Origin of the sequence: Vibrio anguillarum (assembly GCF_003390515.1) — a bacterium.
In the GTDB taxonomy this organism is placed as follows: domain Bacteria; phylum Pseudomonadota; class Gammaproteobacteria; order Enterobacterales; family Vibrionaceae; genus Vibrio; species Vibrio anguillarum.
The window spans coordinates 306,734-364,404 of the sequence record NZ_CP031478.1 but is presented as its reverse complement, the minus strand read 5'-3'; the positions used below and the strand labels follow the sequence as shown (position 1 = coordinate 364,404).

Sequence of the window (57,671 nt, the reverse complement as noted above, 5' to 3'; positions counted from 1 at the left end):
AACGCCATCGGTATTGAGTGCGGAAATTGACCGTATGCTAGATGACCCCAAAGCGATTGATAATTTTACCCGCTTCGTTATGCAAACGTTAGATTTTGATGAAAGTCGAGTTGTAGTTAATCGAGGAGATCTAACAGAAAAGCTTGGCCGAGATATGCTGGAAGAATTGAAACTGTATGTGGCTGATACTGTATTTAATGACAAGAAAGGTACCTACAGCGATTTAATGTCTTCCGATACCACTTTCATTAACAAAGACCTCGCGCAGTACTACGGTTTTGGCACTGTTACAGGAAACACCTTTAACCCTGTGAAAGTACCAGAAAGTCGTGGTCTAGGTTTGCTCAGTTTAGGTGCGGTTGCCGTTGCTTACGCCGATGACAATAAAACCCGTCCAATTCCACGTGGCCGAATGGTACAGCGTTCATTACTTGACTGGAATGATGCACCACCGACAGGAGCCACTCCCTCAAGTATTGAAGGTGATCACTCGACACGTGATTATTGGACTCAAGGCACTGGGCCTGCGAATCCTCAGTGTTGGGCTTGTCATGAAAAAATGAACCATGTGGGTTTTGCGATGGATGTTATCGATAAAACAGGTAAATACCGTTCAACAGAGAATTATATTTCTATTGAAGGCACAGAATACCCGAATGTTGCTTTATCTACTGACGGCACCTTAGTGAATAAATTTGGTACCACTGTTGGTCAATTTTCAAACTTACATGGTTTAGCGAACTTAATGTCTGATGATGAGTTAGCGAAGAATGCGTTTATCAAAAACTATTTCGCCTACTTAATTGGTGAAAAAACAGAAATGTTGACTGACCTATCAGCTGACTATTCAAAAATTGAAAAAATCAAAGACTTAATACGTGATGTCTTGATGTCTGAAACTGTATTGGTAAGAGAGTAAGTCGCATGAAAGAGAATATACAATTAACTCGCCGCCAGCTGATTAAAGGTTCGGTAGCACTAGGTGTAATGGCTGGTTTGGGTCTCCCTAGTTTCAATGTGCATGCTGGCCGTTCTTCAACAAGCCCAAAGTTCATCTTTATCAGTTTTTCTGACGGTTACCCACGAGGAACTTGGCACCCAACTATTAGTGGTGGTCAACTTGCCATGAATGCTTGTACCTCACCACTTGAAAACTATAAAGATTATGCTGTTTTCATTGAAGGCAATAAATCTCAAGGAGGCAGCGGGCATGATGGTTATAAGGGCCAAATGCAGGAACGAGAAGGCCAAGGATCGCTCGATTACCACTGTGAACAGCAATACGGTTCTGGAATGGCCAAAAAAGCTTTGCGTTTAGGAGTAGACACCAATTATTGGGGGCATGGTGGTTTTGTTGCCACCCGATCACCCAATGGTGCTTTACGCGCTACGGATTCGCCACATCAGGTTTACAATGATCTGTTCGCTGGAGAAAGTGGTAGTGGTGAATCTCCGCAGGACGTAAAAAAGTTGAGGTTACTGGCAAGCAGCTTAGAAGACGTACAGATTCTACAAACTCAATTGGAACAAGTGGCGGCAAGCAAGTTACAAACGATGGACAGTGTAGGGGCTTCACTTCAGGAAGAGTTACAAAGTTCAGGTATTGTAACGGGTGAATGCCCTACTTACATTTATGATCAGTTAAATCAGGGTAATGGCCGTGACCTTACGTTGAACTTGCAAGTGGCGAATACCATTTTGGCTTTGGCTTGTGGTAAAACTCGCGTAGTCACGTTGTCGCTGGGTACATCTAACGATTCAGCGCAAGTGGCAAGCGTCAGTGCTATGGTTCCGCATGATGCTTCACATTACGGGAGTAGCACGATTAGGGAGACGTACATTAGGCACCGCCAATGGTATTTGAGCAGCGTAACAAAACTCATTGATCAGTTGAAAAAAATCCCTGATCCAGAGGTGGGTGGCAGCTCGCTGTTTGACAATACCATTATCATGATCTCGTCAGAAATGGATGATGGTAACGCACATAGCTCTAATGATTTACCTGCTGTATTACTCGGTGGCCAGAATACTCAATTGAATACGGCCAACGGCGGACGTCTGGTTCAAAATACCACAGGGAATATGGGGGGAGTTTTGCGTTCATTCTCGGATGCTTATGGATTAAATGCCCCGTATACGAATAGCCCCATCCCAGGGTTATTTAAATAAAATCGATGATAAGTTCATGAGTGTTCATGAACTAGAAATATAAAATGAATCACACACAGGTTATTTGAAAATAACTTGTGTGTGATTTATAGCCAATTACATCACATGGACAAGGATGTTGTTGTGTAACTAAGGTGCAGAGAACAAAGATATGAATGATAGACGTTATTTTTTGGGTAGTGAAATAATTTTCGACTCATTAAAAAGAGAAATTATAGCTAATCAACAAATTTTACGCTTAGGTGGTAGAGAGTCAGAAATCTTAAAGCTATTGTGTGAAAATCCTAATATGGTATTAACTAAGGAAGATATCCATATAAAAGTTTGGGGTAGTATTTACGTTAGTGAAACATCATTAACGAAAGCAATTTCTAATTTAAGAAAATCTCTTAGCATAATGGATAATTTATGTTTTGAGATAAAAACCATCCCTAAAGAAGGATACATTTTTATCTCTGATTCAATGAGCACCGTAGTGCCAGAAGAGTTACCAGAAATGTCAGATGAAATAGAGAAAAACAGTTCTAGTTACTTGAGTGATTTAAAAGTTTTCGGGCAAAAATCGGATTCAAACATTAGTTACTTTAGAACACCGCAAGAACTTAGGTTAATGTATTTTGTATTATTATCTTCAATTTTCTCTTCGTCAATGACTCTTTTTATTAATAAAATATTAATGTGACTTATAGAAGCATATGTTTAATGGTTTTTCATGAAAAATAAGTGAGTATTAACAGTAGTAATCTAAACTTAAATCCCCATTTAAATAGCAAGCAGCTAATAATAAATTGGCTGCTTGCTATCATCATGTGCGACTTTCGATGACTATTTTAAATCGAAAAACTAACACCTTCATTGCGCGAACAATAATGATTTTTTTAATCATAACATGATACACGTAAAGCATGCTTGCATTGAATTCTTGATCCGCCTTAGCCTTGCTCGGCTAATCACAGAGTCATCATCCTAATGGAACTTCCGGTATTCATTTTCATGGGTTAAAAATGCACCTCACGTTGCATTAAGCTCAACTAATTGTTTTTATTGGGTTTATTTTTATTCACAATCACTCTGAATGATTCACGTGTTCAATGTGATGATGTGTGAGATTTTAACAATGTAATTAACCGTGTATTAATGAATGTTGGAGACAAAGTTATGCATATCAAAGTTATTAGTCATTTACAGTCTTGGGTAAAATCGAGAGGGTCGAATCATAAAAATTCATTTGATGTACTGTCTGTTAAACAAATGAAAATTGAAAATCGTATTAAAGAAATGTTGTCCATCGCAGATGCGAGTGCTTGTTATGAAAGAGATAAAGAAAATTATAATAAACAGACTAATAAACTTAGTATACTAGTCTGTTATGCTAAAGATAGCAAAAAAGAAATTAAATTAGAAAAAAGAAAAGTAAATAAAAAATTAGCTGAAGAAATGAAATGTGTGGTTAGGAAAGAAAAAGAACTCAACAAGTTGTTAGATAAACAAGCGAAATTGAATATAAAAATAGGAAAAACAAAAGAAGAAAAAGCAAAAAATGCCGTGAAGCAGTTATGTGATATTATGGTGAATAATAGAGTATTTATAAAATCTGAAGGTATTTTTAGAATATCGCCTATCCAAGCTTATGGAAATAAGTACAAAAATAATATTGCTAATTTGTTATCAGACATTGGAGAAAATAACGTCTCTGATATGAATGTGGTGGCTCTTGCAATTAAGGCTCAACTAAAAGATTCCTTGACAACTTCCGACCACCAAATAATCGCAAGTTGTATTAAAAGATTGAATGCGGACAATAATATTGTTTTTCAACTACAGGATTTACCCACTAGCATTGTAGATGTCGTAAAATTATGTAAAAAAATAATCGATGAGCAAGCTAATAAACCAGATATTAAAATGAATGCGGAAAGTTTGGGAATTGTTTTAGGGCCAAATATTGCCCCTAATATGCCTAAAGATAATGAAAGTTTTACGTATTATGAGGTTTATCAGAAATTTTTTGAAAAGCTGCTTGAACAACGTGAGATAGCATAAATTCCATATCATAAATATAAAACATGCCAAAATTGTCGTGTTGTTGATTTAAGCGATACGACAAAATATTTAAATAATTAACTTTGAATTATTGATGGGTGTGATACGATATTTTTCAGGTATGACACTAGGCGCATAATTTAAGGGATATTTATGAAACCATCATTGAATATAGTTAATCTTGAAATACTCTCCCACACGATTTGTGATAATGATGCAACGCTAAAGAAGGAGATCGTTACAATAAGAGAATATACAGAGAAAAATATCGTGCAGCGTCAACAATGCCGTAATCATTCTTCACCGAAATTAAAACCTTTGAAAGATAGCAAGATCATCCAGCCTTTGACTAAGTCTATTTTGACGGATCATCTGCTGCTTGTACCTTATCGCTCCTTTTGTTTGGCCGTACATACTTATATCAAATCGACACAAGATTTAGACAATAAGAGTAAGAAAAAGGCTTTTTATCATATTCACCACTTTTATGTAGAGGATGATGTGGCTCCTAATGTTTGGCGTGGAAAACTTCGTGGTCAAATTAATGTTGTTGCTAACATTGAAAAAAGCAGTCGTTTTCGAACCCAAACTAAATTTAGAACAAGCGTAGAAGGCGTTAGCGATATTGATTCAGATGATTAAACCGTTTGGCTTTTGGCTCCTCACGCCATGTTTATCGGCCATGACGAGATTTTCATATTTTTTCGCATATTAACATTTTCAAAAATAGACAGAGGTAGGGATGATGTAACCGAAACACAGCAAACCCTATTTGTATCGAGGAATAAAGTAATGAAAATTTTTAATTTTGGTGCATGCACTTCGTCGGAAACCAAACAGATTAAAAAAGACATAAAGAGTATTAACGAGAAGATTAAACTTATAAAGCAAAGCAAAAGTGGTGGTGCTAACAGTCCAATTTCTAGTTTTTTGTTAAATGGGGAAATTACATCTACAGGAAATAAAATAGCGAATATCAATCTAGATAAGTTAGATGCCAAGCATCAAGGTAAGGTTAAAAACTCAGAAGGATATAAAAAAATGGAAGTGGGTAGTCGCGAGATTAAAAAAATCGCGAGAGATCGTAATCGAGCTAATTTACCTGCAGCACCCAAAACTACTACTAAAGCGGAAAAAAGTTATTTAGGTACCGATAATCAGAAATAAGGGTAATCAACCCATTAACCAGTAAGAACGGTATATCTAAATTTTTTATGATAAAAATATAGACGTTTCAACTTGTTTAGCCACCGTTAAAAACGGTGGTTTTTTGCCTGACATTATTTTAGGTTCGTTTAGAGGGTTTTAGCCACCAACGAGTTTACCAACGCGATGAGTAACCTTATGTTCGATGGGTGTATTACAAGTCATTTTTTGGTTTAACTATCTGATTTGTATTTGTTTCATGATTATTCAACTTTGTTCAATAGTGATGTGAAGATGAGTTCGCTAAGTTACTTAATTGTCACTCAGTGATTTTTTAAGCGGAATACACACACTATTAAAGGAGTTTTAAGTATTCATATGAAACAAAAAACGATTAGTTTGCTCATATCAGCAATACTGCTTTCGCCACCGTTACTTTCGGTACCCACCGTCAGCGCAGAAGTGCAACGTTCGACAAGTGTCAAAAGCGAATCCGTGAGTAGTTCAATCTCGATGGGTTCGGTTGATACTTGGTATTCCCAAGGCGAAATTTTATTAACGAACACTTCTGGCCAGTCTCTGGACTTCAATGGGGCTGAGATTTGGCTCGTTGCGGATAAAAATATCAGCATTGAGAATGTTTGGGGCAGTACTGGGTTCTCAGTTCGTCGACAGCAAGGTAACACGTTCATCTTTAAACATGACAGCACGTCGTTACCTGTTTTATCTGGAAATTCCATTAAGCTTATTTTTGGTGTGGATGCTGCGGATGGCAACTCGGTTGATGCCAATGATCTCCATGTAGAAAAAGTGATTGTGAAAAATGACCCAGCGATGCAGGGTAAAATAGAGATCGTCGCTCCCACGTCGCCTCACTCTAGCCTTAGCAGTGCTTCTGTTCAAGTCGAAGGGCAAAGCTATAGCGAGACGGTTTCAGTACCATGGGGGAGTACGTTTACCTTAGATCATCTTAGTGATGGTGAATATCAGTTGACAACATTGGATGTTAGCAGTGAGTTTGGGCTTGCTAACGCAGTGTCACCAGTGATGAGTGTGACAGTAAACAGTGAACAGAGCCCGGCAAGTTCTCAACTTCAATATAATGCATTCATTTACTATGCGGGTATAAATTTGACCTTGCCTGCATTAGACAGTATCGCAGGAAACCCAACCACAGATGTTGCAATACACCAAGCGGGAAGTGAAGAGGTTTTGCGTAGCGTTACTGTACCTTTTGGTAGCCAATTTGATATCACTAAGTTGTTGGATGGCGATAGCTACGATCTCTCTTATGCTCCTGTCACTGTGAATAATTCGGTGTATCAATTGCAGCCAAGTTTGGGTGTGACAGTCAATAAAGACAGCCTAATGCCCGTTTCGCCTGACGTTGATGTATCGCAAGTTGCGACCGACGGTTTTCGCCAAGTTGAAGCGCAAATCACTGGTCTCCCTAGTGAAGCGCTACCCGTAATGGTCAGCTTGATGGCGCGTGATGGTTCTGTAAGCTACCGTTACGAAATTTCTAGCCATAATGAAATCTTGCCAGAGAGCATCAAGCCTGGTGATTACTTAATTCAAATCGAACCTGTTTCCACCGATGAAACCCGTTATGCGTATGAAGGGGATAGTGTGGTGACTATTGATGAAAGTATTTCACCGTTTGCGCTGGTTCTGCCATTTCGCGAAAGCATGAGTTTAGCGGTCAAAGGTTTCCCGGATTTTGTTGCTAACGGTACGGTTACCAATGACGGAGAACAGGCAACCAGCGCAATTGGCGCAACCAGTGTTGATGCCATTTTCAAATATGCAGGCTTCAGTGGTTCAGGTGATCCGGGTGTTATTTTGCAAAAAGCGGAGCTACCTTTGCACCGGACCTATCAAAATGCGCAGACGGCGTCTCAAATTTCCGGTAAACACGTATTACCTGTCATGGTGGTATACACCGCCAATGCGAGTGGTGGTGCATCGTTTGGAGATTTGGAAGATAACGATACGCTTTATAAGCACTATGCGACATTTATGACTCAAGCCACCGCCGCTCAGGAATATGCTGCTGGTGACGGATCTTCGCCTATGTCTTTCGTGCTGAACCCCGATTTCTTAGGTGAGCTACAGAAAAACCCGGATCACGTTGAGCGGTTGAATGAGCAGGGTGCAGTGAAAGTTAATGAACAGCTTGCGCATGCACTTCAATACATGAAAGACACTTACGGTTATACGCTACCCACCGAGTTACCGACTTTTGACAATACATTGAAGGGGTACATTGCATCTTTGAACTTCATCATGAAAGGGATGGCACCGGATGTAAGCTTTGGTTGGCAGATTAACTTATGGGCTGTCGGCAGTGCTAACTGGATCCACAGCACTGAAGATAATTCTCAGAATACGGGTAAAGATGTCGCTGATTTTGTCAATTCTCTTCAAGTGTATTCGGGCAATTATGTTCCAGATTATATTGTGTTTGATAAATACGAGCGTGATGGTTTCGGGTCAGAAGCGATTGCAAACTACGCTTATAACGCCACCAGTTGGACTCGTTATCTCTCTTATGTGAAAACCATCAGTGGCGGCGTTGATGCCCCAGCGATGATTTGGCAGATCCCCGGTGGACACATGCCAACCGTTGATGAAAGTAACAGCATGATCATGGAAGAGCATGAAGCGTCCGGTGGTTCTTACTTTATGGGAGACGCACGAATTGGCTCTGACATTAGTAAGATTCGTGCTGGTTTACTTGATAAGCCACTGAGTGCGAACATCTATAACGGCGCAAGTAATGTGGGCGAATTGCTGGAGAAAGATGCTGGCTATGATTGGTCTAACGCTGGGATACAAGATTTACCTAAGAATAACGTATTCGCGGTTTTTTGGGGCGGTGGTTCGACAACGGCCGTAGTCTCTATCGGCTCCAATGGTTCGGATAACGGTTGGTTACAAAGCAAGGTGGATGCTTATGCACAAAACCCAGTTTGTTTATCTGGCCATGAGTGTGACGGCTCCATTACGGGGGGGAGTGGTGGTGTGACACCACCTCCGGGCAATAAGCCGCCAGTCATTCAACTTGCTCCTTCTTTTGAAGTGAAAAGTGGTGAGTCCGTTACGATCTCTGCAACCGCAAGTGACCCTGATGGTGATACGGTAAGCTACCAATGGACAGTGCCAGCTGATGTCGTCGTCATTGGTGATATGAGCAGCAATACGCTTCAAGTAACAGCACCAGTCACTGCATCCGACATCACGTATACCATTGGTTTAGACGTTTCTGACGGTGAGATCTCTACAACCAAAGCGACACAACTGATTGTAACGGGTGATGGTAGCGGTGGCGGTGATGATGGCCTCTGTGCGGATATTACGCCGTTTGTACAAGGCCAGTATCAACCCGGCGAACAAGTTACATACGAAGGAAGTTTGTATGAAGCGGAACGTTGGACTGATGGTGATAAAACGCCAACTACTCCTTATGCCGGTTGGGTACTTATCGGTAGTTGTAATAGTTAATTAAATAGATAAAACAACCAAAAGCTCCCTGTTTGGTGGGAGCTTTTTATTGAAAGCATGGCATCTCGTTTTTACCTTTGGGTTATCACAAATCAATACGCAAGCTGCACCGAGCAAAGAGTGCCATTTTTGAAAAAAACGTGCGGATGGGCTGGATAATTATATTTATTCTCTTTTTTTCAGAATGATTCCGTTTTATCCATTGGCATGTCTACGTCGTTCCTCGTTACGATACTCAGTATTACAGCACTACAACACAGTGTGCAGAGCAAGTTTCAAGTTCAAATTATTGTATTATTTTGTGGGAGTCGTTTATGACAGGTTTAAATATAGAGCAGATACAACCTTCTGTTTTGGAAGATACGTTCAATAATATAGGAAAAGGGTTTCAAGAAATCTTAGATTCTCTTGATAAAGCGAATGCTAATGGCAAGGCGCTAACCGTTCAAGATACGCTATCACTACAGCAGTCGGTTTTTCACTATACAATGTTCCAAGAAACGGTGACTAAAATCGCTTCAAAATCAGCGAACGCGATCAACGAAGTGACGAAGGCTCAGTAATGAATAAGCTGTATGTCTTGTTGTTGCTTTTTTTATTTGGCTGTGGCGAACAAGGTTCTACACAAATTGCTAGCTTTGAGTCTGCCGATATTGCCAATAAAGTCATTGTGATGCTGTCTCAATACCAAGTACCAGCAACGCTATCGAGGCAAAAAGAGAGCTTTTTGGTGTTTGTTGATGAATCAGCCGAAGAGAAAGCTCGTACTTTACTAACAAAATTTAATTTCTATTTCCAGCGTGAAGATCTCAATGACCTTCTTGAATCTAAATTTGCCAGCTTAAGCAAATTAGAAATGGTAAAAGGAAACTTATTACAAAGCCGAGAGATATTTAACAAGTTGAGCGTAATTCCAAACGTATTGCGTGCAAGTGTAGTGGTTACTGGTGATGTAAATAAACGCGTTTCAGTACTCATCATGAGTTTTCAAGATATTGAACAAGAAAACAAAAATAATATCGAACGTTTTTTAAAAGGACTGGTTTCCGAAAAAGACACGTTGACCATTAGCTATTTTGTTCAGAACGTTATAAATGAAAATATCTAAAAAACGTCATCAAAAACTACTTCATTATTATCTGAGTAAAAGGATCTTGTCTCAAGAGGTGTTCTCCGTCTTAACGTCTTTAACGGAAGAAGAAATTGAATCTTGGCTTTCTATCTCTAAATTCAAAGTGAGAGAACACGTCTTACGTTTGGGGTTAGTGCTGGAGTACCAAAAATGTCGGCTAAGTAATGAAAGTCAAAACTTCGCATCACTGCGGAAAAAATTAGGACAAGAATTATATCTTTGGTCAGACACTGTTGGCTTTAACCAGATTCCCAGCATGTCATCAACTTTGTTGTCTGGATTGGTGTTGTTGACTGAATACAACAACAGGCAGGCGATCGTATGGTCGATTCGATTGGGGCTAGACATTCCAGAAACATCGATTGACATTAAATATCCTTATCGCTTAACGGGTGTGATGCATAGAGCGATTGGCTCTTCATTAAGCCGAGCAGATGGCTAGATAATCACAGTTCAGGACAAAGAATATGAAAGAAACAACCTTTGATTTTGTAAATAATGAAGAAGAAAACTTATCTTTATTGGATAGTAAAGGAATCGAGCAGAAACTCGCCCAATTACGTCAGTCTAAAAAGGTAACAGTGACGCAACTTAAAGAAATTTATGATTTGGGTGTTAACTTTTACAACCAATTACAGTTTAAAGAAGCCGAAATTGTTTTTTCTGCTTATACCTCTCTTAATCCTTATGATCACCGTGGTCCCGGTTGTTTAGCGGCGATCTATTTAGAAAAGGGACAATTTAAAAAAGCACTGGATATACTCAATGTATTAAAAACATACCCCACCAATGATTTGGATGAAACGGTATTAAATATTGCGTTATGTCATTATAAGTTAAATGAACATCTGCAAGCAGCGGCAATGTTATTAATTGTACAAGTTCAAAATTTAAATGAATTTTACGAAAAACGTTATGCCTACTTGCATCAACAGTTGCAACCCTATATTTAATAGGCTGATGGTTGAATTAAATTATAGCTTATGTTTGATGTGTTTGCTTTATGTGAACATTTTTAATATCAAATAAGAAAAATGAAATGGAAAAATAGGAGCAGTAATGCAAGTTAATTTATTTAATAGACCACTTCAGTCGTTTAATGTTCAAGACCAACATGATGAAGCGCACAACATCTCATTAGAGAAAAACCTTAAGACTCTTGATAAAGCACAGGCTGAATTATCTAAGATTGATAAGAAAATTGCGTCATTGAATAAGCAATCGGCCAGCGTTGAAACGTTAGCAATGCTCGCAGCACAACAAAAGCAAGTCGTGTTGGCGATGTTACGTGGAAACCCAGAAATGGCCATCGCTGCACTATTAGCTCAAGGCATTGAAGGGTATGGAGATCAATTAGCGGACATTCAAGCATGGACGAACGGTGGCGCTGCGATGTTTGATGCGGCTATGTCGGAGATGTTTGATAGCTTAGTCGCAAGTGGATCAACCGACGGCTATACACTGGAAGATTTATTCCAACTTGCAATTATGGATTTCATGTCTCATGAGTACCCATCTACATCGGTACTGGATTCGATTATGGGGCATTTCCTTGAGAGTACTGGATCCGGATCTCATGGTTACCACGAAGGCTGGGATGGGGATGGTTTCGCCAGGGAGTCCGATGCGTTGTTTGATCATTTATTAAATAATGCGCCAGCGGGTAGCTTGTGTCATGACATTCTGACCTACATGAATGGTACGTGTGGTGGGAAAAGCGCTTTAGCCAATCAGCTTCGAAATAATTTTGATAATGCGGGGGGCTTTGTTTGTGACAGTACTACCTACCCGTCAGGTATGGGGCTCTCCCCAATGTTACGGTTTGCGATAATGTCAGGTTATCTTGCTGCTAACCCTGATATTGACCAAGCTACGATTGAAATGTTTTTAACGATGCCGATTGTGGATTTGAATACTTTCATTAGTGATACGACGACATACTCTTCTGCAATAGAGTTTCTTTTTGATAATGATGGTTATCCTGGTAACGATGGTTCTGGTACTCCATTGGGTTGGCGCCCTGCTGGTCCTCAAAATAATCATGCAGTTATTGACTGGAATGGTAACGGCCTGTCCTTGCCGTATTTTGAAAATTTATACGCCACTTTCCCCGCTCGTGAGCTAACAAAAGAAGAATTAAAGGAAGTGAATCGCATTGGCGATCAGATCCAAATGCTGCAAGAAACCTTGAAATATTGGTTATCGATAATGCGTGATGAACAGTTAGCTGCGGCACGGAATATTTAAGCCTAAGAATCCAATAAAATAAAAGGGCATGCCACTGCCGGGGGACATGCCGCTCGTGCCACGAGAAATGTGTTGCTATCAAAGAGGACGCAAAATCCCGGCTAATAACATGAAGGGAAAACTCATGAGTACATTCATGAATACCATCTCAGCGCCGGTCTATGTCAGCGCGGTAGAAGATGAAAGCCAAGATGTTCAACGTCAACCTGCGCAACGTGCAGCAGTAAGTGATATGACGCCAAATCAACCACTTCCTGGTAGTGCAGTTTCACTTAACGCGTTATGGCGTTTGATTGAAGATGCAATGAAAGAAGTGGCCAATGCGACCTCAGGGACTGGTAAAGAGAACTCTGCGGCGAAAAAATCACTGATTGATGTGCAAAAAGAGTCGCAAATTAAGCAGCTTAAAGATCGTGAAAAGCAGATTGAAGACCAGAAAAAAGCGCAAGCGAAACAGAGTTTTTGGAGCAAATTCACGATGGCTTTGGGTTTCATTGCTGCGATTTTGATTGCACCGTTTAACCCTGTGATGGCGGCCATTATGATCGTTACTATGGTTGCGTCGATTGTCATTCCTAAAATTGCCGATGAAATCATGAAATCGGCAGGTGTTCCGCAGAATGTTCGAGATAAAGTCAAAATGGGGCTTGAAATCGGCATTGGCATCGTTGGTATGTTGGTCAGCTTTAACCCAGCGCAATTGGTTAAGAATGTGGCCAAAATGGCTGCGGATACGGCGATAAAAGCGGCGACGATGGTTGAGCGCACTGTTGTTGCTCTACGCAGTATGTTGGTGAATTTAAACCCAGCTAAATTAGCGGCAATGCTCGGTAAGTCTGCGGCTAGTAGCGCTTCGAAAGCGACTAAGTTGTTAGATACAGCGATTGATGCGCTTAAAGCTTTTAAAACAACCGCACTGACGGCGACTAAAGAGGCGCTATCTAAAGCGGCTGATAAGGTTGCTCAGGTTGTTGAGCATGCATTAAATGCGATTAAACAGATGAAAGCCACCTTGCTTAAAGCATTGGACAGTGCGGTTGATAGTATTAAGTCAGCAGGTTCAGCACTGAAAGAACAGCTAACCAGCTTAAGCAAAGCTGTCGATAAAGTATCGGCGTCTATTGATGACTTACTCGCCAGTCTGAAGAGTTTAAGTCCTTCAAACTTGATGAATAAAATGTCGCAAATGGTCGATAAAATGTCTGATTTGCTCAATTCACTCAAAGCGATGCGCCCAAGTCAATTGGTGACTAAAGCCAAGCAAATGCTGGATGATGTCGCAGATGCACTCAAAGATTGGATGACGAACAGCGAGAAAGTCGCTCTGCGTACTACTCGTGTAAATCAGGCTGTTGAGGTGAGCTCAAATGTTACGTCTGTCGTGAGTATGGGTTATGGCATCAAATCTGCCGATATCAGAAAAGATATGGAGATTGCACAAGCAAAACAGGAAGCATTGGAGACTCAAATCCAACAGATCTTAATGATGCTTTCTCAAGCGATGCGTGCCGTCACTCACGCCTTTGAATCACTGTCTAAAACCAACAGCGATTTCCGTGAATTTAACGATAAAATGATTTCGACCCATATGTAATCTGGAGATAACTAAATGAGTTCTATTGTATTTAATACCCAACCTTCGGATATTACATTTGCTGAAAAATCACACGCTCGAAACGCAGTAGTGGTTAATGAAAAGCAGTGGAATAGTTACAGTGAGAAACTGGACAAAGTTGAAACAGGCTCAGTTTCAATGAGTGACCTTCTGGCTTTGCTTGCTCAAATCATTGAATCATCTCAACGTTTACGTGCCCAAATGATGCAAAATCGCATTACTGAAGCGGTGGCGACGAGTGATTTAGCGGTTAAGCTTTCGGGCGATAAATGCAGCGACGCACAGCGGAAATTCGGTATTACACTTGCCGCTTCCGTTGCGACGATGGCCATGTCTACGGCGGCAACAGTACGCATGGGTCAGAGCAAAACATTGAAAGATAAGCATGTTACGGATTTAACGAAAGGTAAAAATACCTCAGTGAGTTCATTGGATTCACGCTCGGTGAATAAGTTTACCGCTAATCTGCAAGAAGGCCGTACTGCCAAATACCGTTCTGTTTCACAAATGAGTGAAATGGCCAGCAGTATGGTAGGTAATGTCAATGAAATGCAACATGCCGATCAAGTTCGCAAGCAAGAGGAAACTCAAGCGAGCAAAGAGTTGAAAGAGAAATTTGACGCACAACTTGACCAGTATATTCAAGATTTAACCCAAGAAGCGGTGAAACTGAATGAGATCTTGGATTCAGTAGCCAAAGCAAGCTTGGTACACAACCGATAACCGGAGTAGGAGCGAGCTTCGGCTCGCTCTATTTTATCTATGCGTAGTGTGTCAATTTCTATTTTAGCGAAGACTGAACGGGTCTCAGATGTTTCTCCGACAAAGCAAACTCGTGAAGATAATCAGCCCAAGCGAGTAAGAGATGTAAAGCAAGCGGAAAAACGAACGAAGAAACATCCACGGTTGTTTCGCATTCGGCGTAAGTTGATGACGCCTCAACATCAACGCCAGTTTGCTAGGATGTTGAACAGTTATCAATTAAAAGCATTAAGAGATTGGCAAGGTTTTGCCGATACCATCACTGATATCAAATCACTCAATGATGCGCAGCACTTTATTTTGCAAGCCGCTCAACATTCAGAACACCTTTATCCTGCAGCTCTTCGTAACAAGATAAAACAATACCTCAATTCTTTGGGAGTTATGGCTGAGGAGATGGAAGCAGACAGTGGAACGTTGCAACAGTTAGTGGCTTATGAACATTATCTTGAAGGCCTACTTTCGTTGCTGGCATTGTGCAGGAAATACGATACACGAGAACGTAGCGGTCCGAAATTAGCGCGTAAAAAAGAACATGATGATGAAAAATAAGCAAACTCGCATGACCCATTGTCAATTAGAAAATAAGTCACTGGATCCCTACGAGATTTTGAAAAGTAAATCTCAACGTTTGAGTTGGAATCGCTTATCGGATGCCGAGATCTATCTCGATAAGAAAGCTGTGGTTTCTTGGTTTGAACGACTAAGAAATTATTCAGAAGGAACCGTTAAGGCCATTATTGTCGAAGGAATTCTAGAAAGTCAGTTCCACAACATTACTTTTATTCTGCGTCTTGTTCAGAGCCCGGATTTTAAAACGATGACCTCAAAAGAGAGTTATCAGTTGTTGTATGAGATGGTGTGCGAAATACCACAAGGTATCCGGGATTGGATCGACGAAAAAGATTATTTAATGAGCCGCGATGTACTTGCGCTCCTTTCACGAAATCGGTGACGAGTATGAAACAACAGACAACAGTAACGGTAGAAGCCCGTTATCAATTGACATCAGAACTTTGCAGACAAATCAACAACGTTGCAGGGCATCAATTTGATAATCAATCGATAACGCTTGATTTTATTGCCCCCCATTTTGCGCCTGATTTTGCCGAAGATTTGCTGGAGATTCGTGTTATGCACATCGGAATCGAAGCGAAAGGTTATGTTCGTGCCTCAGAAGCGGAACGCTTGATTGGCGTTGAAGTGAAGTATTTAGACAACGATTATCTCGCCTACTTAATGACGCAAACCGTAGCGTCGAAAGGTGTGCATTATCAAGGTTACCAGTCTTATCCGCATGAGTCGGGGATTGCTCCATTATTTGAATGCGTCCTAACCTGCGATGATTTGCAGGCCACGCTTTATTTGGATATTGCATCGTTGGATATTGATGATGATGGGCTTGAATTACAACCTATCCAGCTGTCGGAGGATCTGCGTTTGACGGTGAATTGGTCACCCTTTGAGACCTATCTTGATACTCAGGAGATCCTTGAGTTGTCTGATGAAGATTTAGTCTGGGTGTTTTCGAAATAAATGCCAGTGACACTCAACGAAATAGAGCAGTTTTTACTGCACATAGAACAGAATGAAGAGGTTGTATTTGAACAGTATACAAACTACTTACTTCTTCCTATCGTGCCTTTTTTTCAGTTGGTTCATGTACAGAATACGCAGCAGGTTATTAATGGCTTACTGTGTTTTGAGCCAGCATCAAATGGTTTTTTGATCCGGGTGGATGGTTATCTGACCTTAGCTTGTGAAGATCACAGCATAAGAGACGATGACCTTCGCCGCATCACTATTCAATTATTAGAGACAATGAGGTTTTAGTATGCCGCATCCAATTAGTCATATCAGTTCAGTATCACCAGCCCAATCTCTGCACTCTGCAACAGATTCTCCCGTTTCTTCGGCGAGCCCAGAGCCGTCTGCGCTTGGGAGTCAAGAGCCACACTTAGCGTCAAATCAGCCTCCACAGACTCCAGATAGTGCTTTACCTACCGCCTCAGTAATCGATGCAGAAGATCCTCCAGCAGAAGGATCGACAAGTTCTACCACTGACTCAGAAGCACAAGCGAATAAAAAGAAGACTCACAAAAAATCGAATCGATACGCTAATCAACCCAAAGCGAAAGCTCATATAAGCGCTTGTGCGGTTGGTGGTATTACCTTGGGTATTCTGGCAGGCCCGATAGGGCTAGTTTTTGCCGCCGCTTACATTAATGCTATGTGTGGAGCCATGTATGGTGGCTCAGAATATTTTACCGGGGATAAAGCTAAGCATCCAAAAACAGAGCCAGAACCACAGCCTGAAAATACCCCCCCTAGGCACAGGCCAAATCCTAACTCGGTACCATCTGAAGAAGGACGTAGGCCCGATGAGTCAGACACCGAACAGGGAAGGGAACATGTTGGTCAACCGAATGCAACCATTGGTAGTAATAACTTTATTTTTGCTCCGACTAATATTTTTGCTCCAACTACCATTACTTCTCCAACCACTACGGAAGGTAATGTTTATTTTTTCCGTGAAGATGATAAAAATCATAAATCGACCACCGAGCAGAAAACGTCATCTACCGCTTCTCAAACCAACAATAGTTCACAAGGTTTTTCAACTTCGGGAGTAAAAAAAGTAGTCGGGGTGAGCACGCTAAATCGTCAGCAGGCAACTGCGGATAAACCAGCGTCAGTCGCGGCTGCTGTTGAGGAATTTTTTGATAGTTTTGATGGTGATACCGCATTACATGTTAGGTTTGATGATGGTGTAAATGCCTTTGTACACGCTCCTGAATCGATGACAAGTGGTATATTGACTAAGCATTCTCATCTTTTAAATAGGCCATCGTCGACGGTTGTCACTACAGGTAAAGAGAACGATCAAACTGATACTAAGGAAGTTCAACACCCTAAAACGCCTCAACACCATCGAGCGGATGGTTTTGATCAAATGTTGGATGCGCAAATAACCCATTCACAGAATAGTGCGCGCCTAGTGGCTAATGAAGAAAAACCATCGATAGGTAAAAATGGCACTCATAGCTGGCAGCTACAGCAACAAGGAAGTTGGGAGTTAAAATCCATTGACTCAGTAAATGCTAAAACAGTTCAACAGCAGGGATTCGATAGAGCTGATGGTGTGCCAACTTCTTCAGGAAGTGCGTTCGAACGGCTTGATATGGAGTTAAAGAAACGTAATCCTCAACCATTTGACACTTTGCCGATTACGCCGCAAAACATAACAGAAAAGTTGGAGGTTATGCGAGAGAGCTCCGAGAAGGTGATGAAGCTAGAGCGACAATATTCCAAGCCGCTAGCAACTAAGGAGTTAACGGTGGAGACTTCTTCAAACCAGTGGACTAAAGAGATCACCGAAAACGGCCAATCTCGCTGGGTTAAACCAAAACAATCTTCAGGTAATGATAAAGTTTTGCTCACGGGTGGTGCAGTCAGTGGCCTAGGCCAAAACTATACTCAGGGAATTCGTAACAATTTGAAACCACTTGATGAATTGAAAATGGCGCATTTTCAACAGTTAAAAAAAAATATAAAAAATAATAATGAAGCTACACGACAAAGCGTTTTCCATAGTGGAGGGTTGGTTGTGGCAGGCCAGTCAGTCAGTGAGCGGAATTTAATTCGGGCATCAAATTAAAGATATCAAGAAATCTCATTCTTATTTTTAGACCAAATCAGGCTTGTTCAGATTTGGTCTTTTTTTTTCTTTTGTGGTTAAGCGAGAGTCTAATTACATTACGCTCAATAATGAAGTGAGGTGCACATTGTATATTGAAATTGAACCTGCAGAAAAACGCATTCCGCAAATCAGCTTGAAACGTAATCGAGATTCTAATGTTATTAAAAAAGCAGAGTTGCGTATTTACCACGAAGCGCGTGCTTTGCTGATGGCAATGGAAGAACGAGTGTCCGAATACCAAGCGATTGTGGAGCAGCAAGTTGTACAAATGATCCAAGACAAGGAACAGTCTTTAAACTCTCACATCAATGAAGCTTCTCAATCGGTCATTGATGGTTGGTTTGTCCAACAAAAGCATTGGTTAGAGACGGCAGAAGAACGTTTGGAACATTTGTTGGCAGAACAAGAAGAAAGTTTGGCACTGTTGAAAGATGAAATAAAGCATTCAATTATTTCGGCCATCCAATCACGTCTAACAAAACTAAGTCAAAGCGATAACTTAATTTGCCATCTAATTGAAGTGCTGCATGGTGAAGTTGAGGATGAGATGAAGTTACTGAAGGTTGAGCAGGTTCGTGATAATCATGGTGTTACACTGACCATTGAAAACCAAGATAGCATCATTAGCATTAATACTGCTGAGTTGGTTAACGAGCTACACACTGGTTTGGGGCTGATATGATCCCGCTTCTTAAACGTTATCCAATACTGTTCAACCCGAGTAGTGTGATCATTACGCTGTTGCTGCCCACCATCATTTTGGTCACCTTGCCAGGCGTAGTGATTGATTCCCTTATTTTACTCAGCTTTATTAGCTCTATATTGCTGTTGGTCATCATGTTAGAAAACGATCAGCCTTTAAGAGTGACTTTTTTACCCACGGTCGTGTTGCTATTAACGACTTTCCGTTTATTGCTTTCAATTGCGACAACTCGAAACATTATTGCTAACGAAGACGTTGGCCATGTTATTGAAACTGTTGGTGAATTTGTTATGGGTGGCAACCTTATTTCAGGGTTGTTGATTTTCGTCATTATCACCATTGTTCAATTTTTAGTCGTCACGAAAGGGGGAGAGCGAGTTGCCGAAGTCGGTGCGCGCTTTTCACTGGATGCATTACCTGGTCGACAAATGACCATCGATGGCGACCTAAAAAGTGGCTTGATTAGTGGCGAACAGGCACAAAAACTGCGTGCCGATTTAAGTACGGAAAATAAGCTGTTTGGTTCTCTAGATGGGGCGATGAAATTTGTAAAAGGTGACTCGATAGCTGGAATTTTGATCAGTTTAGTCAACCTTTTTGGTGGGATTTACGTTGGTATCAACCAATTTGATCTCTCATTATCGGAAAGTGTCAGCCGCTTCTCTGTACTCACCATTGGTGATGGTCTGGTGTCTCAAATTCCAAGTTTGCTATTGTCCTTAGCGTGTGGGGTTTATTTAACGAGGATCAAAGGTTCTGAAGAGGAATCTCGTCCTTTTATCGGCCAATTGATGACGCAAATTCGTTCATTTTGGAAAAGCTTGTTGATCATCGGTGTCGTTATCTTATTACTCGGCGTATTCAATTTGGATTTATTGCATGTCTGTCTTCCTTTGGCGTTATTGTGTGCAATTCTCTCCTTTGTTTTGCGTGGTAAGCATGATGCGCCTGCGGCATCGATTACTTTCGATCCGAAAGGCAGTGGTGTATTCGAATCTCTCAAATTCGTTTTGCGTGATAGCCAGTCGCAAATGGTCATCCAACGTCGGCTGGAGTTAATCGAGAGCTCGATTTGGGGTCAACACGTAGGGATTCCGGCTATCATCGTTGATGAAGCACAACAGTTTGATATTGAAGTGTTTGTTTCCGACATTCGTATGTTTGGTTTTACACAATCTGATGCGGACGATTTGGTGGAGATCATGAATGACGATGTCTTTGTGCGTAACCATGATGTGCTGGTGAATATCGCGCAGATAGCAGACTATTTTTTGCGTAAGCGTTTAGTTGAAAAATACAACTTACAGTACACCAGCAACATCATTGCTGATCTGTCTAATGAAAGTGAAGTCATGAAGAGTGAAGTTGACGCGGCTATTGGGTTAAATCGCGTCCATGATGTATTGAAAGAGATGATCCGAGCCCCAGAGTTTTATCTTGATCGTATCAGTTTTTTTGAGGCCTTGATCTATTGGTCACGAATGGAGAACGAGCCCAAAAACTGGCTGACTCGTATTCGCAGTCAAGCTAAATATGAAATCACTTCGCGTTTACTCAATAAAGAAAATCAGATCCACGTTGCACTTTTAGAGCAACCACTCACGGAATTGATCGAATCATTTGTGATGGGTGAAATGGAAGATGTAGACCGATTGCTTGAAGTGCAACAAGAGCTTCGTGCTGAAGTTCTTCGCTTAACTACGTTAAATGGTAATAAGCCGATCCTTGTGGTGAACGATAATGAGATAACGGCAGTGAAGGCTTTCTTCCAACAAATTGTTTCAACCATGCCCGTCTGCAGTCATGGTGACATTGCCGATTCCGCTTGTGTTGCTTCATCTGAAGCTTTGCAAGTTGCGGTTTAAGAGAATCCCACATGGAATCGACAGAACCCAAAAAATATCCGCCCACGGAAAAGAAACTGCGTGATTTGAAAAAAAAAGGACAGTTTCCCAAAACAGAACTTGCAGAACCAACGTTGGAACTGGTTGCTTTCGCTCTGATATTCAGTGGGATGCTTTTTCTTATGTTTGAGCATAACGATGAATGGTTTGAAGTGATCCTCTACGCTGACACTCAAGTTGGTTTTCATCTGGTGGTGTCGGTTCTGAGTTTATGTATCGGCAGCATATTCATGATAAAGCTGGTCATGGCCGTGATTAACTGGGTACTGATTAATAGCACGGTGATCAGTACCGAGTCGCTTGGATTCAAAATTGAAAAGATCCATCCAGTGACCGGTTTCAAAAACATTTTTGGTATAGAAGCGCTTTCGCGCGCCTTACGAAAGGTGCTAGAGCTATTGTTTCTGCTCTTTCTGCTCAAGTATGTTTTCGATATTACTGGCGGTGAATTAAACATGCTTAAAGAGACCAATAACAGTAGTGATTTCCTATATAAGCTAATGTTTTATATTGCTTTTGTTTCAATGCTCTATGTCGTTTACGGTGTGTGTGTAGGCTGCGTCGATTTTTTAGTGGAGCGTTATCACTTTCATAAGAAAAACCGAATGACCTTTACGGAAATGAAAAATGAAATGAAAGAAACCGAGGGGTCGCCAGAAATCAAGTCTGAACGGAAACGTAAAATGCGCGAGGTCATGGACGCACCAATGGTGAAAGGGCGTCGTCCAACCTTTGCTTTGGCAAACCCTACGCACATTTTGGTCCCAATCTGTTATGACCGAAATATAGATCGTGCCCCTGTTGTATTGCAGATTTGTACTGATTCATTAGCTCAAGAGGAGCGTAAGCGGTTGCAAGAGATGAATGTGCCGATTATTGAAAATAAACCGTTGGCTCGTGCGTTTTATCGCAAGATGAAAAATGGTGAGGATTTTATTCCGAAGGAGTTTTACCGCGACGTCGCTATTATTCTTTCCGCACTTAAAAGGCATCAGAATGCAAAAAAATCATAAGGTGAGTTTTATTTTGGCAGGCTTGCTTGCTCTCACAGCTTGTAGCAATCAAATACGTGATGACAACCTAGCGCTGGATTATGACTGGGAACCGGATGTGTATAACCTAGTTTACTCTCATGTCGCTGATGCCGATAACCTGCGTTTTTGGGTACGTCGTGCACCCGAATATGATGAAGGCTCTCCCCACCAGCGCGGGTGCATTGAAATTGCCCAGCCTCAAAGCCCCAACCGTTTTTACATCGCTAACCTTAATACTTATGGGTTGATAGAAGTAAAGAACTGTGACGGAGATTATTCAGCATTTAGTAATTTGATCGCGCCCGAAAAGAGCCGAGCTTTTGATGTGTCTGCGTGGCAGCGTTCTTATGGCATTGTGGTTACAGAACTTGATGGTGCACATTGGTTACTGAAATTTGAAAACTTATTTGTTGTCAATCAATACCAATTAACTGTGCAAGGCCGTCACACTTTGCTTGCGATGCTCAGGGAACTACAAACTCTCCCGGTGGAGAGCCTTTTAGTGTATGGCGTTGCTGATTCATCGGGCTCATATGCCAAGAATCGACAATTGTCCGATCAACGCTCGAGAGTGGTGCGCGAGTTTTTAATTGAAGAGGGGATGAGAAATATCCCTATTGATATTCGGGCAAGTGTTGAAAACGCCCTTCCAACAGCGCAAGAGCGAGTTGCTCAACGCCGTTTTATGATTGAGGTTAAGCTAAAAAACAATGAAAAATAGAAAATTCTCTTTATTAGTCAGTGAGTTTATTCAGTTCACTCAAGGTACGGCGATGAAAGTAGAGCTCGGTGACGCTTTAGCTTGCCACTATGGAAAGCGCTTGTGTCGAATTGAAGATGGCCAGCGCGTAGGTTTAGCTAATCAGTTGCTGATTTTGGTGGAAATGCCGGAATTGGCAACACAGCCTGAGTTGGCACTGCGTCTGAACGGTGAATTTCATCTTAGTCTTGATGGCTATTTGGCACAGCTTCGCCAAGGTGGTTTTCATTTCATCCGTCATCGGCCGATGACCGAATACCCGCAAGAGCTTGTACGTTATTTGAGTGAGAGTGTCACGTTTGCAGAACGGTTGAGTATAGAGATAAAACAACATGTGGCTGATTGAGTTTGTTGGGGGCCATTTACAAGGAGTAACACTGCCGCTTGATTCATCACTTGAAATAACAGGGAATAAAGAGAGCCAGCACCCTGACGCGTTAATTGCCCCTGAAAGTTTGCCAGCGGATATGACATTGTTGATTGAGCTCAAGGGGTCGGTTCCAATAATTAAAGGGTTCAATAAAAGTCATAAAGTGAAGCGGTTGATCGCCAATCGGGTATATCGTTTTAAGGGATTGAGTTTTTTTCTATATAAGGAAGGAGCGCGTAAGCCTTGTTTAAAGCGTTATCGTTTCAGAGAGTATCGTCCTTTAATTGTGTCTAGCCTGTTGCTCAATATTATAATGACGGCGCTTGTATTCTTGTTATTTCAAATGCAACAGCAAGCGTCAATCGTTGGTTATTTGCAACAGTTGGGATCGGGTTACCTCAAAGACGGAAAATTTTATGTTTTTGAAGAACAATCGCTAGTAGGTTTACCCAATAGCTGGCTTGAGAATATCAATATTGTGAGTTCAGATAATTATCTACAGGCCTCTCAACTGACTCTTGAATTAGTATCAGCATACTCAGGTCAACCTTTGGTTGGGAAATTAGTTCAACGTGAAGGACGAGATCAAATACGCGTTGAAACTAATGAAATAGATCATCAGGTTATGGCGTTATTTGGACAATATGGTCTTGAGTTCAAGAAACAAGGCGATGATTGGTTTGTGTCCAACCGAACCAGTGCGACTCGGCTTTTAAAAGAAGCGGGATTGAATCAGGTAATAAGCCGTGTGAAATCTCGTGAAGGTGAAGAGGAAATTATTGACGATCAAGCTTTTCCTTATTCCGTCTTTTATTCAACAACCGCAGGTCGTTACCTTTATGATGCACTTGACCGTTATTGGGAAGGTAGCGAGGTTCCATTGCTGGGAGTAATAGAAAGTATTAGTCCCAATAAAATAGTGTTCAAAGAGGGTTTAAAGACCCGAATATATTTAATTCAACCTTAGTAGGAGTATTGTATGACAACCATCAGCCCCGTTATGTCTACTTTTTTGGATACTGACGATAGAGCATCCTTAGATAGTGCCACAAGACGACTGTTAGATAGCGAAGTGGTCAAACGAGCCACAACTGGCCATCAGAGCAATCAGATTCGAAGCTTATTTTCATCCGGTACTAAAGATCCATTATCGTTAATTGATGATATTTTGTCGAAATACACGAGTGATCAAACATTGAGAGCGGATCAAGCGGCTAAAGAAATTGAAAAGAAAGCAAATGCTATCGCAGAAATCAACCGCTTATGGGGTTTGATAATGCAAGATAACTTACCGAATGTTAACCCGACAAATAATGATAAAACACCGTTAGGAGATGCTGCTTCTTCTAGTTATCTAGACCAAATACAGGCAATTATCGCAAACGATTTGAATGATTCAAGAGGCATTGCTGCGATTACTGGCAAGAATTTAGCAGACTCAAAAACTTATCGAGTGAGTTATAACGATCTACAAGCAATGAATGCGACCATGACTGCATTCTGTGACACGATTCAAGTTGATCTAGATACCGAGCAACAACTGTTTAAAAATATTATGACGGACATCTCTTCTGCGCAAGAAGAAATTCGTGATATACGCAGAGCTATTGTTGCTATGGCGAAGGGGTAAAAATAATGAAAATTGCCATTGACGTTGTGATCGGCCATTGCACGATGACGTTAAGCGAACTCCATCAATTACAAAAGGGACAGATAAAATCATTTTCAGATTTCGTTCAATCGCAAGTGATGTTGAAAAGTGGTAATGAATTGATCGCAGTGGGGACTCTGGTCAAGGTCGATGACCAATACTGTGTGTCCATTGAGCAAGTAAATGCAATAGAAAGTTAATTTTTAAAAAGAAAGTTGGTGCCGTTCACTACCTTTCTTTTTATTCCGTGTTCCGTATCCTGTTATTATTAATGCATTAATTTTTTTTTTGCAAAATAACACGTAATTCACAGGTTCACGGGGGTGCAATTTATCGGTTTTTGGTGGATTTAAGGACTTTAATTTCGAAAAAATAGAAGAGGGTAGACCTATGGAAAGAAATTATACGTTGGGAAAAGAAGTTATTTTTGATGCCCTGAAATGTGAAATTCTAGCAGATGAACAAATTGTTAGTCTCGGTAGCCGAGATGGTGCTATTTTAAAATTGCTATGTGAACAAAGTAATACAGTTGTTCTTAAAGAAGAAATTCATGAACAAGTGTGGGGGAAAGTATTAGTCAGTGAAACCTCATTGACTAAAGCCGTGTCAAATTTGCGTAAACATTTGTCATTGTTTGACGGAGTGACATGTGAAATTAAGACGGTTCCTAAAGAAGGGTATATGTTAATTACGGAGGTTCCATTTTCAGATTTATTATGGGTTGATATTCCTCCAGCAATAGAAATAAAACGTGTGACGAGTAGTGAACGGAAATTAGCGGCACGACCTACCTTGAGTGCTGTAAATAGATCGGATTCTTCGACAATGCAGATGGAATATAATGATTCATTTATTGATTTATTTGTTAGAGGTCATTTGGTTTTTTTTGTTGTCTTTTTTGCAGCGCTAATCGCTTCACTTTGTACGATCGGGTTTATGGTCCTCTGGTCGTGAATGGGTTGAATATTTTAAGTTTTATCTTAAAGCAAGTAGTAAGGTTAAAGGTATTTTGCTGCTTGTTTTGAGTGAGCACCATTTTTGTTTTTTTAGTTATAAGTGTTGATAGCCATTGTTGTTCTCTTTTTTTTAAAAAATATGTTATATGGCTATTAATAAGTAATTGTGCAGGCATAGATTGTATTTCTTATTCTACGAAGAAGAGTGGTAATCCCTATGGTTACGAATGTACCGGCTACGCAGATCAATTCTATTCATCAAGACATAAACGAAAACGAAAATGGATTAATGTTTAATCCTATTCGTCCAGATACTATTAGTGCTCAGCACTTTGTAGACCTTACCAGTGTTGATCAACCTCATGGTCTTAAAATGATGGCTTCAATTCAAGATGGTAAACTCATTCTAATCACGGGGAAAAACCGTGGTTTATTACGTGAGATGTGGCATCGTCGGCCATTCCATCATCGTAAAGCTGATTATTTATTCGCACCCATTGAAATCCCTAATAAGCGAATTACTCAACTTTGGATTGACAAAAAGCAAAATCTTCAAGCCGTTTATACGGATATAACGACGGGTAATACGCACTGTAGCCACATTAAACTTATGCCTAAATTGACGAGTCAGGGTCAATTAGTTGTTGATGTTCATACATCGGCGAATACTGAAGTGACATTGGGAAGTGATAACACGCCACCCGTAACGCTCATGCTGAAAGGTGAACAGGAAGCAGATGTAAAAATTGATTCCTTAAACAATCGCAGATTAAGTGTCGCTAGTGGTAAGGCGCAATTGGCTCCACCCTTGTCAGACCAAGAATATATTCAGCACATCAAGCCTTGCGGGAAATGGTTACAAGTCACTATTGCAACCATTGGCGAAAATACAGGTAGACAACGAATTATTTATCTCGATACGCAACATTTGGAATTCCGAACAGAAACAAATGCATTACCTGAAAAATGGCAATCGGCGGTTTCTGATACGCCACCAATTGCTTTTGCGCATTTCGCGGCCAACAACAGTAGTCATTTTGTCAATGCTAACCCTTTTGTTGGCAACAAAGTGAAGCATATTGGCAATCAATTTGTGCCACTGTCTGGCTGGATTGATGGAATTAAGCATCGAGTCTCACGCGGCAACGAAAAGTGGCAACGAGGTAGAAAAGTCGATGCAGCTAAGTCTTATGCTAAATCGATTGATCCTGGGTTACATACCATGGCGTTATGGGGAAAACAGAGATGGAATCATCGCCATCTGCCCGCTGAAATTGTAATGGCTGAACAGCGTTTGGCTAAGCAGCTGAGTTTGAAGTCGTATTTAAGACATGAATGGAATAAGTGTTTTTTAACGGATGAATTTGATAAGGATAGATCACGATTAGATTCACGGCTTCGTGTTGCACTCAGTATTTCTTGCGTTGGAAATAACACTAGAGATAGCGATAAAATAGAAGAGCTAACAGCAGAGAAACTCATTCTTGACTCATTGAAATCGAGTGAAAAAGTGCTCGATCAAGTAGTGATTACCAGCGTGAGTGGTAAACGCTTAATGGATTCTGCCTTAAAAGAAAATATATCAATATTAAACAAACAGCTCTCGGATTTGCTTTTACACTCCGATGCTCAGAACTTATCAATCGAGCCTATCCACTCAATCCTACGGTCAATGCAGAATCAGTTAACAACATTGACAGATTCGACCCATTCTTCGTTTAAATATAAAGAGATTGACCTTTATCTCTCATATATTGAACGAACGCTGATCAATACTCGGCTTTATCTCGCCTGTCAGGGGGCTTCTGAATCTATTAAAATCCAAACAAATCCGATGGATACCCTAAAACATAAATTGTTGAACGAGAGAAGTGACGAGTTGAATAGTGCTATCCAAACGGGTTGTCCTTCGATGAAGGCATGGCGGTGTGCTAATAAAATACATTCTCGTATGGCTGAGTCACTAAACAACCAGCAGAATGGTTTGGGGAAAGTATGGACGCATGTTACAGGCAATCAAACACCCGCTCACCAGATCTTGGATCAAATCGTTCAGCGTATGCATGCCTTGCCCAAGGGAGATGCGTTAACGTTAAGCGCACAGCAGGGGCTGAGCGGCTTTGCTGGAATTGCCCATTTTGGTTTACCTTTTGCCGGGGGCTATTTTGCAGGTGTAATGGCTTATTATGAAAAGCACTATGATTGTAAGTTAGTGGCGCTTGGTGATGAAAAAACGCAAATTCAGTTCGTTCGAAAAAAAGATAAAATGGCAACAGCGATGCTTGGTACGGGGGCGGGCATGGAAGACATTGCCAACCTGGTGAAGGATCAGTATGGATCTGTGGTGACTGTGTTGCCTTTTGAAGCAACCTTAGCTTTAACTGCGAAGAAAGAACATGAACAAAATTTCGCGTTTAATGTAAAAAATGCCGACTTATCAAAAACGCTAGGCTACCTCTTCAAACTCGAAGATGGGGATAAAGTTCTGCAAGAGTATCAAGATACGATAAGTCATCCCCAATATACGAGTGAGCAGACAAAAACACTTAAGGTGACGTTGGCCGAAAACTCTGAAGTTCGGCTGCAAAGGGGGATAAATGTGTCACCCAATATGTTTATGGTGGCACCACGGTCTTATATCAAATTTGGGGCCGATGTTTCGGTGGCCAGAGAGAATAAGCGCATCACTAAAATAGGAAATGAGAGCAGTTTACATGTCCAAACTGACTACGTTGCGAGTTTAAATGTCTCCGCGGGCTCTGGAGTGACAGCGATGGTGTTTCCACTTGCTCCCCCCTATGCTTTCCCCACCGCAATCGATGAAAAAACGTTTGCAACCACCACCCCTAGTTTGGCTCAGCATGGTTATGTTACACGTTTTAACCAGTTAGGCAGCCATGAACTGCCTTTAGCCTCAATGCATGGCATTAATGGACCAATTGATGATACGCCTGCGGTCGTGCTCCAAAGTAGTAACGTGATACAAAACGATTGGATGACTCAGAACGACGTCAGCAGTAATGATCTCGATTTGTTACAACCCATTCAAACTGACCACCAAAATCATATTCAGTTGAACCAACTTTATCATTGGTTGAACACGAACGGTACAGGAGAAAAACAGCTACAAGCTAGGGGGGTAAGTATATTGACCAAATTGGCTATAGCAGAAAAAATGGGTTACCACGAAGTCAACAAAGAGATTGCTGCCGATAAAATAGAACACTTGAAAGTGAGTTATGATCAACGAATTCATTGGCGTTGTCGTTGGGCTGATAATATTCGTCGTCATATTCATATCAGACCTAAATATTCGCGTTCTCTTAGTCAGATAATTGGTGGTGAAACATCAGCTACAGGACGTAAATTTCTGCAAGAAATTAAAGCATCGAGCCAAAGTCAAAGCCAATTACTCAACGCAGGGCGAGAGTCTTTTGTGCAAGCGACGGCAAAATATCGCTTAGAACGAAACCTGTTAGATGTACTGACAAAGGAACTTGTTGAGCAACTTACTCGAAGTAAGAGCACCAAAGCTGCACACAAACTATTGGCTAAGTTCGATCAACAGCTTTCTCGTAGCAGCAAAGCGGATCGTAACCAGTTTCAATTGACCGAAATCGCGTTTCAGCGCATTTCTTCAATGAGCCGACACCCAGCGGGTATTCTCCCCATGATTAAAGTTAAACAAAAAAGTCAGATAATGATGACAGAGTCTCTCGGGGAGATAGTATTTACACCATCAAGCCCAGAGATGGATAAAAACAATACTCCTTTATTTATCAATCAATTAGATCCTTCATTGTTTAGCGTAAGCTATTAACCTTACGGATAAAATAGGGTTGTGAAAAATGTTGAATTTTTATACCTCGCAAATAATCAACATTCTTCATTTTATGCGTCGGTGAATCATTGTTAGTGTTGGCCATCGCAAATTGATGTGGGCTGTGAGCATTTCTTACATCTACTTCATCTTTTTATTACTTAAAGGAAAACAAAAAAATGGCGGCTATTAGAGCTATTGTTGCTGATGATGCACTGACTACAGGTGAAGTCGGCAGTACTTTTCAAGATTTTATTGCAGAAGCTGATGGTGCAATCGAGACGTTCATTACGGCTCATACTGATGCCACTACGGGAGCACTGGATCTTTCTGCATCGGATTCTTTGGAACTGCAAAAATTGATGTCAGATCAGAGTATTGCAGCACAGACAGGGACAACAACCTTGAAGTCACTAAAAGATTCGATTATTGCAGCAGCAAGAAATATCTAATTTTATAAGAGGCATCATGCCTGTTTTTTGATGTATTTAATGACGGTGAAATATGCTTCAGCTACTTAGCCCTGACAATGCCTATTCAGGTGCCAACTTATTACTTTTATTGGTATTGGTATTGTTGTCAACGGTGTTTTTCATCTGTTTTTCTGGTTTTGTTAAATACAATATAGTGTTAAATATTATCAAAAACGCGGTTGGAACACAGCAAATCCCACCGGCGATTGTGGTGAATTTATTGGCGGCACTCATGGCGCTAAATAGTGTGTGGCCCGATATAAAACCCGGTATAGAGCGCATAAAACCTTATTTTTCTGAGCAATCAGAAAATGAACAGATGTTTGACGTGTTTTATGATCAAAGCTTGGAAGAAGAAAAACCGCAAAATATAACGATGTACTATTTAGCAAGTCATATGTTTGAGTTTTTTCCTGAGCTGTTGGAACGATCTAAAATAAAGACAAATCAGTTACTTTCCATGATTGATATTCCGCTGAACTTTGATGAAACCACGGATACGTTTAAGTATTTTCTGGGCAGTTTAGTATTAGATCTGTATCAAGGGTTTGAACTTGGGTTGAAGTTGTATTTGATCTTCGTGAGTATCGACTTCTTAATTGCTGTGATATTGAGTGGGGTGGGGATGACGATGTTATCACCAACGGTAATCTCTACCCCAGTTAAGCTTGCTGTGTTCTATTTTTCAGACAGCTGGACTCTTTTGTTCAGAGCGCTTGCGTGATATGGAAGCGGTACTTTTTCCCGATTGGCTTTTATTTGCTGGGTTGTTTTTATTCCTGAAAATTTACAACCCTACTCGGCTTTATTTGGATAATACCACGTGTTTAGCCATCGCGATTGTGCTTGCGATTGGGCTAGACGCGAGTGATTTGGCACAAGTTCCAACCCCTTGGTGGGTTGCAAGTGTTGTATTTTTTGCGCTTTTTTCCTCAGTGCCATATTGGTTAAGTGGCACGATAGGTAATGTTATTCAGCAATTGCTCTTGCTGAACGAGCAGTCTGTACAGGACCGTCGTTTTACTGATGAATCAGAAGCACTTGCTAAAATTAGCAGTCTTATTTTCCTGATGTATGCACTAGAGAGTGGTGCTTTATTTCGTCCACTCTTTGATGTATTTACGCAAACACAGAATCAAGACATCAACAATCCGTTTGAAACACTCTACTTCATGATCGTCGATAGTTTATCGATGATGATGGTTGTATCAGGGAAATATATAATTTTGATGCTCACGATTACGGTAGGTTGTGGCTATGTGGATCTCTTTTTTAAAAAGGCGTCATTGTCTATGTTTGTTACGACAAGCATTAAAGCGATCGTAGTTATTATTATCATTAATCTCTGGTTGTTGAGTGACCAGTTTTATGTGTTCAAACAAATGATGCAAAAGGTAGGTTATGAATAATAGAGTAGAAATGACAAACAGGTTGGCTATTGCTCAAACGCATAGCGGTATGGACGATTTTGATACTGTTGCTCAGGAAGTTTCGCGAACCACGAAAGTACAAAATGAAGTAACAACTAATATCAAGGAAGAGGGAATTACTGAAGAAGACATGCTGAGTCAAGATGAGATTGTGGAGATGATACTGAAACAATCGGTTATGAATGAAACAGTGCGTCAAATGAAGCAAAACCAAGAACGTTTAAAAGAGATACTTAATGAAGATTAAACTGCTGTCATTGGCTTTATTCTTGTGTGCAACGATGGCACAAGCCAGTGTACTAATTAAACAGCAAGATATTGATTTAAAAGGAGCCTTATCTGCAATTGCCAAGGATATGCAAGTCAAACTAGTCAATGATCTTGATGATAAAACCCAACGTCAGATTCTGACTCAAACGTTATCAGGGGAAGGGCCTGAGCTATTGAGACGACTTTCTGATGTGTATGATTTTGACTGGTATGTTTATGGTGGAATGCTAACGGTTGAAGCCGGAAAAACGTATATTAATTACGCTTATAAGCCACGTAATATTTCATCTCAAGCGTTACTGAAAGAATTGAAACAAACCTTTGATACCAACTTAACAACTAAGCTCAAATTAACCGAGCGAAGAAATTCAATTTTATTCTCTGGCACACGTAAATTTGTCAATGATGCCGTCAGTTATGCCAATATGGTGGATAAAAACCAATTTCTTGAAAACGGTAATAATTTAGAATTAGCGCGAATTGAATTTCATTTTATCTCAGTCATTGATCGCAGTGTCAGCACTTTCGATAGTACGGTCACCTTTCCAGGTGCTCAAGCATTGATTGCAGCGGCCATAACCAACATTGGACAATTTCAGAATGTCAGTGATGGGGAAATGGTACAGCGCACTTATAAAGTTAAGTTGAGTGAAGGTGAAAAACAGCAATTAGACGAGGAAGAAAAAACGTCTAATGTGCAGGCTTTACCTGCGGCCAATGCCCTTTTAGTCCGAGGTACTCCGGAAGAAATTAAACTGGCGAAACGCATCGCAGCTTTGATTGATGTCAAACGACAACAACTGCTTTTTTCGCTAAAAGTGTATGACGTCGCCGCTGATCGTAATGAGAATTTTGGTATTGATAGCGCTTGGTTGAGCGGTATCAAAGGGATTTACGATATTGTGATCCCACCTTTTACCCAGACAACTGAGTTTTTAAAAAATTTCCAAGCGCTGTCTTCCAACGGTATTGCTCGTGGTGTCTATCAGACCAATCTTTTAGTGCTTGAAAATCAAAAAGGTCACTTTGGTAAAAAAGAGACAGCGACTATCACCTTGATCTCTGAACGCCAGGTTGAAACCCAAAAAATAGAAGCCGATAACAGTTTGTATGTGACTGGCCGACTATTACCATCTGGCAATGTGCAGGCCAAAGTTGAATATATAGAAGAATCTTTAGGTGATACGGCAGATTCTGAAAGTACCAAAAGTGAGCCACCAAGAGTGAGCTCACAATCGTTGGAAACAGAAGTTTATATTAAGCCGAATCAAACGGTGATTCTCGGTGGTTTTGATAACACTGTTACTCAATCGACAACCAACGCCGTGCCAGTGCTTTCAAGTATTCCTTTCTTAGGAGAGCTGTTCAAAAACACATCGCAGACAAAACGTAAATTCAAACGCTATGTGTCTATTTCATTTGAGGTGATTGAGTAATGTTAAATCACTTCTTTAAGGTGAAAGAATTGTATCAAGATACAGTGGTTTGTCATGTTTCTATCGATACCTTTGTTGGCCAAGAATGTTTCATTCACACAGTGAGTGGGGACAAAATTCGTGGTGAAGTGATGAAAGTTGCGCAACCGAGAGTGGAGATCAAACTACTTCAACCCGGTGCGGTACAGCGTGGTGGACGAGTAGAAATCACCCCTCGTCGATTCTGTTTTCCTTTGAATGAAAAAGCATTAGTAGGGAAAGTGATCAACTGTTACGGCGAGTCACTCTATGGTGATGATTACCTAACGCAGCCTGGTGAATTTGTTGATTTACCGATCATTATTGAGCCGATCCCGTTGCAGATGCGGGCGCCTATTGAAACGGTTTTTCCAACTAAACTTAAGATTATCGATGGGTTGTTTACGATTGGTGAAGGGCAACGTGTTGGTTTATTTGCCCCAGCCGGTGCTGGCAAAACGACAACCGTATCTATTATGGCGAATAACATGGAAGCTGATGTTGTTATCTTCGCCATGATTGGAGAGCGAGCCCGCGAAGTCATCGAATTTTTAGAGGGAGAGATTGGCCCAGAAGTCATTCGTAAATCCATCACTGTGGTTTCGACATCGGAAGCGAATCCTTTGGAAAAGGTGCGTTCTGGTTTAGTTGCCGTATCTATTGCTCGCCATTTCATGGAACAAGGTAAAAAAGTGGTGATCTATTTCGACTCGTTGACTCGTTTTGCTCGTGCGCAAGCCATGCTGGATGGTACGCCGATTAAAGGTGGTATTCCGATCGGTGTGTCGCTCGCATTGTCGCGCTTGGTTGAAAGTTGTGGCAACTCAGTGTGCGGTTCAGTAACGGGTATTTTCACCGTCTTGATTGAAAAAGAGATAGATGATGACCCGATTGCTCATGAGGTGAAATCTCTGATTGATGGCCATCTTGTGTATTCAACAACCATTGCTTCGACTGGCCGTTATCCCGCTATTGATGTATTGAAAAGCAAAAGCCGTCTACAAAATAAGGTTCAGGATAAGAAATACGTCCGTTTGTCAGAGCAAATCAAAGATATGGTGTATCGCTATTTCAATGTTGAATTGTTGATTCGGGTTGGAGAGTACGAAAAAGGTAACGATTTAGAAACAGACAAAGCGATTGATCTTTTCCCGATCGTGATGGAGTTTTTAAAACAAGGTTTTGAAGGTGTCGAGTATGAAGAAACACTCGAAGCGATGGAAAGAATTTGGTCAGATTATTGAGATCGTTGATATTCGAATCGATAAACAGCAAAGAATGTTAGTTAAGCTGAGAAAACGCAATCAGGAACTGCAAGATCAGATCGAGGAATTTTGGCGGCGTATTGAAGTGTTACAGCAAGAGCTTAAAAGTTTGGTCGTGGTAAAAGAGAACAACGCACTGAGCCGTCTCTTTATGCGTCGCGAGAGTGTCAAAACGAACATTGAATCGGTTTTTTTCGACGCCTCGATTACTCGACAAAAAGCGGAGGATTTAGCTTCTGAAATAGAGCTGGTTGAAGCGGAAAAACGACGCCTTGAAAAGCGCAAAGATGCGCTTCATGAAATCCGAGAAGAATTGAGGTATGAGAAAGCATGTTAAGTAAACTCAATCAAATCACGTCAACCCCCTTGGCGTCGAAGGATAACAATTTTGAAGGTATGTTGGGTGATTTATCCGATGAACTCAATACCGTTGATGCCAGCTCTGCCACTGATACGAGCCTATCTAAGAGTAAAGATAAGTATAAGAGCGTTCTTAAAAAACGTCGTGATGCAATAGAGAACAACGCTAGCTTCGAAGGCTTGATAGCGAATACAACCGTAATGCAGAAGAACGAGCTCTCTTTTAAGCCTCAAATAAAAACAGCGGCTGATCAGAAAGTACGAATGATGGGAGTAAACGAAAATCGACGGATCACACCTTCTCTTATAACAAAAGAGACGCAGTTATCGTCACTAAGTGAAACAAAGCACCCTGTATGTGGTGTAGAGAAGATGGCTCTTAAAGAACAACCGTTGATGGTGTTGAATCGTGTAAAAATACAAGGTGATGGAATCAAGCTAACGACTGCCCATTCGGCCCTTACGTTACCGTTACCTCACGTTAAGTCGAATTTTGGCGGTTATATGTGGTCGCATTCTGAAGCATTAAGTCAGGCGCAATCAAAGCAAGGAGATGGAATAAAGTCTGCCTCTCCGCACCTTACGGTGATGCGACCCATGCAGGGTAAGGTGATTTCTGAGCAGGGTGCAAAGAGCCCTTCACCAGCATTAGCTCAGACGCAATCAAAGCAAGGAGACGGAGCCAAGCTTGCCTCTCCGCACCTTACGATGATGCGACCCATGCAGGGTAAGTTGATTTCTGAGCAGGGTGTAAAGAGCCCTTCACCAGCATTAGCTCAGGCGCAATCAAAGAAAGGAGACGGAATCAAGTCTGCCTCTCCTCACCTTACGATGACGCGACCCATGCAGGGTAAGTTAAATTTGGAGTCGAATGTCGGTTTACGTTCTGGAGCACAGAATCGAGAGTGGGCGATAGCACCTAGTGCGTTTAAAGAGATCCAATCTCAAATATTTATGGGTAGATTTTCTGGCGGGGATTCAAATAATTTGAAAGGTTCACCTCTTACTCTATTTGAGGCGGAGCCAAAGAATGTGCATACAGGCAGTGCTAATTTGAATCCTAGATATTCGGTCTTACAAAACTTTCCAGTAGTGAGTTCGAATTATCTAAATTATTCATTATCACCTGACCTATTTTGGCAATATCCGAAGGTAAATAGTTACCGAGTTTTTTTCGCAAAAAAATACTACTTATTTAAATTTGAAAATAATAAAGTAACCAGTTTATTAGAGGAATATTATGACCGTACTTGATGTCACTGCTGCATGCCTAGATATTGTGAAAAATGCGATTATTATTTTTTCCTTAGGTTTTGTCATTACAGGTGTGGTTGTTGGATTATTGCAAACGGTATTTAGCGTCCAAGATCCTGGTCTTCCAATGTCAGCTAAATTAGTTGTATTTATCATTTTGCTTACACAGGTCGGTGGGAACATTTATGAACAGTTCCACCTGCTTTTTCATCAGTTATAGGATAAAAAATGAACAGATTAAGAGAGCTCGTTTATAAAACTTTAGTAGATAATTTGGGCGTGCAACCGAATTTGCTTTCAAGGATTGAGGGGAATGAACCGATCGGTATTGAATTGATCGGTGGTGAGGAGATTTTTATTAATTTACAGGAAAATGCGATACAAACTTTTGTCGAAATTCCAATCTTTGATACACGAGTTCTTCGTTTGAAATCTCAAAAAATAATGGATTTGTTATGTTCAGACGAAAGTGTTTTTATGAATGTAAAAAAGAATAAACTCATTATGATTTCTGAATTATCTGCAAATGTAATGAATGTAGACCGTGAACTTGCTGATAAATTACAATTCTTTAATAATGTGATTCACCAAGTTAAGAGTTGATAAAAGCAGGCCGTATTTATGCGGCCTGTTTTTTTTCGTTATCACTCATGAATCCATGACATAGGGGGTTGGGTGTTTTATCGTTTTAGCGGCACACGTAGTCCAAAGCGCCAACAATGGCGGCGACTTGTGCGTCATTACACTCTTGCGCTGTGACTTTTGGGCTATCTGGGTACACTTCGGTGGTGGTGCCGAAGTAGCAATTTGTGATGCCACCGCATAACCCTAACGCTTTCATGGGGTAGTTGATCACCCCTTCTTGAGTGATGGGAGAGCCGATGATCTCGCCTTTACTATCGGCTGGTGCAATGTGCGTGACTTTGCGTACCGATTCAATAATGGCTGCTTGGAATTCTGGCTGCGGATTTTCCGTATCGCCGACAGTATAAAACCCATCGGGAATCGTATCGGCTTCATATCTAATCCCATCGCGCGCTGCTAGTGCAGGACGAAACTCGCTTTCATCACTGTCTGTAGTTTCATGTAAATCAATATGCACCAACACGTCACCTAAGCTTGCGACCCAGCGCATTAAGCTTGCCGACTCTTCGGCTGGGCTATTGGCGTAAAATGAGCGATTAGGGTCAAGCGCTGATGGGTTCCAACGATTGATCGTTTCATAGCCCCAAGGGCTTACGCACGGGGCAACGGCAATGTTGAAATGAGATTGGTACTGCGGTGCTTGAGTCGCTAAAAACTGCAACGCGCCGTGCACTCCGCTGGTTTCGTAACCGTGTACACCACCTGTGATCAACACCGTTGGTTTGTCAGGGTTCCATGAGCGACTTTTTAAGGCAAATAATGGGTAGCGATCTTTGTCTATTGATAGTGCACCGTATTGTTCTACCTCAAAATCCGTTGCCAAAGCGTTAATTTTCGGCACGACTTCTTGCTGATATTCTCGTTTAATCGTCGTTTGCGCGAGCCACGCTTCGCGTTCTGCTGCTTGCCAAGGTGTGCCTGGCGTACCGATAGGATAAGTATAAACAGAGTACATGAGGGTTCCTTTCTGACTAGTTGCCCACAGAGTAAGAGGTGTTAGTGTCAAGAGCAATCAAAAATACCAAGCTGGATTTACCACAGCCCGTTAACAGGGTTCATTACCTCAACCTGTTTTTGGGCAATGCTGGTTTGTTAGAGCAAGGAAATAGTCCAACTCTGGCCTGATAACTGAGGTAAATCATTGGCTAAACCGAACGGTCACATCTAAACTGCAACCAGACCAATGCAATTGAGTGAGAACACGATTGGAGAATAGTTTCCCCCTTTCTGAACTAATGATTTCGCTAACGACCGCCTTAGACATGACGGAAGGCCAGCCACCGGAGCACTGCATTCGCTGTTGCTGGGTTGGTATGCATATTGGCATGCAATTAGAGCTCGATCAGGCTGAGCTGCATGATCTGTTTTTTACCTTGCTATTGAAAGATGCCGGCTGCAGTAGCAACGCCGCGCGAATTTGCGAGTTGTATGCCACCGATGATCTCGCTTTCAAACGGCGTTATAAAACCGTCGGAACCAGTCTATCGAGTGTGATTAACTTTATCGTCAAAAATACTGGTTCAGAGCAGAGCTGGGCAGAACGTATTTTAACTACCATCGACATTTTGAAAAATGGTAATGATTATGCACAAGAGCTTATTCAAACTCGTTGTACTCGTGGGGCTGATGTGGCGCGAGAGTTGCGATTTAGCGAAGTCGTCGCGCAGGGGATCCACTCACTGGATGAACATTGGAATGGTCAAGGGCGCCCTCAACAACTAAAAGGTGAAGCCATCCCCCTTTTCTCGCGGATTGCGTTATTAGCTCAAGTGTTTGACGTTTTTCAAATGGAACATGATTTGGACGAAGCAATACGCGAGGTTACAGAGCGTAGTGGTGTATGGTTTGACCCACAATTGGTTGAGATTATTGAGCAGTTGGTGGATAACCCGCACTTTGTAGCTAGCCTCAAAGCCTCTGATATCAGCCAACGAGTGATGCATTTACCACCGGCACAAGCGCATCAGCCTTTGGATGAAGCGTATTTAGACTGTATCGTCACGGCATTTGGCAAGATTGTTGATGCAAAAAGCCCCTATACCGCAGGGCACAGTGAACGAGTGGCTGTGTATACTGATTTAATCGCACGACAATTAGCCATTTCGGAAACTGATCGATCTTGGTTGAGACGCGCGGCATTACTGCACGACATTGGTAAGTTAGGGGTCAGTAATGCCATTTTAGATAAACCCGGTAAGTTAGACGATATGGAGTGGAAAGCCGTTCAGGCGCATGCCGCGTTTACTGAACAAATCTTGCGGAAATTATCGCCCTTTAAGACGTTGGCACGTATGGCAGGGGCGCATCATGAGAAACTCGATGGTACTGGCTATCCGCGTGGTGTAAACGGTGATGAGATCAGCGTGATGACTCGAATCATCACGACGGCCGATATTTTTGATGCTCTCAGCGCGGAACGCCCTTATCGCTCCGCGATGCCAATTGATAAAGCACTTTTGATCATGCAAGAGAATCTACATACTGCCATTGATCCTGACTGCTTCGCCGCGTTACAGAGCGCTCTGGCTCAATTGCCAGCCGAATATACTCAGTCACTGAGCTAGTGTTCTTTACTGCTTTGCTACTTGAAGCGTCAGCACTGTTGGTGGGATTCTTATCGCTGTGTTTCCCTTCATCAGCGCTTGGTGTTACATTTTGTCACGCTTTGAATAATGAAAATGAATAAGAGAGAATTTGCATGGCAGGCGCGAGCTTACTTACCCTTCTTGATGATATTGCAACCGTGCTCGATGATGTGGCGTTGATGTCAAAAATGGCCGCGAAAAAAACGGCAGGCGTATTGGGGGATGATTTGGCGCTCAATGCTCAGCAGGTGTCTGGTGTTGCCGCTGAACGAGAGATCCCAGTGGTATGGGCAGTGGCTAAAGGCTCATTTCGCAACAAATTAATTTTGGTTCCCGCCGCCTTGCTGATGAGCTCATTAGCCCCTTGGCTGATAATGCCGCTCTTGTTAGTCGGTGGACTTTTTCTCTGCTTTGAAGGGGCAGAAAAAATCTTAGAAAAAGTGTTTCATACCAGCCATCACAGCACCGCTGACGCGGATGAGCGCATGCTCACTGACGTATCGATTGATGACTATGAAAAACGTAAAGTCGCTGGGGCGATTCGGACCGATTTTATTTTATCGGCCGAGATCATCGTGATTGCGCTGGGGACAGTGCAAGGCCATAGCATGGTGACACAAATTTTGGTGGTGAGTTTGATTGCAGTGGTCATGACCATCGGCGTTTATGGTTTGGTGGCAGGCATTGTGAAATTGGACGATTTAGGTTTCTACCTAGAGCGCACTTCAGATGGCGCAGGGCTGCGTGCTCGCTTTGGTAAAGGGTTGATCAGTTTCGCGCCTAAGCTCATGAAAGCATTAACTGTAGTGGGTACCGCCGCGATGTTTTTAGTGGGCGGTGGCATTGTGGTGCACAACGTCCCTTTTATTCACCACGTGCTTGAACCTGTGATTGCAGTCGTTGCTGAACTCTCTTTATTAGCAGTAGTGATGCCAACCTTGCTTAATGGTTTCGTTGGCTTACTCGCCGGGCTGGCTGTGGTTGCAGTGTGGGGGATGGTGAGTAAATTGAAACCGTCCCATTAATTTCTTTTATGGTGATGATAATCATATTGAATGGTGATTTGCCCGCAGACGAATAGACTAGCGCTTTTCATTTTTGGCAGTTCCCATTATGCAGTGTGCGTTTTTTGATCAACAGCTGTGCCGTTCTTGTACTCATTGCGCGGTTTCTTATTCAGAGCAGGTGAAGCGCAAAGATTTGGCACTAAAAGCGCTGTTTTCAACGCAGATGCCACAGCAGTGGCTAGAACCTGTCATAAGTGAAGAGACGGGTTTTCGTAACAAAGCGAAAATGGTGGCTCTTGGCGCGGCTCATGCACCGATTTTGGGTGTTGAATCCATGGTTGATGGGCTATCAACGCCCGTGTCGTTAGTGCAATGTGCTCTCTACCCACAAGAGACACAAGCGCTATTAACTTATCTACAAGATTGGATCCGTAGCTCGGGTATTCCTCCCTATAATAAAACCAAGAAGAAAGGCGAACTCAAATACATATTGCTCACACGCAGCGAATATTCAGGTGAGTTTATGCTGCGTTTCGTATTGAGAAGTCGCGAAGCTTTAGGCCGAGTTGAGCAAAACCTCGCGCGGCTTCAGGCGCAGTTTCCAACCATTCGCGTCGTCTCAGTTAACCTTCAACCCATCCACATGGCGCGCCTAGAAGGTGAAGAAGAGATTTTTTTAACCGAGTGTGAGTATTTGATTGAGCAGTTTGATCAGGTGCCTATGGTTATCCGCCCGAAAAGTTTTTTCCAAACCAACCCGCATGTAGCGAAGCAGTTGTACGCGGCGGCGCGTGATTGGGTGAGAGAGATAAACCCAAGTCACATGTGGGATCTGTTTTGTGGCGTGGGCGGTTTTGCCCTACATTGTGCCAGTCCCACTACGGCAGTCACAGGAATTGAAATTGAACCAGAAGCGATCGCCAGTGCTAAACGCTCTGCCAAGACGATGGGCATTACCAATTTAGACTTTGCTGCGCTGGATTCTGCCCAATTCTCACAGGCTCAATCAATCGCGCCTGAGCTGGTGCTAGTCAACCCTCCGCGTCGTGGTTTAGGAGCTGAATTAGTTGAGCGATTGGTGGCTTTATCACCCAAACACATCATTTACTCAAGCTGTAACCCGCAAACGCTAATCACTGATATGCAAGGTATGGTGGGCTACTTACCCAAAAAACTGCAATGGTTTGATATGTTTCCACATACCGATCATAGCGAAGTGATGGTGCTGTTAGAGCGTCAGCCTAAGCTGAGATAAGCGCTGTGTGGTGCAAAAATGGTAAAGAGAGGGAAGCCGCGGCTTCCCTTTTTGATGCATTAATGGGCTATTTTACTGCCCACGCGACCATTTCACCGGCGCGGATCGGCACCACAATATCTGAGCCAAATGGCATACTTTCAGCAACTGGCCACTCTTCTTTGACCAAAGTAACGGTGTCGTTATTACGGGGTAGGCCGTAAAAATCAGGGCCATTGTGACTGGCAAACGCTTCAAGGTTGCCAATTTTACCAACTTGCTCAAACACCTCTGCGTATAACTCCAAGGCTGCGTGCGCTGTGTACGATCCAGCGCAGCCGCAAGCGGCTTCTTTTTTGCCTTTGGCATGAGGCGCAGAATCAGTACCCAAGAAAAATTTCTTATTGCCCGATGTCGCTGCCTGAATCAGCGCAAGCTGGTGGGTGTTGCGCTTAAGGATTGGCAAACAGTAAAAATGAGGGCGAATACCACCAGCGAGCATGTGATTGCGGTTATAAAGTAGATGGTGCGCCGTGATCGTTGCCGCTACATTCTGGTTCGCATTTTGTACAAACTCGGCAGCATCGGCGGTGGTGATGTGTTCTAACACTATTTTCAGATTTGGGAAATCATTAACAATAGGAGCAAGCACTGTATCGAGGAAGGCTTTTTCTCGGTCAAAAATATCCACATCGTGAGCGGTTACTTCGCCATGAATCAGCAGCAGCATGCCAACGTCTTGCATCGCTTCCAATACAGGGTAAATATTTTGAGCGCAGGTTACGCCAGAATCTGAATTGGTGGTCGCCCCAGCCGGATAAAGTTTGGCTGCCACGACAGCGCCAGAAGCTTTGGCTTTGCGGATCTCATCAGGTGTCGTGTTATCGGTGAGATAAAGCGCCATGAGTGGCTTGAAAGAATCACGTGGTTTTTGCGCCATGATGCGCTGTTGGTACGCTAATGCTAATTCTGTGGTGGTGATCGGCGGGACCGTATTGGGCATGATCAGTGCGCGGCCGTTGTAGCGACTGATGTCTCGTACTGTATCGGCCAACACATCACCATCACGTAAGTGAACATGCCAGTCGTCTGGACGAGTAATTGTTAATGTTTTCATTGGTTGCTCCCACCGGAAAATAAATTGATTGGAGCTTAAACGGGCTTCGCTTTTAATGTGCGCGCAATCGCTTACGTTTAAGCGACAGGATGATAGAGGAAACAGGGGGGAATTTCATCCTTTTATTTTCCATAGAGTTAGCCAGCTTTGGCGATTTCCATTATCATCGCGTTATAAAAATACCTTTAAAAAAGCATAAGGATAGGCCATGTCGTCAGCTCAACTCTCACAAATTAACGTCTACCCGGTCAAATCGATAGGTGGCCTCTCGCAGTCCACCGCTTGGGTTGAAAAACAGGGGCTGGCTTTTGATCGGCGCTTTATGATCGCGTTAGCTGATGGTTCAATGGTCACTGCACGTAAGTATCCAAATATGGTTAAGGTGAATTCAATACTGGTTGCGGATGGTTTGATCTTTACGGCAGCGAACCAATCTCCGTTAAAACTGCGTTATGCAGATTTCAAAATGCAACCTTCTCCAGCGCAAGTGTGGGACGATAACTTTACCGCTTACACCACAACCGATGAAGCGGATGATTGGTTTAGCCAAGTGTTAGGCCAGCGTGTTGAGTTGCTGTTTACCGGAGAGCAATCAAACCGAATGCGTGAAAAAGTGGGTCACAATGTCAGTTTTGCTGATGGCTATCCAGTGCTGGTCATCAGCCAAGCTTCACTTGATGAACTCAATCGCCGCAGCCCTGAAGTGCACAGCATGGATCAATTTCGTACCAATCTAGTGGTACGAACCGATGAGCCTTTCGCTGAAGACAGCTGGAAGCGGATCCGAATTGGTGAGGTAGAATTTGAAGCGGTAAAACCTTGCGAACGCTGTATTCTCACTACTGTTGATGTGAATAAAGGGGCTTTTCGTCCAACCAAAGAGCCGCTAAGAACCTTGTCACAATTTCGCGCTAACGAAAGAGGCGGGGTGTTTTTTGGGCAAAATTTAGTCGCAAAAAATGAGGGAATGATTCGAGTTGGCGACAGCGTTGAGGTGCTTGAGTACAAAGAGAAAGAGTTTTATCGAGATTTGGGCATGAGTCACCATGTGATGACCTGTGTTGAGCGTGAAGCGATTGCGCGTGATTTTGTCACGTTCTGGCTAGAGCCGAAAAAGGGTGAAATGCCAAATTATCAACCTGGGCAGCACCTACCAATCGAAGTTGTGATCGATGGCGAGAACGTGGCGCGCCGCTACACTTTGTCATCTAGCCCATCGCGCCCGGGTCGGTTAGCGATTTCAGTCAAACGTATTGATGGCGGTAGAGTTTCTAACTGGTTGCTTGATCACTTGCAGGTAGGAAGTACATTGACCACGCAATCACCGGATGGCTCGTTTCATCTGTCGACTCAGCACCAACAACCGTTGTTACTGTTGTCGGCTGGAAGTGGCGTGACGCCTATGTTATCGATGTTGCGCTATCTTGCCGATAATCAACAAATTCAAGATGTGGTCTTTTATCATCAATGCCGCAGCGTTGAGGATATTCCTTGCCGTGTTGAACTTGAAGCGCTTAAGCAGCGACATCCGGGGTTGAAAGTCTTCATTTCTCTGACTCAAGCTCCAGTCGATTGGTTTGGGCTGAAAGGCCGGCTCTCTTTATCTCACCTTAAGCAAATCCAACATGTGACTGCTCGCCAAGTGTTTGTGTGTGGGCCTGATGGTTTTATGCAGAAAGCAAAAAGCTTATTGTTGAAAAAAGGGCTTGCGGAAGAATCTTACCACCAAGAAGCGTTTGGTGTGGCGCACACTGTCGCAGCTGAGCTGAAAACGTTACAACTGAGCGTCAATGGCAATGTATTTGAGGGTAATAACCAAACGACCTTATTAGATCAAGCCGAAGCCGCTGGCATTGCGATTGCCAACAGTTGCCGAGCAGGGTTCTGTGGTGCGTGCAAGGTGACTGTGCAGTCGGGCAAAGTGCATCAACCTGACGTGCCAGCACTGCCTGAACATGAGCGTCATCTTGGTATCGCTTTAGCGTGTTGTTGTATTCCTGAAACCGATATTGAGGTTGTAAACTAGTTTTCGCCTCACGCTGTTGCACTACAGTGACTTTGTCCAATAAAAATGCCTCTTGGGTCAGTGTTGACCGCAAGAGGCGTGACGTTGCTAGTGATTTTTATTCGAAACCGTTTCAGTCTCTTCAAAGTGACTCTCTTAAAGCTAGTTGGCAAAGTGCAGAAATACCAATTATTCGTTTTTATATAGTTAAATTAGTTTAAATTTGTGATGAAAATTCCATATTTTTTTGTTTGTTTTCCATCCAATCTTGCCTGTGTTTGATGTTTTTTTAGAATAACTGTCGAATAAATGAGCGCTTGAACGTTTGCGTAAAAATATGTGATGAAACTCTCATTTTGTTCGCTATACTTTCCGCCCGGTTATGAGCCGGTGCTCAACCCATACAAGCCGTCACACGGAAATGTGAATGACCCCAAGGACTGGACCAGCTAAGTTCCTCTGCTTGTATAAGGTGATCTTAGATGAACAATATGTTCGCATACCCCTCTTTTTGTCATGCTTTTGTTGTGCAAAAGGACAATGATTCCTCCTTTGCCAAGTTTTTTGGTTCTACCCTTATTTCCAAATTTCAAACTAGGTAAATACAATGAATATTCTTTTTGGCCTCGTCGGCATTTTAGCGCTGATCGCTTGCGCCTACCTGCTCTCTGAAAATCGATCTTTCATCAATTGGAAAACCGTATCACGTGCTTTATTGCTGCAAGTTGGTTTTGCCGCGCTGGTGCTCTACTTCCCATGGGGACAAAGCGCACTAGCCAGCATCAGCGGCGGTGTGTCGAGTTTGCTGGGTTTCGCCGATGCAGGAATCCGCTTTCTATTCGGTGATTTAGCCGATTCCGGATTTATTTTTGCTGTTCGTGTTCTGCCTATCATCATTTTCTTCAGCGCTCTTATCTCTGCCCTTTATTACCTTGGTATCATGCAAAAAGTCATCGAGTTTATCGGTGGTGGTATTCAAAAATTTTTAGGTACGAGCAAAGCAGAATCTCTGGTTGCTACGGGTAACATTTTCCTTTCACAAGGCGAATCACCACTGCTTGTGCGTCCCTTTTTGTCGCGCATGACACGTTCAGAACTGTTTGCCGTCATGGCCGGAGGCATGGCCTCTGTCGCAGGTAGCGTGTTGGGTGGCTATGCCGGTCTAGGTGTTGAGCTTAAATACCTTATTGCAGCCAGTTTTATGGCGGCACCCGGCAGTTTAATGATGGCAAAAATCATCGTACCAGAGCGCGATGTTCCACTTGATCAAACCAATATTGAGATGGATAAAGCGCAAGAAAGTAATGTGATTGACGCACTGGCGAGCGGGGCGATGAATGGCATGAAAGTGGCGGTGGCCGTCGGTACAATGCTGGTTGCATTTGTGAGCGTGATTGCGATGGTTAACACTGGGCTTGAAAGTTTCGGTGAGTTATTGGGTTTGAACGGCATTACCTTACAACTGCTGTTCGGTTATCTATTTTCACCACTGGCTTGGTTGATTGGTGTACCAAGCCATGAAGTCTTGATGGCGGGCTCTTACATTGGGCAAAAAGTGGTGATGAACGAATTTGTGGCTTTCATTGATTTTGTTGACCACAAAGCGCTGTTGTCGGAACACACCCAAGTTATCATTACTTTTGCTCTGTGCGGCTTTGCCAATATTGGTTCTATCGCGATCCAATTAGGCTCTATCGGGGTTATCGCTCCTGAACGCCGTGCAGAAGTCGCGAATTTAGGTATTAAAGCGGTGATTGCAGGTACGCTAGCTAACTTAATGAGTGCATGTCTAGCGGGCATTTTCATTCTGCTTTAAACGCCCTGTTTGCTTCTCTCAATGCTCACTGCGGTGGGCATTTTTGATCCCTTTTTTGAATGATTGATACCTCAGTAATTGCTGAAAAGCTGATTTATAGCAAATTCCGTTTCTGATGAGCGCGTAGTATAGCTTGCAATTAACTGCGTATCCCAACATAGGCGATACGCTGACATGCTAACTTATTGAGTGCTTGCTATGGAAAATCTTGTTGAACGCTTTTTGCGTTATGTCTCTTTTGATACTCAATCTCACCCCGCCAGCCGCCGTTGCCCGAGTTCAGTAGGGCAAATGACGTTTGCCCATACACTGCATGAAGAATTAATCGCATTAGGCTTAACCGATGCTACGGTTGATGAACACGGCTATGTTATGGCGAAGTTGCAATCGAATGTTGATTACCCTGTTCCTGCGATTGGTTTTATTGCACATATGGATACCGCGCCAGACGCGTCAGGCAAACACGTTAAGCCGCAAATTGTGGAGAATTATCAAGGTGGGGACATTGCTTTAGGTAAAGGGGATGAGGTGCTGTCACCTATTCAATACCCGGATTTGCATCAACTGCATGGGTACAATCTGATCACGACTGACGGCACCACACTGCTTGGTGCCGATAATAAGGCAGGCATCGCTGAAATTATGACGGCCATTGAGCGGTTAATTGCTGACCCAAGCATCGCACATGGTGATATTTGTATCGGTTTCACTCCCGATGAAGAGATCGGCCGGGGCGCGGACTTATTTGATGTGGAGAAGTTTGGCGCACAGTGGGCTTATACCATTGATGGTGGCCCGCTGGGTGAGTTGGAGTATGAGAATTTCAATGCGGCGAGCGCTGATGTTATTTGCTATGGCGTGAATGTTCACCCTGGGACCGCGAAAGATAAAATGGTGAATGCCATCAACATCGCCGCACAATTTCAGCTTATGATGCCAGCCGATCAAACCCCAGAGACCACGCAGGGCTATCAAGGCTTTTACCATTTAAAATCCGCAGAGATGAGTGTGGCTCGCTCAACCTTGGGTTACATTATTAGAGACTTTGAACGAGAAGGCTTGGAAGCTCGTAAAGCGTTTATGCAGCAGCAAGTGGACCAGTTAAATGCCCGTCTTGAGAAAGGACAAGTTGAGTTGGTTGTGACGGACAGCTATTTCAATATGAAAGAGATGGTCGAGCCTCATCCACAAGTCATTGAACTGGCTAAACAAGCCATGATTGCTTGTGATGTTGAACCGCTGATCAAACCTATTCGAGGTGGTACGGATGGTGCGAGGCTCTCATTCATGGGCCTGCCATGCCCTAATATTTTCACTGGCGGTTATAATTTTCATGGTATTCATGAGTTCATTACCATTGAAGGGATGGAACAAGCGGTAAACGTGATTGTAAAACTGGCTGAAAAGACAGCGTTGGCGAATCAACACTGATAACAAATTTTTCCTTTCGCCAATCTCAAAGGGAGTTTCTCTTCCAAAGCTATGACAGGGCGCATAATAATTGCGCCTTATGCCGACGTTAACTATTCACTCAGTTACAATACCTTTCGAAAATTCTAACACGATCTCAATCAACTGCTCTCTAGTCGCTGTAGATGTGTTGCTGCTCATTATGCATAAAAATAAAAGAAGGGGATTGATATGGAGAAAGTGGTCGCAGTGTGGGACTTTCTTATCACTCATAAATTGGTGTTTAGTATTTTAATCATGACGTTGATTATTTTGACGCGGCGAGTTGTACTTTCTCAAATTCGTGGCGATGTCGCACTGATTACCGAAAAGCAGCGTAAATGGATGTCACGCACCAAGAATGGCACCTTTGCGTTTACTTTGGTCATCCTCTTCGTATTGTGGCAATCAGAGATCAACGAATTTGCACTGTCAGTGACTGCGATAGCGGTCGCCATTGTAGTCGCATCAAAAGAGATCATCTTGTGTTTTACGGGTTCAATTCAGCGAGCGAGCTCTCGCTCATTTCGTATCGGGGATTGGATTGAAGTCGGAAAACTAAGCGGTGAAGTGATCGAACACAACTTGATGGCAACCGTGATCCAAGAAATCGACTTGAATCATGGTCAATACCACTACACTGGAAAAACTGCGACCTTGCCAAACAGTATGTTCTTCTCGTTTCCGGTAAAAAACCTTAATTTTATGAAGCGTTATGTGTTTCATAACTTTTCGATAGTAGTGCCTGAATTTGTAAATTTGTACCCTTTATTGCCGATTATGCATGAAAAGATTGAGAGCCACTTTGCCCACTTTATTGATGTTGCAAGGCGCTATAACAGCATGATTGAAAAACATGCGGGTGTAGATTTGCCCAGTGCTGAGCCGCACATTCAGATCAGCAGCGCAGCCGCAGGAGAACAGATCGTGCATTTCATGATTTTTTGCCCAACAGAGCGGGCCAACCATTTAGAGCAACTGATCCGCCAAGACTTTATGCAAGCATATGAAAACGCATTTCCACGTGCTTTAGTTGCAACAGAAGTGTTGCCGAGTGAAGTGGGTAGCTAGCGGCTGAATAATGAGCGCTCACACAGTATGGTGAGCGTCTTACCTGCAATTACTGTTTGGGTGAGAAAAGATATATTAGTGATGAAAGTGAGATTAACGCTCAATTGCGTGTGTTTTTTTCACCGAAATCCCTAAGCGTTTTGAAAGCCGAGTGAGATTCGCGCGATCCACTTGCAATAATCTTCCCGCTTTTGCCCAATTAAAATCGGATTGGGTCAATGCTTCACTGATCAATTTACGCTGATATTCATCCGTTGCTTCTCGCAGCCCACGTTGCCACACCTTCGCTGTGACCTCTTTGTCGCTCAACGTACTTGGCGTGTTAACCAGGGGTAGGCTGAAATCTAACTCACCTATGTCGTAGCTGTTGACGGTGATCAACGCTTGTAAGCCTTGTCTGGCTCGTGCTTTCAGCGCTGCGCGGTTGATCACGTGTTCTAATTCGCGAACATTACCGGGCCATGAGTAGTTGAGTAACCCAGCCAGTGCGTTGGGATCGATTTTGAGCTGTGTGATACCGAGCTTGCGACGCGCTTGCTCTAAAAAATAACCTGCCAACAAGGTAACGTCACCATTTCGCTCTCTTAGCGGAGGGATATGAACAGGGTATACGCTGAGTCGATGGTAAAGATCGGCTCGGAATCTTCCCGCTTCCACCTCTTGCTTTAAATCTCGATTTGTCGCTGCCAATATCCGTACATCAATAGTTTGGACATGATCTTGTCCTACGGGCTGAATTTCATTGTTCTGCAATGCACGTAAAATCTTGCTTTGGGCAGCCAGTGGCAGTTCACCGATTTCATCGAGAAATAAGGTTCCACCGTCGGCTAATGCAAACTTGCCTAAGCGATGCCGTTCTGCTCCAGTAAAGGCTCCTTTGACATGCCCAAATAGTTCACTTTCGACCAAGTTTTCTGGAATTGCGGCGCAGTTGACATAAATAAGAGGTTGGCGTTTACGCGCTGATAGTTGGTGCAGTGTTCGTGCGACCAGCTCTTTACCGACACCCGTTTCACCATGGATTAAAATGTTGAAATTAGAAGGGGCGACCACTTCCAAATCGGCTTTCATGGCCAGCATCGACGCACTTGAACCGATGATCTCTCCACCTTCTCTGTCCCATGCTTCTTCATTCAGCTCTTCTAAGCGTTGCTGTGATTGTTTGGCTTGTGCTTCAAGTTGAGAAAAGGTCAGTGCCATTTTCAAGGTAGAGGCCGCGATTGCCGACAACGCTTCTAGGCTGCGTTTGGGAATATGCTCAAACATGTTGGGATTAAGGCTATCAAGCGTCAATATACCGAGCAGTTTATCACCAAATAAAAGGGGTAGGCCCATACAAGAGTGCATGGGAAGGTCGCCATCATGATCCATTAATAAACCATCGAAAGGATCGGGTAGTGGTGAATTCGCATCGAAAATAACCGGCCCATCAGCGTGGCAAATCTCACGAAAGCGGGGATGTTCATCAATTAAAAAGCGTCGGCCTAAGGTATCGCGAGTCAAGCCTTGCATCGCAAGGGGGATTAACAAATCACCTTGGCGTGAAAGCAGCATCACACAGTCGCATTGAATGGTTTTACGAATCGCATCAAGCAGGCGATTGAACCTATCTTGATCGTTCAAACCACTTGCGAGTCCTATGGTCATTTCAATCAAGGTAGAGATGGAAAAATCTTGCATGGTAAGCACTCAGGTGATGTTTTTGGATATTGTAGTGTCATAATGACATTTTTTGAAGTGTTATTTTGACCTGATTATTTAATGATTTATTATTTTTTATTTAAAAATCAATGGATTAATGTTGGTATGCTTTGTGCTATACAAGCTTCAGTATCAGAGCGAATCTAATTCGCCATTTATAAAATCTGAGGAGAAAGCTCAATATGCTCAATAATCAACACATCGCCATTGTCAAAAGTACCATTCCTTTGCTTGAATCTGCCGGGCCAGCGCTTACAGCTCATTTCTATCAGAGAATGTTTACTCACAATCCTGAGCTAAAAGATATTTTTAATATGACCCATCAACATACTGGCCGTCAGGGCGTTGCACTGTTTGAGGCGATTGCCGCGTATGCGAAAAATATTGAAAATCTCGCCGCATTAACCAGTGCAGTGGAACGTATTGCCCAAAAGCACACCAGCTTTAACATTCAGCCAGAGCACTATCAAATCGTCGGTCATCACCTTATTGAAACGTTGCGAGAGCTTGCTGCCGATGCCTTTACTCCTGACGTTGAAGCAGCATGGACGGCGGCTTATCTCTTTTTAGCGCAAGTCTTCATTGATAGAGAAGGAGAGTTGTACTTACAGCGTAAGCAGGCGATCGGTGGTTGGGAGAATGCGCGTGAGTTTGTGTTGCAAGATAAAGTGAAAGAGTCTGAATTCGTCACTAGCTTTATCTTTGAGCCTGCTGATGGCAAAGCAGTATTAGATTATCAGGTTGGTCAGTATATTGGGATTGAACTTAAGCCGGAAGGTGCGTCATACAGTGAAATTCGTCAATATTCCTTGTCACAAAAACCCAATGGAAAAAACTACCGCATTTCTGTGAAGCGTGAAGGCGTGGATACTGGACATCCTGGGACAGTCTCTAACTATTTACATGATTACGTTGAAAAAGGCAGTCGAGTGAAACTTTATGCGCCAGCGGGTGATTTTTTCTATGTTGAGAAGCTCGCTCCCGTTGTACTTATCTCTGCAGGTGTCGGGGCAACACCGATGCAAGCCATACTTCAACAGCTTGCGTCAGTAGGAAAAAAAGAGGTGACGTATCTGCATGCTTGCAACAATTTATCACAACACTCCTTTATTGATGAAACCGCGACATTAATGGCGGTGCATCCATCATGGCAGCAAGTGGTCTGGTATCTGGAAAGTGAGCAAACACCAGCCAAGCAAGGTTCTATGATCTTGCATGAAGTTTGTGAGCAACTGCCGCTAACACAGGGGGATTTTTATATCTGTGGCCCCGTTGGTTTTATGCAGTTCATTGTTGAACAGCTTGAATTGCTTGGCGTAGCAAGAGAGCGTATCCATTACGAAGTCTTTGGTCCACACGCCTATTTATAAAGTATAAAGCTCTATCTAAATCTAGGCTCTTTTAAGGGCCTATACCCTTCCCATTTAAAGCTGCAGCGGTGTTGGTTACGTTCGCTTACCCCAATCACATAGTTTATCTATGCTCATGGGGATGAGCTCACTTGCCGTCTACCTGCAACTTCAAGTTGTTTGGGTATAGATACTGAAAAGTGGGCTGGGAATTAATGCTCACTTTTTATTTGTAGTGCTTGCCAAGTAATTTCATCGGAATGGCTATCGCTATCAATAAAAATAGAAGAGCCACTAATCATCACTGAAATATCCATACCTCGGTTCAAGGAAGTAGAGAGTTTTTCAATCGCTGCAGCATCAAAGCGAAATAGATCGACATTGAGGTGAGAGAACTTTCCCTTATTTTGTTCCCACCAAACCTGTGATTTCGTGTTAAAGCTGTAGACTTTCACCTGTTTTGCAAGCCGTGTGGCTTTTTTAATGCGATCAGCATCGGGTTCGCCGACTTCAATCCAGAGCTGAATTTGGTCATCTAATGATTTTAGCCAGAGATCAGGTTCTTCAATGGAAGAAAGTCCTCTAGTAAATGTTAGCTCGGGTGAAGCATTAAGACAAAACGCCAAAATGCGCGCCATCATTCGTTCGTTGCTTTCTGAAGGATGCTGAGCAATGGTGAGATTTAAAGAGTCATAATGATCGCGATTAGTATCCGTCAGCGCAATACGGAACTTATAGATTGTCGGTTTAAGAGCCATTGGAAGAATGCCAAGAGGTAAAAACGAAAATAGCCAGCAAATTGCTGGCTATTAGAATACTTAGTAAAAAATTATACTAGGCGGATGTTTTCAGCTTGAGGGCCTTTTTGACCTTGAGCTACTTCAAACTCTACCTTTTGACCTTCAGCAAGAGTGCGGAAACCGTCACCTTTAATTTGGCTGAAGTGTGCGAATACGTCTGGACCGTTTTCTTGTTGAATGAAACCGAAACCTTTAGTTTCGTTGAACCATTTTACTGTACCAGTAACTGTGTTAGCCATTTTTATACCCAAAATCAAAAAAAATTTTACAGCCGAATACGGCGCGGATAGCGTGGAAAAGTAGATTGCTATTGCGTACGACACGACGGGGGAGTTACAAGTAATCCAACGAGACGTATGTGTATACAAAGAACTGCTTTCTAGCTAGTGCAAAGTCTAGTTCAAACTTTTATCTTGTCAATCATAACTCGATAAAACTCGAAAAACTTTCTTAAAATTGTTAGGTTTTATGCTCTATGTTGCATTTTCTTATGATGAGGCTTGTAATTAACATTACTATTCTATTACCCATTGACATAGTTGAAGTTTTAGCCAGAGTTAGTGGTCAGATGAGTTCGATGGTTGAAGCCGTTTATTACTGGCCAACGTTCATTGAGTGAGGAGAAGGGTTAGGTTTACTTTCCTATTTAATGGCTCTCTTTTTGGGCTGAATGACTCTCCTCAAAACTGAGGCAATTTTTCCCTATCAAATAGCATCTTTAAGTTGTTTTGGCGACAACTCGGAACGTTGCGCTGTACGCATCACAAATTTGTACTTTCAATGAAATATTTACTCGGTTAAATAATTGTTACAATTAGTTCCATTTTGAAGTGTTTTTTTGGGTAATGCCTTGTCCCATCTAATTTTTGGGTTTTTTGTTGTTAACCACTGATTAACAATTATTTTATTCTAAGCCAATAAGGAAAAGTTGCTTATTTTTTGAACTTGAAATTCTTATTTAATGGAGGAAAATGTATGTAAACTGAGTTTTCGAAAATGAATGGATACTTTCTCATAAAAAGAGAGGTTTACAACATGAAACTAATACTGATTTTAATGGCGTCTGTCTCGGCGGGTGTGGCCTCTTCTGATCACTTTCATTCATTTTTGCTTGGACTTTACATCGCGTCACTCGCAGTAGGCAGTTGTTACTGGTTTGCTTTTCGAAGTACTAAAGTGCCGGAGTTTGCCCTTTTTCTTCTCATCTGTGGGCTTCTTGCTAAATTGACAGTGACTATTATCGGTGTTGCGTGGGGGATATCGGCGCAATTGATCACATCGCCTTTTATCTTTGCTTTGTCGTATCTCTTCTTCTCTATTGTCGTGACATATCTCTGGTTCAGTTATCGAGATAAATTAACCTCTGCAATCTCTAAAACAACGGCGCATCACGCGTAGCGCACTTAATACATAGCGTCTTTATGCGTAACTTACGCGTAAGATGGTTAATGTGACAGTGAACTAAATTATTTCTGTTAATGCAAAAGGGCTTCCTCACTGGGCCCTTTTGGTGCTTTTGCACTTTAGACTTTTGTCCAAGAGTGGCGCTCATCTTTTCGATATACACTATTACCAATGATTATTTATCTCCTGAACAAGGAAGTACTATGGGCATCGGATTATTTTGGGCAGAGAAAGTTATCTTAATACTGGGTATCATTTTTATTGTGACGAGTATTGTGCGGTATGGTAAACGTAGCCATGACTGGAAAGGTGTCATCACGATGTTTTATCGTCGCATTCCCATGTCAATTGAGGAATATAAGTGGTACCGCTTGGGAGTGGTATTCATTGTTACCGCTATTGTGTTGCGGATTGCTGTACTGACCTTCTGGCCCTCACTATGAGGTTGAAATGAGCGAGCATTGTTGTTTGCTAACCGATGTTTCGCTTGAGTGTGTAGCCTTTTATAACCCCTAAAACTTTTTAATTAATTTTTTGCGCAACTCGCATCTACGCGAGGTTTAGGTATACACTCTATTTATCGAATTAATAAATAGAAGGTGATTACATGTCTTTCCCCGTACTCATCTGTGATGACTCTGCACTGGCTCGGAAGCAGATGGCTCGTTCACTTCCCGCCTCTCTAAACGCCGATATTACTTTCGCAGTCCATGGTTTAGATGGCATCAAAAATCTTGAAGAGCATGATTTTAAATTAATGTTCCTCGATTTAACTATGCCTGAACTGGACGGCTACGGAACGCTAGAAGAGATGCAACGCAGAGGGATGACAACGCCTGTTGTTGTTGTTTCTGGTGATATACAGCCGAAAGCGAAAGAGCGAGTATTGGCGTTAGGGGCGCGTGCTTTTATTCAAAAGCCGATTGATAAGGACGTGTTAAATAGCGTACTACGAGAGTTAGTCGAACCGCCAACACAGCCTCGTATCGTTACGCCTATCTCTGTTGAACTACCTATCTTAAAACGTCGTGACATCTATATGGAAGTTGCGAACGTTTCGATTGGTCGAGCAGCTGATGCTCTGGCGCGACACTTTGATGTATTTGTTCATTTACCGCTACCAAACGTCAATATTTTTGAAGTGAGTGAGCTACATATGGCACTTCGTGACTTGGCGGAAAATGATCAAGTTTCTGGTGTATGTCAAGGCTTTAGCGGTGAAGGCATTGCAGGTGAAGCACTGGTGCTCTTGAGTGATTCCAGTGTTTCTGATCTGAAAAAATTAATGAAAGTGCCAGCAGACAGTGAAGAGCTTGAAGAATTAGAACTGTTAATGGATGTATCAAACATATTAGTTGGTTCTTTTCTGAATGGATTAGGCGAGCAATCGGAGGTGCGTTTTTTTCAAAGCTCTCCAGTATTGCTTGGGCAACACATCTCCATTGACTCTGTGATCAATTCAACCGCTGGATCATTTAAAAAAACGATGACGTTTGAAGTGAGCTACAACATTGATCAAACGACGATCCGCTGTGACTTGCTCTTTATGTTTGTCGATGAGTCTCTTCCGTTGCTAGACAGTAAATTAGCGTACTTGATGGAGGATTTTTAACGATGAATCTCCCTGCAGAATTTGAACAGTTCCACTGGATGGTGGATATGGTGCAGAATGTCGATATGGGGCTGATCGTGATTAATCGTGATTACGAAGTGCAAGTGTGGAATGGATTCATGACACATCACAGTGGTATTCAAGGGCACGATGCGATTGGTAAAACCATTTTTGAACTGTTTCCTGAAATCCCCCAAGAGTGGTTTAAGCTCAAAACTAAACCTGTGTATGACTTAGGTTGTCGTAGTTTTATTACTTGGCAGCAGCGCCCATATCTCTTCAAATGTCGTAATGTTCGCCCTGTCACTCAGCAAGCTGATTATATGTACCAAAGCATTACTTTAAACCCGATGCGAACCACGACGGGTAAAATTAATTCATTGTTTTTATCAATACAGGATGCTACATCTGAAGCGTTAGCCTCTTTACAAATACGTTCATAGAATCAGGGTGTTAATGATTTCGAAGCCTCCTTTTGGTGTTTCATCAAGGAGGCTTCATATTAGTGATGGGTTTAATTAATCAAGCGTTATAAGCTCATTTCCGCAACGTTGATTGTTTGCAAAGGAACGAATGTTATCCAAAGTTGTCTGAGCGATATTGTGTAGTGCATCTTCAGTCAAAAAGGCTTGATGTCCCGTAAATAGTACATTGTGGCAAGCCGATAGGCGTCTGAATACATCATCGACAATCACATCATTCGACTTATCTTGAAAGAAAAGATCCTTTTCATTGTCGTAAACATCTAAACCAAGAGCGCCGATACGACCTTGTTTCAGTGCTTCAATTGCTGCAACTGAGTCGAGTAACTCACCTCGGCTGGTGTTTACAATCATCACGCCATCTTTCATTTGGGAAAATGCGTGGCTGTTGAGTAAATGGTAGTTCTCTGGCGACATTGGGCAGTGAAGCGTAATCACATCACTTTGTTGGTAGATTTCCTCAAGGCTGCAGTAAGTTGCACCGAGTTCAATCGCCAGAGGGTTCTGATAAGGGTCGAAGCACAGTACCTTCATTCCCAACCCTTTCAAAATACGCATTGTGGCAATACCAATTTTTCCTGTGCCAACAACTCCCGCGGTTTTACCGAAGAAGTTAAACCCGACCAACCCCTCTAATGAGAAGTTAGCGTCTCGGGTACGTTGGTACGCCTTGTGAAAGCGGCGATTCAAACACATCATCATTCCTACCGTGTGCTCTGCCACCGATTCTGGTGAATATGCGGGCACTCGCACCACTTGAATACCCAGCTCTTTTGCGGCATCGAGATCGACTTTATCAAATCCGGCACAGCGCATTGCGATAAGCCTCGTCCCATTTTCATACAATTGGCTCAATACTGGGCGACTTAAGTCGTCATTCACAAAGGCACACACCACAGTGCATCCTTGGGCCATTTTAGCAGTGGCTGGGGTGAGTCGAAAATCGTGAAAGTGCAGCGAGAAGATCTTTGTATCACTGACCTCTGAGAAAGAACTCGCGTCATAAGATTTTGCGCTGAAAAATGCAATGTTGATCATGTTCTCTTCCTAATTAGACTTATAATTTTCACTATAAATACGCCTAATATCACAGAAAATAAACCACAAAATAACTATGTCTTTGGGATGGTAGGAGTTGCGGTGTGATGTCACTAAAATCGAAAACGGACGGATTAATGATAAAAATTCACCACAATCTGTAAAAGTCGCCGATAGAAATGTCTGAGTCACCTCTTCTGTGCATGTGATTTCCCTCACATTTTCGGCGCAATGCTGAACAAGGTAACGTTTGCTTATTGTATGAAAGCTTTCGCTAAAATGATGCGTTCTTTAATAACGTATTGAAAAATAAAAATTTACACGATGAGTATTT

Annotated in this window: 57 protein-coding genes (1 of these 57 cut by a window edge); 51 read left to right on the top strand and 6 right to left on the bottom strand. The window is 42.4% G+C overall.

The window, feature by feature from the left end:
* The 39 genes from DD616_RS01560 to DD616_RS01370 form a co-directional block, all read left to right on the top strand.
* Window positions 1–919, top strand: partial view of a DUF1592 domain-containing protein gene (locus DD616_RS01560; RefSeq protein WP_231140452.1) — the final stretch only. 2,135 nt of this gene lie to the left of the window's left edge; 919 of the gene's 3,054 nt are visible here — the last part of the coding sequence; its start codon lies off the left edge, out of view; it ends in the stop codon at window positions 917–919.
* Between the two features lie 5 nt (window positions 920–924).
* Window positions 925–2,169 (top strand): DUF1552 domain-containing protein, encoded by a 1,245-nt coding sequence (locus tag DD616_RS01555; RefSeq protein WP_170900327.1) that lies wholly within the window; start codon window positions 925–927, stop codon window positions 2,167–2,169.
* Window positions 2,170–2,320: 151 nt separating this feature from the next.
* Window positions 2,321–2,851, top strand: a complete 531-nt coding sequence (locus DD616_RS01550; protein WP_170900326.1) for a winged helix-turn-helix domain-containing protein — start codon at window positions 2,321–2,323, stop codon at window positions 2,849–2,851.
* Between the two features lie 476 nt (window positions 2,852–3,327).
* The gene (locus DD616_RS01545; RefSeq protein WP_170900325.1) at window positions 3,328–4,212 is read left to right on the top strand and encodes a RhoGAP domain-containing protein; all 885 of its coding nucleotides are present in this window, start codon (window positions 3,328–3,330) and stop codon (window positions 4,210–4,212) included.
* Between the two features lie 153 nt (window positions 4,213–4,365).
* The gene (locus DD616_RS01540) at window positions 4,366–4,854 is read left to right on the top strand and encodes a hypothetical protein (RefSeq protein ID WP_019281251.1); all 489 of its coding nucleotides are present in this window, start codon (window positions 4,366–4,368) and stop codon (window positions 4,852–4,854) included.
* Between the two features lie 150 nt (window positions 4,855–5,004).
* Window positions 5,005–5,379: a hypothetical protein gene (locus DD616_RS01535; protein WP_208871596.1), complete on the top strand. Its 375-nt coding sequence runs from the start codon at window positions 5,005–5,007 to the stop codon at window positions 5,377–5,379.
* A gap of 357 nt (window positions 5,380–5,736) precedes the next feature.
* Window positions 5,737–8,862 (top strand): PKD domain-containing protein, encoded by a 3,126-nt coding sequence (locus tag DD616_RS01530; RefSeq protein ID WP_208871595.1) that lies wholly within the window; start codon window positions 5,737–5,739, stop codon window positions 8,860–8,862.
* A gap of 314 nt (window positions 8,863–9,176) precedes the next feature.
* Complete coding sequence (locus tag DD616_RS01525; protein ID WP_017044439.1) at window positions 9,177–9,425, top strand: hypothetical protein; 249 nt, start codon at window positions 9,177–9,179, stop codon at window positions 9,423–9,425.
* Complete coding sequence (locus DD616_RS01520) at window positions 9,425–9,970, top strand: hypothetical protein (protein ID WP_019281254.1); 546 nt, start codon at window positions 9,425–9,427, stop codon at window positions 9,968–9,970. Before DD616_RS01525 ends, DD616_RS01520 begins: the two co-directional genes overlap by 1 nt.
* A complete protein-coding gene (locus DD616_RS01515) occupies window positions 9,957–10,436 on the top strand; it encodes a hypothetical protein (RefSeq protein ID WP_019281255.1) in 480 nt (159 codons plus the stop codon). The genes DD616_RS01520 and DD616_RS01515 overlap by 14 nt, the downstream gene beginning before the upstream one ends.
* A gap of 25 nt (window positions 10,437–10,461) precedes the next feature.
* Window positions 10,462–10,947 carry a tetratricopeptide repeat protein gene (locus DD616_RS01510; protein ID WP_094164096.1) on the top strand — a complete coding sequence of 162 codons (486 nt, stop codon included), beginning with the start codon at window positions 10,462–10,464 and terminating at the stop codon, window positions 10,945–10,947.
* A 106-nt stretch (window positions 10,948–11,053) separates the two neighbouring features.
* Window positions 11,054–12,241 carry a hypothetical protein gene (locus tag DD616_RS01505; RefSeq protein ID WP_094129935.1) on the top strand — a complete coding sequence of 396 codons (1,188 nt, stop codon included), beginning with the start codon at window positions 11,054–11,056 and terminating at the stop codon, window positions 12,239–12,241.
* Between the two features lie 124 nt (window positions 12,242–12,365).
* Entirely contained in the window at window positions 12,366–13,835 is a 1,470-nt protein-coding gene (locus DD616_RS01500) for an ATP-binding protein (RefSeq protein ID WP_269146491.1), read from the top strand.
* 15 nt (window positions 13,836–13,850) lie between these two features.
* A complete protein-coding gene (locus DD616_RS01495) occupies window positions 13,851–14,579 on the top strand; it encodes a hypothetical protein (RefSeq protein ID WP_019281259.1) in 729 nt (242 codons plus the stop codon).
* A gap of 39 nt (window positions 14,580–14,618) precedes the next feature.
* The gene (locus DD616_RS01490; protein ID WP_019281260.1) at window positions 14,619–15,170 is read left to right on the top strand and encodes a hypothetical protein; all 552 of its coding nucleotides are present in this window, start codon (window positions 14,619–14,621) and stop codon (window positions 15,168–15,170) included.
* Entirely contained in the window at window positions 15,160–15,573 is a 414-nt protein-coding gene (locus DD616_RS01485; protein WP_017044447.1) for a hypothetical protein, read from the top strand. The genes DD616_RS01490 and DD616_RS01485 overlap by 11 nt, the downstream gene beginning before the upstream one ends.
* Window positions 15,574–15,578: 5 nt before the next feature.
* Window positions 15,579–16,154 (top strand): hypothetical protein, encoded by a 576-nt coding sequence (locus tag DD616_RS01480; protein ID WP_094129941.1) that lies wholly within the window; start codon window positions 15,579–15,581, stop codon window positions 16,152–16,154.
* Window positions 16,155–16,451 (top strand): hypothetical protein, encoded by a 297-nt coding sequence (locus tag DD616_RS01475; protein WP_017044449.1) that lies wholly within the window; start codon window positions 16,155–16,157, stop codon window positions 16,449–16,451.
* Between the two features lies 1 nt (window position 16,452).
* Window positions 16,453–18,276 (top strand): hypothetical protein, encoded by a 1,824-nt coding sequence (locus DD616_RS01470; RefSeq protein ID WP_208871594.1) that lies wholly within the window; start codon window positions 16,453–16,455, stop codon window positions 18,274–18,276.
* Between the two features lie 127 nt (window positions 18,277–18,403).
* Window positions 18,404–19,000, top strand: coding sequence for a hypothetical protein (locus DD616_RS01465; protein WP_019280821.1), 597 nt, complete (start codon window positions 18,404–18,406; stop codon window positions 18,998–19,000).
* Window positions 18,997–20,886: an FHIPEP family type III secretion protein gene (locus tag DD616_RS01460; protein ID WP_208871593.1), complete on the top strand. Its 1,890-nt coding sequence runs from the start codon at window positions 18,997–18,999 to the stop codon at window positions 20,884–20,886. The genes DD616_RS01465 and DD616_RS01460 overlap by 4 nt, the downstream gene beginning before the upstream one ends.
* Before the next feature lie 11 nt (window positions 20,887–20,897).
* Window positions 20,898–21,938, top strand: coding sequence for an EscU/YscU/HrcU family type III secretion system export apparatus switch protein (locus DD616_RS01455; protein WP_017047171.1), 1,041 nt, complete (start codon window positions 20,898–20,900; stop codon window positions 21,936–21,938).
* Entirely contained in the window at window positions 21,922–22,680 is a 759-nt protein-coding gene (locus tag DD616_RS01450) for an OmpA family protein (protein WP_208871592.1), read from the top strand. The genes DD616_RS01455 and DD616_RS01450 overlap by 17 nt, the downstream gene beginning before the upstream one ends.
* Window positions 22,670–23,065, top strand: a complete 396-nt coding sequence (locus DD616_RS01445; RefSeq protein WP_019280818.1) for a hypothetical protein — start codon at window positions 22,670–22,672, stop codon at window positions 23,063–23,065. Before DD616_RS01450 ends, DD616_RS01445 begins: the two co-directional genes overlap by 11 nt.
* Window positions 23,052–24,056 (top strand): hypothetical protein, encoded by a 1,005-nt coding sequence (locus tag DD616_RS01440; RefSeq protein WP_094163745.1) that lies wholly within the window; start codon window positions 23,052–23,054, stop codon window positions 24,054–24,056. The genes DD616_RS01445 and DD616_RS01440 overlap by 14 nt, the downstream gene beginning before the upstream one ends.
* 12 nt (window positions 24,057–24,068) lie before the next feature.
* Window positions 24,069–24,719, top strand: coding sequence for a hypothetical protein (locus tag DD616_RS01435; protein WP_019280816.1), 651 nt, complete (start codon window positions 24,069–24,071; stop codon window positions 24,717–24,719).
* Between the two features lie 5 nt (window positions 24,720–24,724).
* Complete coding sequence (locus tag DD616_RS01430; RefSeq protein WP_019280815.1) at window positions 24,725–24,940, top strand: FliM/FliN family flagellar motor C-terminal domain-containing protein; 216 nt, start codon at window positions 24,725–24,727, stop codon at window positions 24,938–24,940.
* Window positions 24,941–25,130: 190 nt separating this feature from the next.
* A complete protein-coding gene (locus tag DD616_RS01425; RefSeq protein WP_019280814.1) occupies window positions 25,131–25,694 on the top strand; it encodes a winged helix-turn-helix domain-containing protein in 564 nt (187 codons plus the stop codon).
* A gap of 291 nt (window positions 25,695–25,985) precedes the next feature.
* Window positions 25,986–29,516: a hypothetical protein gene (locus DD616_RS01420; RefSeq protein ID WP_231140451.1), complete on the top strand. Its 3,531-nt coding sequence runs from the start codon at window positions 25,986–25,988 to the stop codon at window positions 29,514–29,516.
* A gap of 179 nt (window positions 29,517–29,695) precedes the next feature.
* Window positions 29,696–29,968 (top strand): hypothetical protein, encoded by a 273-nt coding sequence (locus tag DD616_RS01415; protein WP_017047164.1) that lies wholly within the window; start codon window positions 29,696–29,698, stop codon window positions 29,966–29,968.
* Between the two features lie 52 nt (window positions 29,969–30,020).
* On the top strand, window positions 30,021–30,713 hold the full coding sequence (locus tag DD616_RS01410) for a flagellar type III secretion system pore protein FliP (RefSeq protein ID WP_017042612.1): 693 nt from the start codon (window positions 30,021–30,023) through the stop codon (window positions 30,711–30,713).
* Between the two features lies 1 nt (window position 30,714).
* Window positions 30,715–31,398: a hypothetical protein gene (locus DD616_RS01405; protein WP_019280811.1), complete on the top strand. Its 684-nt coding sequence runs from the start codon at window positions 30,715–30,717 to the stop codon at window positions 31,396–31,398.
* Window positions 31,391–31,666 carry a hypothetical protein gene (locus DD616_RS01400; RefSeq protein WP_017047161.1) on the top strand — a complete coding sequence of 92 codons (276 nt, stop codon included), beginning with the start codon at window positions 31,391–31,393 and terminating at the stop codon, window positions 31,664–31,666. Before DD616_RS01405 ends, DD616_RS01400 begins: the two co-directional genes overlap by 8 nt.
* Window positions 31,656–33,125 (top strand): type II secretion system protein GspD, encoded by a 1,470-nt coding sequence (locus tag DD616_RS01395; protein ID WP_208871590.1) that lies wholly within the window; start codon window positions 31,656–31,658, stop codon window positions 33,123–33,125. Before DD616_RS01400 ends, DD616_RS01395 begins: the two co-directional genes overlap by 11 nt.
* Window positions 33,125–34,387 (top strand): type III secretion system ATPase VscN2, encoded by a 1,263-nt coding sequence (gene vscN2, locus DD616_RS01390; RefSeq protein ID WP_019280810.1) that lies wholly within the window; start codon window positions 33,125–33,127, stop codon window positions 34,385–34,387. Before DD616_RS01395 ends, vscN2 begins: the two co-directional genes overlap by 1 nt.
* On the top strand, window positions 34,341–34,745 hold the full coding sequence (locus tag DD616_RS01385; RefSeq protein WP_019280809.1) for a hypothetical protein: 405 nt from the start codon (window positions 34,341–34,343) through the stop codon (window positions 34,743–34,745). The genes vscN2 and DD616_RS01385 overlap by 47 nt, the downstream gene beginning before the upstream one ends.
* The gene (locus DD616_RS01380) at window positions 34,739–36,022 is read left to right on the top strand and encodes a hypothetical protein (protein ID WP_208871589.1); all 1,284 of its coding nucleotides are present in this window, start codon (window positions 34,739–34,741) and stop codon (window positions 36,020–36,022) included. Before DD616_RS01385 ends, DD616_RS01380 begins: the two co-directional genes overlap by 7 nt.
* Window positions 36,009–36,242, top strand: coding sequence for a flagellar biosynthetic protein FliQ (locus DD616_RS01375; protein ID WP_017047156.1), 234 nt, complete (start codon window positions 36,009–36,011; stop codon window positions 36,240–36,242). Before DD616_RS01380 ends, DD616_RS01375 begins: the two co-directional genes overlap by 14 nt.
* A gap of 8 nt (window positions 36,243–36,250) precedes the next feature.
* Complete coding sequence (locus tag DD616_RS01370; RefSeq protein WP_013868054.1) at window positions 36,251–36,625, top strand: hypothetical protein; 375 nt, start codon at window positions 36,251–36,253, stop codon at window positions 36,623–36,625.
* An 85-nt stretch (window positions 36,626–36,710) separates the two neighbouring features.
* Here the strand turns inward: DD616_RS01370 and DD616_RS01365 are convergent, their stop codons facing one another.
* Window positions 36,711–37,622 carry a M14 family metallopeptidase gene (locus tag DD616_RS01365; RefSeq protein WP_208871588.1) on the bottom strand — a complete coding sequence of 304 codons (912 nt, stop codon included), beginning with the start codon at window positions 37,620–37,622 and terminating at the stop codon, window positions 36,711–36,713.
* A gap of 280 nt (window positions 37,623–37,902) precedes the next feature.
* Here DD616_RS01365 and DD616_RS01360 point away from each other — a divergent pair, with 280 nt between their 5' ends.
* From DD616_RS01360 to rlmC, 3 genes are all read left to right on the top strand, one after another.
* Window positions 37,903–39,231: an HD-GYP domain-containing protein gene (locus DD616_RS01360; RefSeq protein ID WP_094130114.1), complete on the top strand. Its 1,329-nt coding sequence runs from the start codon at window positions 37,903–37,905 to the stop codon at window positions 39,229–39,231.
* Between the two features lie 134 nt (window positions 39,232–39,365).
* Complete coding sequence (locus DD616_RS01355; protein WP_208871587.1) at window positions 39,366–40,277, top strand: DUF808 domain-containing protein; 912 nt, start codon at window positions 39,366–39,368, stop codon at window positions 40,275–40,277.
* 88 nt (window positions 40,278–40,365) lie between these two features.
* Window positions 40,366–41,514, top strand: a complete 1,149-nt coding sequence (gene rlmC, locus DD616_RS01350) for a 23S rRNA (uracil(747)-C(5))-methyltransferase RlmC (protein WP_208871586.1) — start codon at window positions 40,366–40,368, stop codon at window positions 41,512–41,514.
* 67 nt (window positions 41,515–41,581) lie between these two features.
* Here the strand turns inward: rlmC and pyrC are convergent, their stop codons facing one another.
* Complete coding sequence (pyrC, locus tag DD616_RS01345; RefSeq protein WP_208871585.1) at window positions 41,582–42,610, bottom strand: dihydroorotase; 1,029 nt, start codon at window positions 42,608–42,610, stop codon at window positions 41,582–41,584.
* Window positions 42,611–42,818: 208 nt separating this feature from the next.
* Here pyrC and DD616_RS01340 point away from each other — a divergent pair, with 208 nt between their 5' ends.
* The 4 genes from DD616_RS01340 to DD616_RS01325 all read left to right on the top strand — a co-directional run bounded on the left by DD616_RS01340 (window position 42,819) and on the right by DD616_RS01325 (window position 48,951).
* Complete coding sequence (locus tag DD616_RS01340; protein WP_208871584.1) at window positions 42,819–44,636, top strand: hybrid-cluster NAD(P)-dependent oxidoreductase; 1,818 nt, start codon at window positions 42,819–42,821, stop codon at window positions 44,634–44,636.
* A gap of 586 nt (window positions 44,637–45,222) precedes the next feature.
* A complete protein-coding gene (locus tag DD616_RS01335) occupies window positions 45,223–46,431 on the top strand; it encodes a NupC/NupG family nucleoside CNT transporter (RefSeq protein WP_013868046.1) in 1,209 nt (402 codons plus the stop codon).
* A 198-nt stretch (window positions 46,432–46,629) separates the two neighbouring features.
* Complete coding sequence (pepT, locus tag DD616_RS01330; protein ID WP_208871583.1) at window positions 46,630–47,862, top strand: peptidase T; 1,233 nt, start codon at window positions 46,630–46,632, stop codon at window positions 47,860–47,862.
* Window positions 47,863–48,072: 210 nt separating this feature from the next.
* Window positions 48,073–48,951 (top strand): mechanosensitive ion channel family protein, encoded by an 879-nt coding sequence (locus DD616_RS01325; RefSeq protein WP_017047149.1) that lies wholly within the window; start codon window positions 48,073–48,075, stop codon window positions 48,949–48,951.
* 93 nt (window positions 48,952–49,044) lie between these two features.
* On the opposite strand, the gene norR is transcribed toward DD616_RS01325, so the two are convergent.
* Window positions 49,045–50,631 (bottom strand): nitric oxide reductase transcriptional regulator NorR, encoded by a 1,587-nt coding sequence (gene norR, locus DD616_RS01320; RefSeq protein WP_088729746.1) that lies wholly within the window; start codon window positions 50,629–50,631, stop codon window positions 49,045–49,047.
* 203 nt (window positions 50,632–50,834) lie between these two features.
* Between norR and hmpA the strand changes: the two genes are divergently transcribed.
* On the top strand, window positions 50,835–52,022 hold the full coding sequence (hmpA, locus tag DD616_RS01315) for an NO-inducible flavohemoprotein (protein ID WP_094163977.1): 1,188 nt from the start codon (window positions 50,835–50,837) through the stop codon (window positions 52,020–52,022).
* Window positions 52,023–52,213: 191 nt separating this feature from the next.
* On the opposite strand, the gene DD616_RS01310 is transcribed toward hmpA, so the two are convergent.
* Window positions 52,214–52,759, bottom strand: a complete 546-nt coding sequence (locus DD616_RS01310; protein ID WP_013868041.1) for a YaeQ family protein — start codon at window positions 52,757–52,759, stop codon at window positions 52,214–52,216.
* 71 nt (window positions 52,760–52,830) lie between these two features.
* On the bottom strand, window positions 52,831–53,040 hold the full coding sequence (locus DD616_RS01305) for a cold-shock protein (protein ID WP_010318975.1): 210 nt from the start codon (window positions 53,038–53,040) through the stop codon (window positions 52,831–52,833).
* A 796-nt stretch (window positions 53,041–53,836) separates the two neighbouring features.
* Between DD616_RS01305 and DD616_RS01300 the strand changes: the two genes are divergently transcribed.
* The 4 genes from DD616_RS01300 (at window position 53,837) to DD616_RS01285 (ending at window position 56,260) form a co-directional block, all read left to right on the top strand.
* Entirely contained in the window at window positions 53,837–54,199 is a 363-nt protein-coding gene (locus tag DD616_RS01300) for an NADH:ubiquinone oxidoreductase (RefSeq protein ID WP_208871582.1), read from the top strand.
* Window positions 54,200–54,408: 209 nt separating this feature from the next.
* Entirely contained in the window at window positions 54,409–54,648 is a 240-nt protein-coding gene (locus tag DD616_RS01295) for a hypothetical protein (protein ID WP_208871581.1), read from the top strand.
* Between the two features lie 164 nt (window positions 54,649–54,812).
* The gene (locus DD616_RS01290; RefSeq protein WP_017046016.1) at window positions 54,813–55,817 is read left to right on the top strand and encodes a response regulator; all 1,005 of its coding nucleotides are present in this window, start codon (window positions 54,813–54,815) and stop codon (window positions 55,815–55,817) included.
* A gap of 2 nt (window positions 55,818–55,819) precedes the next feature.
* The gene (locus tag DD616_RS01285) at window positions 55,820–56,260 is read left to right on the top strand and encodes a PAS domain-containing protein (RefSeq protein ID WP_017047143.1); all 441 of its coding nucleotides are present in this window, start codon (window positions 55,820–55,822) and stop codon (window positions 56,258–56,260) included.
* A 75-nt stretch (window positions 56,261–56,335) separates the two neighbouring features.
* On the opposite strand, the gene DD616_RS01280 is transcribed toward DD616_RS01285, so the two are convergent.
* Entirely contained in the window at window positions 56,336–57,337 is a 1,002-nt protein-coding gene (locus DD616_RS01280; RefSeq protein ID WP_208871580.1) for a 2-hydroxyacid dehydrogenase, read from the bottom strand.
* Between the last annotated feature and the right edge of the window lie 334 nt (window positions 57,338–57,671).

What these genes read in the sequence shown, in the direction of transcription:
- DD616_RS01555 (WP_170900327.1), top strand. Translation starts at nt 925, where the DNA reads ATGAAAGAGAATATACAATTAACTCGCCGCCAGCTGATTAAAGGTTCG.
- DD616_RS01550 (WP_170900326.1), top strand. Translation starts at nt 2,321, where the DNA reads ATGAATGATAGACGTTATTTTTTGGGTAGTGAAATAATTTTCGACTCA.
- DD616_RS01545 (WP_170900325.1), top strand. Translation starts at nt 3,328, where the DNA reads ATGCATATCAAAGTTATTAGTCATTTACAGTCTTGGGTAAAATCGAGA.
- DD616_RS01540 (WP_019281251.1), top strand. Translation starts at nt 4,366, where the DNA reads ATGAAACCATCATTGAATATAGTTAATCTTGAAATACTCTCCCACACG.
- DD616_RS01535 (WP_208871596.1), top strand. Translation starts at nt 5,005, where the DNA reads ATGAAAATTTTTAATTTTGGTGCATGCACTTCGTCGGAAACCAAACAG.
- DD616_RS01530 (WP_208871595.1), top strand. Translation starts at nt 5,737, where the DNA reads ATGAAACAAAAAACGATTAGTTTGCTCATATCAGCAATACTGCTTTCG.
- DD616_RS01525 (WP_017044439.1), top strand. Translation starts at nt 9,177, where the DNA reads ATGACAGGTTTAAATATAGAGCAGATACAACCTTCTGTTTTGGAAGAT.
- DD616_RS01520 (WP_019281254.1), top strand. Translation starts at nt 9,425, where the DNA reads ATGAATAAGCTGTATGTCTTGTTGTTGCTTTTTTTATTTGGCTGTGGC.
- DD616_RS01515 (WP_019281255.1), top strand. Translation starts at nt 9,957, where the DNA reads ATGAAAATATCTAAAAAACGTCATCAAAAACTACTTCATTATTATCTG.
- DD616_RS01510 (WP_094164096.1), top strand. Translation starts at nt 10,462, where the DNA reads ATGAAAGAAACAACCTTTGATTTTGTAAATAATGAAGAAGAAAACTTA.
- DD616_RS01505 (WP_094129935.1), top strand. Translation starts at nt 11,054, where the DNA reads ATGCAAGTTAATTTATTTAATAGACCACTTCAGTCGTTTAATGTTCAA.
- DD616_RS01500 (WP_269146491.1), top strand. Translation starts at nt 12,366, where the DNA reads ATGAGTACATTCATGAATACCATCTCAGCGCCGGTCTATGTCAGCGCG.
- DD616_RS01495 (WP_019281259.1), top strand. Translation starts at nt 13,851, where the DNA reads ATGAGTTCTATTGTATTTAATACCCAACCTTCGGATATTACATTTGCT.
- DD616_RS01490 (WP_019281260.1), top strand. Translation starts at nt 14,619, where the DNA reads ATGCGTAGTGTGTCAATTTCTATTTTAGCGAAGACTGAACGGGTCTCA.
- DD616_RS01485 (WP_017044447.1), top strand. Translation starts at nt 15,160, where the DNA reads ATGAAAAATAAGCAAACTCGCATGACCCATTGTCAATTAGAAAATAAG.
- DD616_RS01480 (WP_094129941.1), top strand. Translation starts at nt 15,579, where the DNA reads ATGAAACAACAGACAACAGTAACGGTAGAAGCCCGTTATCAATTGACA.
- DD616_RS01475 (WP_017044449.1), top strand. Translation starts at nt 16,155, where the DNA reads ATGCCAGTGACACTCAACGAAATAGAGCAGTTTTTACTGCACATAGAA.
- DD616_RS01470 (WP_208871594.1), top strand. Translation starts at nt 16,453, where the DNA reads ATGCCGCATCCAATTAGTCATATCAGTTCAGTATCACCAGCCCAATCT.
- DD616_RS01460 (WP_208871593.1), top strand. Translation starts at nt 18,997, where the DNA reads ATGATCCCGCTTCTTAAACGTTATCCAATACTGTTCAACCCGAGTAGT.
- DD616_RS01455 (WP_017047171.1), top strand. Translation starts at nt 20,898, where the DNA reads ATGGAATCGACAGAACCCAAAAAATATCCGCCCACGGAAAAGAAACTG.
- DD616_RS01450 (WP_208871592.1), top strand. Translation starts at nt 21,922, where the DNA reads ATGCAAAAAAATCATAAGGTGAGTTTTATTTTGGCAGGCTTGCTTGCT.
- DD616_RS01445 (WP_019280818.1), top strand. Translation starts at nt 22,670, where the DNA reads ATGAAAAATAGAAAATTCTCTTTATTAGTCAGTGAGTTTATTCAGTTC.
- DD616_RS01440 (WP_094163745.1), top strand. Translation starts at nt 23,052, where the DNA reads ATGTGGCTGATTGAGTTTGTTGGGGGCCATTTACAAGGAGTAACACTG.
- DD616_RS01435 (WP_019280816.1), top strand. Translation starts at nt 24,069, where the DNA reads ATGACAACCATCAGCCCCGTTATGTCTACTTTTTTGGATACTGACGAT.
- DD616_RS01430 (WP_019280815.1), top strand. Translation starts at nt 24,725, where the DNA reads ATGAAAATTGCCATTGACGTTGTGATCGGCCATTGCACGATGACGTTA.
- DD616_RS01425 (WP_019280814.1), top strand. Translation starts at nt 25,131, where the DNA reads ATGGAAAGAAATTATACGTTGGGAAAAGAAGTTATTTTTGATGCCCTG.
- DD616_RS01420 (WP_231140451.1), top strand. Translation starts at nt 25,986, where the DNA reads ATGTTTAATCCTATTCGTCCAGATACTATTAGTGCTCAGCACTTTGTA.
- DD616_RS01415 (WP_017047164.1), top strand. Translation starts at nt 29,696, where the DNA reads ATGGCGGCTATTAGAGCTATTGTTGCTGATGATGCACTGACTACAGGT.
- DD616_RS01410 (WP_017042612.1), top strand. Translation starts at nt 30,021, where the DNA reads ATGCTTCAGCTACTTAGCCCTGACAATGCCTATTCAGGTGCCAACTTA.
- DD616_RS01405 (WP_019280811.1), top strand. Translation starts at nt 30,715, where the DNA reads ATGGAAGCGGTACTTTTTCCCGATTGGCTTTTATTTGCTGGGTTGTTT.
- DD616_RS01400 (WP_017047161.1), top strand. Translation starts at nt 31,391, where the DNA reads ATGAATAATAGAGTAGAAATGACAAACAGGTTGGCTATTGCTCAAACG.
- DD616_RS01395 (WP_208871590.1), top strand. Translation starts at nt 31,656, where the DNA reads ATGAAGATTAAACTGCTGTCATTGGCTTTATTCTTGTGTGCAACGATG.
- vscN2 (WP_019280810.1), top strand. Translation starts at nt 33,125, where the DNA reads ATGTTAAATCACTTCTTTAAGGTGAAAGAATTGTATCAAGATACAGTG.
- DD616_RS01385 (WP_019280809.1), top strand. Translation starts at nt 34,341, where the DNA reads ATGAAGAAACACTCGAAGCGATGGAAAGAATTTGGTCAGATTATTGAG.
- DD616_RS01380 (WP_208871589.1), top strand. Translation starts at nt 34,739, where the DNA reads ATGTTAAGTAAACTCAATCAAATCACGTCAACCCCCTTGGCGTCGAAG.
- DD616_RS01375 (WP_017047156.1), top strand. Translation starts at nt 36,009, where the DNA reads ATGACCGTACTTGATGTCACTGCTGCATGCCTAGATATTGTGAAAAAT.
- DD616_RS01370 (WP_013868054.1), top strand. Translation starts at nt 36,251, where the DNA reads ATGAACAGATTAAGAGAGCTCGTTTATAAAACTTTAGTAGATAATTTG.
- DD616_RS01365 (WP_208871588.1), bottom strand. Translation starts at nt 37,622, where the DNA reads ATGTACTCTGTTTATACTTATCCTATCGGTACGCCAGGCACACCTTGG.
- DD616_RS01360 (WP_094130114.1), top strand. Translation starts at nt 37,903, where the DNA reads ATGATTTCGCTAACGACCGCCTTAGACATGACGGAAGGCCAGCCACCG.
- DD616_RS01355 (WP_208871587.1), top strand. Translation starts at nt 39,366, where the DNA reads ATGGCAGGCGCGAGCTTACTTACCCTTCTTGATGATATTGCAACCGTG.
- rlmC (WP_208871586.1), top strand. Translation starts at nt 40,366, where the DNA reads ATGCAGTGTGCGTTTTTTGATCAACAGCTGTGCCGTTCTTGTACTCAT.
- pyrC (WP_208871585.1), bottom strand. Translation starts at nt 42,610, where the DNA reads ATGAAAACATTAACAATTACTCGTCCAGACGACTGGCATGTTCACTTA.
- DD616_RS01340 (WP_208871584.1), top strand. Translation starts at nt 42,819, where the DNA reads ATGTCGTCAGCTCAACTCTCACAAATTAACGTCTACCCGGTCAAATCG.
- DD616_RS01335 (WP_013868046.1), top strand. Translation starts at nt 45,223, where the DNA reads ATGAATATTCTTTTTGGCCTCGTCGGCATTTTAGCGCTGATCGCTTGC.
- pepT (WP_208871583.1), top strand. Translation starts at nt 46,630, where the DNA reads ATGGAAAATCTTGTTGAACGCTTTTTGCGTTATGTCTCTTTTGATACT.
- DD616_RS01325 (WP_017047149.1), top strand. Translation starts at nt 48,073, where the DNA reads ATGGAGAAAGTGGTCGCAGTGTGGGACTTTCTTATCACTCATAAATTG.
- norR (WP_088729746.1), bottom strand. Translation starts at nt 50,631, where the DNA reads ATGCAAGATTTTTCCATCTCTACCTTGATTGAAATGACCATAGGACTC.
- hmpA (WP_094163977.1), top strand. Translation starts at nt 50,835, where the DNA reads ATGCTCAATAATCAACACATCGCCATTGTCAAAAGTACCATTCCTTTG.
- DD616_RS01310 (WP_013868041.1), bottom strand. Translation starts at nt 52,759, where the DNA reads ATGGCTCTTAAACCGACAATCTATAAGTTCCGTATTGCGCTGACGGAT.
- DD616_RS01305 (WP_010318975.1), bottom strand. Translation starts at nt 53,040, where the DNA reads ATGGCTAACACAGTTACTGGTACAGTAAAATGGTTCAACGAAACTAAA.
- DD616_RS01300 (WP_208871582.1), top strand. Translation starts at nt 53,837, where the DNA reads ATGAAACTAATACTGATTTTAATGGCGTCTGTCTCGGCGGGTGTGGCC.
- DD616_RS01295 (WP_208871581.1), top strand. Translation starts at nt 54,409, where the DNA reads ATGGGCATCGGATTATTTTGGGCAGAGAAAGTTATCTTAATACTGGGT.
- DD616_RS01290 (WP_017046016.1), top strand. Translation starts at nt 54,813, where the DNA reads ATGTCTTTCCCCGTACTCATCTGTGATGACTCTGCACTGGCTCGGAAG.
- DD616_RS01285 (WP_017047143.1), top strand. Translation starts at nt 55,820, where the DNA reads ATGAATCTCCCTGCAGAATTTGAACAGTTCCACTGGATGGTGGATATG.
- DD616_RS01280 (WP_208871580.1), bottom strand. Translation starts at nt 57,337, where the DNA reads ATGATCAACATTGCATTTTTCAGCGCAAAATCTTATGACGCGAGTTCT.